At 45.8% G+C, this 57,671-nt stretch carries 55 protein-coding genes and 1 pseudogene (1 of these 56 running past the window's edge); 18 read left to right on the top strand and 38 right to left on the bottom strand.

The genetic code is table 11. The features are described from left to right. Positions 1-114, top strand: the 3' portion of a protein-coding gene (mobC, locus tag BUC01_RS15905; RefSeq protein ID WP_073314206.1) for a conjugal transfer protein MobC. The gene continues 1,923 nt to the left of window position 1, outside the view; 114 of the gene's 2,037 nt are visible here — the last part of the coding sequence; its start codon lies beyond the left edge, outside the window; its stop codon occupies positions 112-114. A 488-nt stretch (positions 115-602) separates the two neighbouring features. Here mobC and BUC01_RS15895 read toward each other — a convergent pair whose 3' ends face one another. The 22 genes from BUC01_RS15895 to BUC01_RS25685 form a co-directional block, all read right to left on the bottom strand. Continuing rightward, positions 603-1,907, bottom strand: coding sequence for a sigma-54-dependent transcriptional regulator (locus tag BUC01_RS15895; RefSeq protein WP_025833199.1), 1,305 nt, complete (start codon positions 1,905-1,907; stop codon positions 603-605). Beyond that, a complete protein-coding gene (locus BUC01_RS15890; protein ID WP_025833197.1) occupies positions 1,876-4,227 on the bottom strand; it encodes a hybrid sensor histidine kinase/response regulator in 2,352 nt (783 codons plus the stop codon). Before BUC01_RS15890 ends, BUC01_RS15895 begins: the two co-directional genes overlap by 32 nt. 115 nt (positions 4,228-4,342) lie before the next feature. Continuing rightward, positions 4,343-5,533 (bottom strand): carboxypeptidase-like regulatory domain-containing protein, encoded by a 1,191-nt coding sequence (locus tag BUC01_RS15885; RefSeq protein WP_025830983.1) that lies wholly within the window; start codon positions 5,531-5,533, stop codon positions 4,343-4,345. 24 nt (positions 5,534-5,557) lie between these two features. Continuing rightward, positions 5,558-5,947, bottom strand: a complete 390-nt coding sequence (locus tag BUC01_RS15880; RefSeq protein ID WP_243462348.1) for a hypothetical protein — start codon at positions 5,945-5,947, stop codon at positions 5,558-5,560. Between the two features lie 12 nt (positions 5,948-5,959). Beyond that, entirely contained in the window at positions 5,960-6,757 is a 798-nt protein-coding gene (locus tag BUC01_RS15875; protein WP_025830984.1) for a YjbH domain-containing protein, read from the bottom strand. Continuing rightward, a complete protein-coding gene (locus BUC01_RS15870) occupies positions 6,754-7,647 on the bottom strand; it encodes a YjbH domain-containing protein (RefSeq protein ID WP_073314204.1) in 894 nt (297 codons plus the stop codon). Before BUC01_RS15870 ends, BUC01_RS15875 begins: the two co-directional genes overlap by 4 nt. Before the next feature lie 30 nt (positions 7,648-7,677). After that, entirely contained in the window at positions 7,678-8,748 is a 1,071-nt protein-coding gene (locus BUC01_RS15865) for a DUF1972 domain-containing protein (protein WP_025830985.1), read from the bottom strand. Between the two features lie 182 nt (positions 8,749-8,930). After that, positions 8,931-9,305, bottom strand: a complete 375-nt coding sequence (locus BUC01_RS15860) for a glycosyltransferase (protein ID WP_025830986.1) — start codon at positions 9,303-9,305, stop codon at positions 8,931-8,933. Beyond that, positions 9,286-10,401, bottom strand: a complete 1,116-nt coding sequence (locus BUC01_RS15855; RefSeq protein WP_034524083.1) for a glycosyltransferase family 4 protein — start codon at positions 10,399-10,401, stop codon at positions 9,286-9,288. Before BUC01_RS15855 ends, BUC01_RS15860 begins: the two co-directional genes overlap by 20 nt. Next, positions 10,398-11,513 (bottom strand): phosphotransferase, encoded by a 1,116-nt coding sequence (locus BUC01_RS15850; protein WP_025830988.1) that lies wholly within the window; start codon positions 11,511-11,513, stop codon positions 10,398-10,400. Before BUC01_RS15850 ends, BUC01_RS15855 begins: the two co-directional genes overlap by 4 nt. Positions 11,514-11,518: 5 nt before the next feature. After that, positions 11,519-12,775 carry a glycosyltransferase gene (locus BUC01_RS15845; protein ID WP_243462349.1) on the bottom strand — a complete coding sequence of 419 codons (1,257 nt, stop codon included), beginning with the start codon at positions 12,773-12,775 and terminating at the stop codon, positions 11,519-11,521. A 351-nt stretch (positions 12,776-13,126) separates the two neighbouring features. Beyond that, positions 13,127-14,149 carry a capsular polysaccharide synthesis protein gene (locus BUC01_RS15835; RefSeq protein WP_025830991.1) on the bottom strand — a complete coding sequence of 341 codons (1,023 nt, stop codon included), beginning with the start codon at positions 14,147-14,149 and terminating at the stop codon, positions 13,127-13,129. Position 14,150: 1 nt separating this feature from the next. Continuing rightward, positions 14,151-15,473 (bottom strand): hypothetical protein, encoded by a 1,323-nt coding sequence (locus tag BUC01_RS15830; RefSeq protein WP_025830992.1) that lies wholly within the window; start codon positions 15,471-15,473, stop codon positions 14,151-14,153. Then, entirely contained in the window at positions 15,470-16,435 is a 966-nt protein-coding gene (locus BUC01_RS15825) for a glycosyltransferase family 2 protein (RefSeq protein WP_025830993.1), read from the bottom strand. Before BUC01_RS15825 ends, BUC01_RS15830 begins: the two co-directional genes overlap by 4 nt. 79 nt (positions 16,436-16,514) lie before the next feature. Then, a complete protein-coding gene (locus BUC01_RS15820; protein ID WP_025830994.1) occupies positions 16,515-17,321 on the bottom strand; it encodes a glycosyltransferase in 807 nt (268 codons plus the stop codon). Beyond that, positions 17,305-18,216, bottom strand: coding sequence for a hypothetical protein (locus BUC01_RS15815; protein ID WP_128809482.1), 912 nt, complete (start codon positions 18,214-18,216; stop codon positions 17,305-17,307). The genes BUC01_RS15820 and BUC01_RS15815 overlap by 17 nt, the downstream gene beginning before the upstream one ends. A 281-nt stretch (positions 18,217-18,497) precedes the next feature. Continuing rightward, positions 18,498-19,490 carry an acyltransferase family protein gene (locus BUC01_RS15810; RefSeq protein WP_081795754.1) on the bottom strand — a complete coding sequence of 331 codons (993 nt, stop codon included), beginning with the start codon at positions 19,488-19,490 and terminating at the stop codon, positions 18,498-18,500. Positions 19,491-19,495: 5 nt separating this feature from the next. Beyond that, entirely contained in the window at positions 19,496-20,350 is an 855-nt protein-coding gene (locus BUC01_RS15805) for a glycosyltransferase (RefSeq protein WP_025833186.1), read from the bottom strand. Positions 20,351-20,368: 18 nt separating this feature from the next. Beyond that, positions 20,369-22,237 carry a hypothetical protein gene (locus BUC01_RS15800; protein ID WP_139261877.1) on the bottom strand — a complete coding sequence of 623 codons (1,869 nt, stop codon included), beginning with the start codon at positions 22,235-22,237 and terminating at the stop codon, positions 20,369-20,371. Then, the gene (locus tag BUC01_RS15795; protein ID WP_025831002.1) at positions 22,234-23,229 is read right to left on the bottom strand and encodes a glycosyltransferase family 2 protein; all 996 of its coding nucleotides are present in this window, start codon (positions 23,227-23,229) and stop codon (positions 22,234-22,236) included. Before BUC01_RS15795 ends, BUC01_RS15800 begins: the two co-directional genes overlap by 4 nt. Before the next feature lie 8 nt (positions 23,230-23,237). Beyond that, positions 23,238-24,776, bottom strand: a complete 1,539-nt coding sequence (locus tag BUC01_RS15790; protein WP_025831003.1) for a lipopolysaccharide biosynthesis protein — start codon at positions 24,774-24,776, stop codon at positions 23,238-23,240. A gap of 670 nt (positions 24,777-25,446) precedes the next feature. Continuing rightward, complete coding sequence (locus BUC01_RS25685) at positions 25,447-26,286, bottom strand: lecithin retinol acyltransferase family protein (protein ID WP_025833182.1); 840 nt, start codon at positions 26,284-26,286, stop codon at positions 25,447-25,449. A 379-nt stretch (positions 26,287-26,665) separates the two neighbouring features. Between BUC01_RS25685 and BUC01_RS15775 the strand changes: the two are divergent. Beyond that, positions 26,666-26,887, top strand: a pseudogene (locus BUC01_RS15775) (N-acetylmuramoyl-L-alanine amidase); the annotation flags it as partial. Between the two features lie 58 nt (positions 26,888-26,945). On the opposite strand, the gene rfbB reads toward BUC01_RS15775, so the two are convergent. From rfbB to BUC01_RS15710, 12 genes are all read right to left on the bottom strand, one after another. Continuing rightward, entirely contained in the window at positions 26,946-28,088 is a 1,143-nt protein-coding gene (gene rfbB, locus BUC01_RS15770) for a dTDP-glucose 4,6-dehydratase (protein ID WP_025831007.1), read from the bottom strand. Then, positions 28,078-28,947: a dTDP-4-dehydrorhamnose reductase gene (gene rfbD, locus BUC01_RS15765; protein WP_025017597.1), complete on the bottom strand. Its 870-nt coding sequence runs from the start codon at positions 28,945-28,947 to the stop codon at positions 28,078-28,080. Before rfbD ends, rfbB begins: the two co-directional genes overlap by 11 nt. A 10-nt stretch (positions 28,948-28,957) precedes the next feature. After that, positions 28,958-29,530: a dTDP-4-dehydrorhamnose 3,5-epimerase gene (gene rfbC / locus BUC01_RS15760; protein WP_025831008.1), complete on the bottom strand. Its 573-nt coding sequence runs from the start codon at positions 29,528-29,530 to the stop codon at positions 28,958-28,960. A 1-nt stretch (position 29,531) separates the two neighbouring features. Continuing rightward, positions 29,532-30,437, bottom strand: coding sequence for a glucose-1-phosphate thymidylyltransferase RfbA (gene rfbA, locus BUC01_RS15755; RefSeq protein WP_005790079.1), 906 nt, complete (start codon positions 30,435-30,437; stop codon positions 29,532-29,534). A 20-nt stretch (positions 30,438-30,457) separates the two neighbouring features. After that, positions 30,458-31,135, bottom strand: coding sequence for a hypothetical protein (locus BUC01_RS15750; RefSeq protein WP_025017595.1), 678 nt, complete (start codon positions 31,133-31,135; stop codon positions 30,458-30,460). Positions 31,136-31,176: 41 nt separating this feature from the next. Beyond that, complete coding sequence (locus BUC01_RS15745; protein WP_025017594.1) at positions 31,177-31,500, bottom strand: Arm DNA-binding domain-containing protein; 324 nt, start codon at positions 31,498-31,500, stop codon at positions 31,177-31,179. A gap of 126 nt (positions 31,501-31,626) precedes the next feature. Beyond that, on the bottom strand, positions 31,627-32,331 hold the full coding sequence (locus tag BUC01_RS15740) for a tyrosine-protein phosphatase (protein WP_025017593.1): 705 nt from the start codon (positions 32,329-32,331) through the stop codon (positions 31,627-31,629). A gap of 42 nt (positions 32,332-32,373) precedes the next feature. Beyond that, a complete protein-coding gene (locus BUC01_RS15735) occupies positions 32,374-34,809 on the bottom strand; it encodes a GumC family protein (RefSeq protein WP_025831013.1) in 2,436 nt (811 codons plus the stop codon). A 27-nt stretch (positions 34,810-34,836) separates the two neighbouring features. Continuing rightward, complete coding sequence (locus tag BUC01_RS15730) at positions 34,837-35,631, bottom strand: polysaccharide biosynthesis/export family protein (RefSeq protein ID WP_005790095.1); 795 nt, start codon at positions 35,629-35,631, stop codon at positions 34,837-34,839. Between the two features lie 3 nt (positions 35,632-35,634). Continuing rightward, positions 35,635-36,759, bottom strand: coding sequence for an MraY family glycosyltransferase (locus tag BUC01_RS15725; protein ID WP_025017591.1), 1,125 nt, complete (start codon positions 36,757-36,759; stop codon positions 35,635-35,637). Positions 36,760-36,783: 24 nt separating this feature from the next. Continuing rightward, positions 36,784-37,332, bottom strand: coding sequence for a UpxY family transcription antiterminator (locus tag BUC01_RS15720; protein WP_025017590.1), 549 nt, complete (start codon positions 37,330-37,332; stop codon positions 36,784-36,786). Positions 37,333-37,825: 493 nt separating this feature from the next. Beyond that, complete coding sequence (locus tag BUC01_RS15710; protein WP_025017589.1) at positions 37,826-39,049, bottom strand: tyrosine-type recombinase/integrase; 1,224 nt, start codon at positions 39,047-39,049, stop codon at positions 37,826-37,828. 195 nt (positions 39,050-39,244) lie between these two features. Here BUC01_RS15710 and BUC01_RS15705 point away from each other — a divergent pair, with 195 nt between their 5' ends. From BUC01_RS15705 to BUC01_RS15650, 11 genes are all read left to right on the top strand, one after another. After that, the gene (locus BUC01_RS15705) at positions 39,245-39,535 is read left to right on the top strand and encodes a hypothetical protein (RefSeq protein ID WP_005636831.1); all 291 of its coding nucleotides are present in this window, start codon (positions 39,245-39,247) and stop codon (positions 39,533-39,535) included. Between the two features lie 367 nt (positions 39,536-39,902). Further along, positions 39,903-41,741, top strand: coding sequence for a DUF3945 domain-containing protein (locus tag BUC01_RS15695; RefSeq protein ID WP_025831014.1), 1,839 nt, complete (start codon positions 39,903-39,905; stop codon positions 41,739-41,741). 54 nt (positions 41,742-41,795) lie between these two features. Next, positions 41,796-42,071 (top strand): DUF4099 domain-containing protein, encoded by a 276-nt coding sequence (locus BUC01_RS15690; RefSeq protein WP_025831015.1) that lies wholly within the window; start codon positions 41,796-41,798, stop codon positions 42,069-42,071. Positions 42,072-42,226: 155 nt separating this feature from the next. Further along, on the top strand, positions 42,227-43,999 hold the full coding sequence (locus BUC01_RS15685; RefSeq protein ID WP_025831016.1) for a DNA topoisomerase: 1,773 nt from the start codon (positions 42,227-42,229) through the stop codon (positions 43,997-43,999). A gap of 295 nt (positions 44,000-44,294) precedes the next feature. Continuing rightward, positions 44,295-44,507 carry a hypothetical protein gene (locus BUC01_RS15680; protein WP_005790121.1) on the top strand — a complete coding sequence of 71 codons (213 nt, stop codon included), beginning with the start codon at positions 44,295-44,297 and terminating at the stop codon, positions 44,505-44,507. Positions 44,508-44,525: 18 nt separating this feature from the next. Beyond that, positions 44,526-44,735, top strand: coding sequence for a hypothetical protein (locus BUC01_RS15675; protein ID WP_005790124.1), 210 nt, complete (start codon positions 44,526-44,528; stop codon positions 44,733-44,735). Between the two features lie 19 nt (positions 44,736-44,754). After that, a complete protein-coding gene (locus tag BUC01_RS15670; protein ID WP_073314192.1) occupies positions 44,755-45,843 on the top strand; it encodes a PRTRC system protein E in 1,089 nt (362 codons plus the stop codon). 22 nt (positions 45,844-45,865) lie between these two features. Further along, positions 45,866-46,087, top strand: coding sequence for a PRTRC system protein C (locus BUC01_RS15665; RefSeq protein ID WP_005636813.1), 222 nt, complete (start codon positions 45,866-45,868; stop codon positions 46,085-46,087). A gap of 36 nt (positions 46,088-46,123) precedes the next feature. Next, on the top strand, positions 46,124-47,233 hold the full coding sequence (locus BUC01_RS15660) for a hypothetical protein (protein ID WP_025831018.1): 1,110 nt from the start codon (positions 46,124-46,126) through the stop codon (positions 47,231-47,233). A 10-nt stretch (positions 47,234-47,243) separates the two neighbouring features. Further along, positions 47,244-47,945: a prokaryotic E2 ligase family D protein gene (locus tag BUC01_RS15655; protein WP_025017583.1), complete on the top strand. Its 702-nt coding sequence runs from the start codon at positions 47,244-47,246 to the stop codon at positions 47,943-47,945. Beyond that, complete coding sequence (locus tag BUC01_RS15650) at positions 47,942-48,733, top strand: PRTRC system ThiF family protein (RefSeq protein ID WP_025017582.1); 792 nt, start codon at positions 47,942-47,944, stop codon at positions 48,731-48,733. Before BUC01_RS15655 ends, BUC01_RS15650 begins: the two co-directional genes overlap by 4 nt. Positions 48,734-48,816: 83 nt before the next feature. On the opposite strand, the gene BUC01_RS15645 is transcribed toward BUC01_RS15650, so the two are convergent. Further along, a complete protein-coding gene (locus tag BUC01_RS15645; protein WP_025831019.1) occupies positions 48,817-49,521 on the bottom strand; it encodes an NYN domain-containing protein in 705 nt (234 codons plus the stop codon). Positions 49,522-49,577: 56 nt separating this feature from the next. Then, positions 49,578-49,871 carry a helix-turn-helix domain-containing protein gene (locus BUC01_RS15640; protein WP_005636803.1) on the bottom strand — a complete coding sequence of 98 codons (294 nt, stop codon included), beginning with the start codon at positions 49,869-49,871 and terminating at the stop codon, positions 49,578-49,580. A 474-nt stretch (positions 49,872-50,345) separates the two neighbouring features. Here BUC01_RS15640 and BUC01_RS15635 point away from each other — a divergent pair, with 474 nt between their 5' ends. The 3 genes from BUC01_RS15635 (at position 50,346) to BUC01_RS15620 (ending at position 52,105) form a co-directional block, all read left to right on the top strand. Beyond that, positions 50,346-50,630, top strand: coding sequence for a helix-turn-helix domain-containing protein (locus tag BUC01_RS15635; RefSeq protein ID WP_005790140.1), 285 nt, complete (start codon positions 50,346-50,348; stop codon positions 50,628-50,630). Positions 50,631-50,637: 7 nt separating this feature from the next. Next, positions 50,638-50,940 (top strand): helix-turn-helix domain-containing protein, encoded by a 303-nt coding sequence (locus BUC01_RS15630; RefSeq protein ID WP_025017581.1) that lies wholly within the window; start codon positions 50,638-50,640, stop codon positions 50,938-50,940. A 385-nt stretch (positions 50,941-51,325) separates the two neighbouring features. Then, positions 51,326-52,105, top strand: coding sequence for a DUF4121 family protein (locus tag BUC01_RS15620; RefSeq protein ID WP_025017580.1), 780 nt, complete (start codon positions 51,326-51,328; stop codon positions 52,103-52,105). Positions 52,106-52,204: 99 nt separating this feature from the next. On the opposite strand, the gene BUC01_RS15615 is transcribed toward BUC01_RS15620, so the two are convergent. Further along, complete coding sequence (locus tag BUC01_RS15615; protein ID WP_025017579.1) at positions 52,205-53,068, bottom strand: toprim domain-containing protein; 864 nt, start codon at positions 53,066-53,068, stop codon at positions 52,205-52,207. A 323-nt stretch (positions 53,069-53,391) separates the two neighbouring features. Here BUC01_RS15615 and BUC01_RS15610 point away from each other — a divergent pair, with 323 nt between their 5' ends. Together BUC01_RS15610 and BUC01_RS15605 are read left to right on the top strand one after the other, a co-directional pair. After that, complete coding sequence (locus tag BUC01_RS15610) at positions 53,392-54,351, top strand: AAA family ATPase (protein WP_025017578.1); 960 nt, start codon at positions 53,392-53,394, stop codon at positions 54,349-54,351. 13 nt (positions 54,352-54,364) lie between these two features. Continuing rightward, complete coding sequence (locus BUC01_RS15605; protein ID WP_025017577.1) at positions 54,365-56,767, top strand: S8 family peptidase; 2,403 nt, start codon at positions 54,365-54,367, stop codon at positions 56,765-56,767. Between the two features lie 467 nt (positions 56,768-57,234). Here BUC01_RS15605 and BUC01_RS26225 read toward each other — a convergent pair whose 3' ends face one another. Then, the gene (locus BUC01_RS26225; RefSeq protein WP_073314188.1) at positions 57,235-57,588 is read right to left on the bottom strand and encodes a CatA-like O-acetyltransferase; all 354 of its coding nucleotides are present in this window, start codon (positions 57,586-57,588) and stop codon (positions 57,235-57,237) included. Positions 57,589-57,671 lie beyond the last annotated feature (83 nt).

Below are 57,671 nucleotides of genomic sequence, written 5' to 3'. Positions count from 1 at the left end.
GCGGACGCACAGGCTATTATCAATGAGGAGATGCGGCGCATCAAAAATGACCCGGAACTCCGTAAACGACTGGGTCTGGAAAGCGAAAAAGGAAAGGAACCCGACAAATCATGACAAGTGCATGGGTAATTGAAGAAATTCGAATTCTGTAAATCCCAAAGTAGGATGAATCTCTGAAATATTTTGTATCCTCGCCATATCTTAGTTTGGATATTCCCCCCCCGTTTTGGCTGTCAAACCTTATTTGCGGGGGAATATCGAAAGATACAAAAAAACAACTAATTCACAATACTGTAAGTATGAATCAGTTGACTAATTTTATAGGATTTACTGAATGTCCCTTGCCGAATGTAAGGTAAAAGCACGACAAGGATTGCATTTATCTGGCAGGAGTAGGAGATGGAGGTAGCGCGGAATATGCCGATGGACTTTTCCGGTATAATCTGGTGGACGAGACGGTACTTTATCCGCTACCCCTTTCTTATGGTGGCGGAATCCCCCCTGACGGAAGAATTCCAGCCTGCCCGCTGGAAACTTCCTGGCCGCAAAACTTTCTCCAACGGAATCTGCCGGCTTATATATGAACGAAACATATGAAAATTCTATCTCAATCCATACATTTCCATTTTCTTGTATAGTGTCGGACGGCTCATCCCCAGCATTTTTGCCGCACGGCTGATCTTACCTCCACATTCTTCCAGGATCTTCCTTATTCGTTCTTTCTCTTCCGCTTCTTCCATCAAGCCTTTCTTGCATTTTCCACCTGTTTTACAAACGGCCGCCTCAAGACCCAAATCTCTGTGGGTTAACGAGGGGGATTCCGCCAGCAATACGGCACGCCTTACCCGGTTACCGAGTTCACGTACATTGCCCGGCCATGAGTGGGAAAGCATGGAGATTCTGGCTTGTTCGGTAAAACCGGAGGTTTCCACACGTATCTCTTCTGAATGTCGCTTACGGAAGAAATCCGCCAACGGCAATATATCCTCCGGACATTCGGAGAGGGAGGGCTGGCATATCTCAAACTCGGCGAGACGGTAGTACAGATCCTCCCGGAAACGCCCCTCCCGTATGGCACGCTCCATATCCTCGTTGGTGGCCGACAATATCCGTACATCGGCTTCAAGTTCTTTGCGGCTGCCCACCGGACAATACACTCTTTCCTGCAATACCCTGAGTAGCAGTGTCTGCATTTCAGGAGGCATGTTTCCGATCTCGTCAAGAAAGAGCGTACCGCCCCGGGCCGCCTCAAAATAGCCGGCGGTATCCTTTTTCGCGTCGGTAAACGCCCCCTGCACGTGACCGAAAAACTCCGATGCGGCGAGTTCCCCCCGGATACAACCGCAGTTCACCGCCACAAAAGGCTTGTCCTTACGTCCGCTATGCCGTTGGATCAGCTGCGCGACAGATTCTTTTCCGCTACCATTCGGTCCAAGGATCATGACGGAACAATCCAGGGGAGCCACACGACAAGCTATCCGTTCGGTCTCCCGGACCGCCACGCTAAACCTTTTCATGAATGATTTCCTCGGGGGAACGGAAACTGGCAGGCCGACCAATCCCCGTAACAGTTCCATCAGTTGTTCCTCATGGACAGGCTTGGGCAAGTAGTCTTTCGCACCCAATTTGACGGCACGCACCGCATCCGCAATGGAGGCATATTCGGTCATCACCACAAAAGGGATGTGTAACCCTTGGGACACGCTCCATTCCAGCAGGCTGATGCCATCCCCTTCGGGGAGGCGGACATCCGTCAGCACCAGCGCCACGTCGTTCCCTTTGATTTTTCGGCGTGCCGAAGGCTCGTCCGTGGCCGTCAATACTCCATAACCGGCTTTCAGCAGCCATTTCTCAAGAATATCGCAGAGGATCAGGTTATCCTCCACGACCAGTAAGGTCTTTTTCATTCCCGTCATCCCTTTTCTCTAATTCATTATTCACCTCATCCATCAGTGTCCGTATCTGCTCCATAACCCTCAAGGTGTGCCCTCTGACCGTCTCGTCGCCTGCGGCCTTGTCATGCAGGATTTTCCGGTAGTCCGACAACACGTCACCGGCTCCCAGCAATTCCCAGACCGGAGCCATCCGGTGCACGGTCCTCCGCATGGCCTCACGGTCCATCCCCTCCATTGCCCCTTCCAGTTCGGCCAGATCCTTTTCCGACTCTTTCATGACAAGCCCGAACATATGCCGGCGGTCGTCCGTACTTTCCATCAGACGGGAATAATCAAACGGGGACGCACCGGCAGCTCTGCCTGCCATTACGGAGGAAAGAAAGGCCAGCAGTCCTTTTGAGGAGAAAGGCTTGTGTATGCAACCGCAAAAACCGGACCTCGCATAGACACCCGAGTCGCCGTCACCCCGTGCCGTCATGACGGCGACAGGGATGGTACGGGAATTTCCGATATCCGAACCGCGCAGCAATTTCAACAGGCCGAAACCGTCGGTCACGGGCATCTGTATGTCTGTCAACACCAGATCGTAATCCAGACGGTCGAGCGCGAGAACCGCCTCTTTTACGCTCTGGCAGGTCGTGCATTCCACGCCGTGGCGTCCGAGCATGTCTTCCGTTATTCTCAAAAGGATGCTGTCATCATCCACTACCAGCACACGCTTGGGAAGTACCATGGCGGACTGTACCTGGAACTCCTCCGTTTCCGGATCCTCCGTTGTTTCCGGAAGAGGAAACGTCAGGCGGAATATCGTGCCCTTGCCCGGCCGGCTCTCCACGTCTATGTTTCCGTCCAGCACCTTCACAAGGCCTTTCGTGATAAAGAGCCCCAGACCGAACCCTTCAGAGTTTATCTCCTGCGCCGCACGCTCGAACGGACGGAAGACACGCTCCAGTGTCTCCCTGTCCATGCCGATACCGGTATCGCCTACCTCCACATGCAACCTGCCTTCCGCATATCCGGTATGGAAACGGACCGTACCGGACGGGGTGAACTTGATGGCGTTTGTCAGCAGATTGTCCAGTATCTGTTCCAGCTTGTCGGCATCTCCTCTCACCGTGATATTGTTGACAATCTCATGACACCTCTCGAACAGCAGGGCCTGGCCGGCCGCTTTCCGGGCGTATTCCTCCGATATGTTGTCTAGCAGGCTGCCCAAACGGAAAGGGATCTCATTACGGGTATCCCTGGTCTCATTGATCCTATAGACATCCATCAGGTTGTTCACCAGATTCAGTATATGGCGGCAGGAATGGCGGATGTTCTCCAGATAGCCTTCCCGTTTTTTCTTCTCACGGGTTTCCGAGGCCAGCTCCACACAGTTGCTGATATTGCCCAATGGTCCCCGTATATCGTGCGAGATGGTCAGGATGATCTGTTTACGCATACCGAGCAGTTCCTCGTTCTCACGGTTTATCCTTTGGAGCTGTGCCCGCCCTTCCCTTTCTTTCCTGATGTCATGCCGTATGATCAGGAACGAGATGAATAGCAAGGAGGAAGCGGAGACGATTACCAAGACAAACAGCTTGAAAGAAAAATCTCCGGCTTCCGTGATTTTTTCCTCACGACTGATGAACGCCGCCTGCGCTTGCCCGTCAAGATGGGTGACGAGCACGTGCAGTTTCTGGTTCAATGTCCTGTTCTGCCTGCGCAGGCTGTCCGCATATGCATTTATTCGGCGGTTACGTTCCTCCTGCATGGCAACCAGCCTGTCATTCAATTCCCGTAGCCCTTCCGACGGTTCGAGGACCTGTACACTCTTTTTCCCCCCGAGCCAGCCAGCGACACCTGTCTTCCTCCGGGTGACCGTCCGGATGCGGACCGCTTCCCTGGCAACGACTGGCAGACGGTTTGCGAGCAGGCTGTCTGCCTCCTCCAGCTGGGCGATGGCTTTCATGATGTGGGACAGATGCTCTTCCTTGGCCTCCAGTAAATGACATAAAGAATCGATCTGTCCGGGCAGGACAAACATGCCACAACTCGATTTCAATGTTTGCAGCAGGCTGTCCGTATGCAGGCGCTTTCCATGGTAGTCACGGAAGTCGGCATCCTCCCAGACAATGACGGACTCCCCGTCGGTGGCAAGTTCGGTGATATGGCGATGGGCCGTACTGATATCATGCCAAATCCGGCGTATCTCCGCTGTCTCCGATCTTATCGTACGCATACGGTCACGTTCGTATAACAGGATGGAAACCATGCCGCAAACGGCCACGACCAATATCATGTATCCTAGAAGTACCTTATACTGCAATGAGATATTCCCTGTTTCCATAAAAAATCAATGGATAGATAAAATATAGAAAAAGCCCCTGTCTCCTCCGGTGACCGGGTTCAGACAGGGGCTTCCGTATCGGGATGAATGAAAGGCTAATCTTACACCGGTTCTGTCAATCGGTTCCACCCGTATGCTGGCGGTTCCAAGACCGGGTTATGACAGATACCGTCCCATACTGCCTGCCGGAAACGCTACGACCTAATGCGGATGCGGTGAGCGTGGTTACCTCCTGCTGTCCGCTGATGCTCATGGCCGTGCCGACAGGCAGGGTCACATTGATGGGATAGGTACCAGTTGCCTCTGTCACACCTGCTCCTGCGGCACGTGCCACGATCTCAATCAGGTAAGCGGTGATCTTGTTCGTGCCGGACGAACTGATATCCGTACCGATCTTGTAGGAATAGGAAGCAGATGAAACAGCCATGTCACCGCTTCCGTACAGGTTGTCCCATGAGTCGGGAGAGAAGCTGACAGCCTCCGATGTTTTCGATGAGCTGATGGTGGCATTGCATAACAACGAGTAGGAGGTGAACTGGTCAACTGTCACCGTGACTTTCCCGTCCGTTCCTACCGTATATTCCGCATCCACCCATTGTCCGTTCACATATTTCTGTGCGGTGATGGTTTCAGCTATCTCAGGATCCACGTCATACTCTAACGTCACAGATTCCTGCAATTCGGCCGACGCGTTGGAACTGCTGACTCTCGTACCTATCAGCAAGGTACTTCCAACCGCTTTCGTAACGGCAGAACGAACTGCGGCCTGTTCAACCTCATCCGTTGAATAGATGGGAGTGACAATGATTTGCGTACCGGCTTCCACGGCACCTGCCGGGGCGGTCAATGTCATTTCTATCTCTCCATCCTCATTCCCTTTCAATGTCTCGGAAGTGACAACACCGCTGGCAGAACCGTCCGGCTCTACGTTAATCGCAGTTCCTTTATTGCTCAATGCCACGTTCCACACCGGATTGTTGCTGTCCCCGTCACTCACGGTAACGGAAGTCTCTTTGGACTCCTTGCCATCCGCTTCCGCCTTCAAGGTATAAGTACCTGCGGCTACATTTTCAAACACGAATGTACCGTCCGCCTTAGTCGTTGCGGATGTCCCGCCCATGGAAACGGTTGCCGAAATACCCTCACCGTCAACACCTGTCACACGTCCGCTGATACTATGTGTCACAGCCACTGTAGGCGGGGTTACATTGCTGTAATCGGGGTCATCGTCACTACAACTTGCCATACCCATCGCAAGGCAGGCAACAAGGAGCATGAAAGCCCCTTTCTTCATAAAATTGTACATAAATAAAATGAATTAAAATGTTAATTATAAATGATAAATAACTCTCATGACAGATGTTTTCCGGACCTTCTCAGTCATCCAGAATCCATTCCTTCCATCCGGCATAATCACTTGCCCGACGACCGGCATCCAACGCGTTCCTTGCCGACCGGTCTCATGTCCTGCTGCGATCCTCCTTACATAAGAGGCCGGAACTTCCACCATCACCACACGCCTTCCGTCCCTCAAGTGGAAAATCAACGGTTTCTTGTCCTTATAATGGAATTGCTCTTCCAACAGACATGGCGAATATTCCAACGCCAGCCAACTATCGCCACACCGATACAAGTGAATGGTCTGCCGATTGAACCGTTCCTGATCGAGGGCAGCTTCCAACCGGGTGTCAAGGAATTCAAGCAACAAGGGATATTCCATATTGTCGGTCTTTTACAACAGGTTGATGCAGAAGCATACCCCTCCCGAAAAATACTTTCCGTTCTGCAAAGAAGATTGTACCAGCAAGTGCTTCCACAGTTTCCAGTCGAAGCCCACATTCACGTCATCGCCCGTGTATTCGGCTATCAAGCGCAAATTCTTTTGGAAAGAAGGCTGATAAGTAATGCCGCCCACCGGGCCGTTCCACTTGCTGTTATAGTTGCGCTTCCAATGGCGGTACGCCACATGGATGCCAATGCTGTGACCTTTCAAGCCGATATGCTTGGTGGCGGCAATGTAATAGTTAGAAAAGTATTGGCTTTTCCCGTCCCCATTTTGAGGACTTTCTCCTTCTTTCCCGGTTCCCTCCTTGCTGTCCGTACCGTATGGATCATTGGCACCGATGGCTATAGCCGGCCACCATTTCCCTTCTTTCAAAGGTTGCAGTTTGACAGAAAAGTAACGGTCCTTGAAGCGTAATTTAGGATTGCCTTCCAAGACCTGTCCTTTATTGTCGATTGCACGCCCTTTCTGTAAAGTACAAGTATAGCCGATTTCCAGCCATGAGAAAGGAGTGATACTCAGATAATGGCTCAACGTATTGTATTTCCCCTCGTAATTGAATCCTTTGTCCGGCGTGAATTCCTTGTTCAAAAAATGCGCACCGACACGTGCCTCTCCGGCCTCATCCATTTCTCCGCTCGGTACATGGATCAGTCCGCTCATGCCCGTATATTGTTGGGCGTGCAAGAGTTGTCCGCTTCCGAAAAAGAACAGGCAACCGATTATCAGAATTGTAATTTGTCTCATGGTCTGCCTCCTTCCTTGTTGGTGAAGTCCGGTTCCATCCGATTGGCACCCCATTGCAGACGGTTGCGGTCGTAATGCCCTTCACGTTCATTTTCTTCCGGATCGGTGGAATACATTTTCACAGCGTATGGCTGTCCCTGAATGTCGTAAGTCAGCCTGAAATTGGAAGCCGGACGTACCATCACCTTACGGGCTTTCCGCTTGTAGGGTGGAATCATCATGATGACCTTGAAACCTCCGTTCTCCTTGCCTTGGTCACTGTATTGGGCATACAGACCTACCGTACAGTGCTTGAAATGACGCATGGCTTCGGCCGTCACGCCATAATCCTCATAAAGATACCGGCCACCGTGCAGCCGGAATTCCGTATTCACCTTTTCCAGATAGACGTTCACTCCGGCTTGTCCCGTCACTCGCTCCATCTTGCTGCATTCCCAATCTACAGCCATCGAGCAGAAGCCCGTCACACCCACTTGTGCGTCCAAAGCCAGCCATCTGTTAATCGGATACATCCATTTCACATCCAGCCCATAGCGTTCCCGTCCAAACAGTCCACCGCTCACTTTCAAGAATTGCGAACCGTTCCAGTCCCATTCCTTAGACAGCACTGCCATACTCAGGCGTACCTTCTTATACCGATCCCCATAATCATTATAAACGGGGATTATGGCCTGACCGGCCAATTGCCACCGGTTGCCGATGTGCCATTTCAGACCGGGAGTCAGGTTCACCAAAACCTCGTACATCTTCGTGTAGAAGATATCCCGATAATGCAATTCCGCCCCTGCAAACAATTCCACTTTGGGGCTGACCGGTGCCTGCGACAAAGCTTTTAAAGCCGGCAGCAACAGCAATACAACCACCCCCCCCCAATACCGTTTTCTCCTCATTGTCAATCTTTTTTGTTCTTATATATTTCTTTAGTACAATATTTCATATTGTTCCGCAATGTATTTCCATGTATATCGCCTCATGGCTATCTCTTTCATCGGCGTACCGTCCGGTGTATTCCGGTTCAGTAGTTCCGTCAATTCATCCGCAGTCTTGAAGTAACAGGCTTTATTCCCAGTCGTTTCCCGGTTATATACCACATCATACGCCAGAACCGGCTTCCCGAAAAACATCGCCTCCACCAAAGAGGGATTGGTACCGCCCGCACTATGCCCATGAACATAGCAACAGCACCAATTACGCAGCGCATACAACTCGTCCAAGTCATATACCGCATTCACCATTCGTATATTGCTGTATTCAGCGTATTTCTGTTTTAATCCACGGCTATATTCGCTCCGTTCCCAGTTACCCACGAACACAATATCTTTCCCGCTGGAGGCAAATGCCTCACAAATTACATGGCTGTTGTTCTCCGGCTCTATCCGGCATACGCTGACTGCATAGTTGCCCGGTGTCACCCCGTATTTCCGCAGGATTTCCATCTGCCGTTCTTCTGATATATTTCTCAGCACCTGGTCTCCCCCGTAGGCTATCAAAACCGCTTCCTTATGATAGGTCTCCATCACATAGTCCTGAATCCCCTTATTGTCTGCCACCACCACATCGGCATAGCGCACCGCCATTGCCTCACTGGTACGCAGGAACCATTTGGTGAATCCGCCCCATTTGGCTCTGCGATGTTCCAGACCGTCAATGTTAATCACTAATTTTTTCCGGTATAACAGTCTGAATACGGGAAGGAAAATACATCCCGATACCCCCAGTATGACTACCGTGTCATACCCCTTCAACGTGGAGAGCATCGACAGGATATCATAAGGCGTACTTTGCATGCCGTTGGCATGAAACAGCGGAATATATTTCAATCCGGCACCTTTATAAGAATCCCTCCGTTCCGCATAATCTTTACTGCTGCAAAACACGGTATACCGGATATCCGGAGAACAGTTCTCCCCGATAATATTCTCCACCAATGTCTCGAAGCCACCATATTTTGCGGGCACACCCTGTATGCCCACAATCGCTACTCGCTTCATCTAATAAAATAAAAGTTGTTTTTAAATATATGGAAATTCTCTACTTTTCCCGCTTCTGAAAATTGTTTGCGCTTTTCCCTCCAAGGACTGAATATAACCTAAAAGAACCGTTTGAGAATAAAAATCGTTGAAGGTTGGCAGTTGAAGATTCGCTTCATTCGTATAACCCCTGATTTCCGTTGTTATTCATTCAAGATTGTGAGGATTCTTTCAATCATTGTATCATCTTTGAAATATAAAGAGGCTTGGTATGATTCGTTAGCCATACGCATATAATGGTCTTTATCATTGAGCGTTTTCTCAATCAGACAGATGATCCGCTCCAATTCCTGCACATCAACCTTATACCCGTTCACACCGTCTTCCACCATTTCAGCAATGCCGCCTTCAGTCGGTACTATTACAGGAAGTCCCGCACTCATGGCTTCAAGGGCAGTCAGCCCGAAAGTTTCTACAAACTGACGTTTGTCCGATAGGTTCAGCACCACCGATGCTTTGTTGTAAAACGTAGAGACATCCGTCTGACGTGACAGAATCTTAATATTGTTCTTTCCCATTATCGATTGATTTCATCAAAATAGAAAGGTTTTCAGCCGATTTATATTTTTCCGAGCATTTCAAAGCTTCTTTTGCCAACGAATGGTAAAGAACCTTGTTGTCGAGCATTCTTCTTATTTGCTTCTGAATGATGTCTAATTCCTGCACATCCGTTTTGTAGCCATTGATGCCATCCACTACCATTTCGGCTATGCCGCCCACTGTAGGCACAATCACTGGAAGCCCGCCACTCATGGCTTCTAATGTAGTAAGCCCGAATGTTTCCACAGCTAATCGAGGATTGGTCAGACAAACTACAATGGATGCCGCATTATAAAAAATGGCCACATCAATTTGCCTTGGATAAATCGTCAGATTACCCCCCCCCTTAATATTTGTTAATTTATTGTCGGATAAGTACTTGTCTATGTTTTCTTGGGTGTCGTTAATTACCAGTACGAACTTGTATTGCGGCAAACGATTCGCTAACTCAATGAATTCGCGTGTACCTTTATACTCTTTTAGAGAACCCAGCATCAACACCGTCTTCCGCTCAAAAGCCGCTTCCGCATCGGGGTACAACTTGCTCACAAACTCCGTAGGCAATGCATTCGGTATCACAGTCACTCCTTTCTTCCTTTTCAGAAAAGAAGCCTGGTAAGCCGACACACAAATTATCTCATGCGCCAACTTCTGCATACAGCAGGCCAGCACTTTATAGAACGCCCCTTTGATAAAAGCGTTCTCGTGATAGTGATAGACCACCCGCTTCCCCATAATCCGACCAGCCAAAGCCGGCCCCACGGGCAGTAGCGTATTGATATAGAACACCACATCCTTTCTGAACAGATAGCGGAACGCAAAGAAGAAAGTATATAGCTGAATCACAGTGTAGCGCAACATCGTCACCGCAGGGTTCGCGGAAAAATGATACGGATAAGAATACCGCTTTATACCAGGATGTGTGTTCAGTTCATCCAGCACCCCGCCTTTTGAAGTAACCAATTCTACCTTTTTCCCTTTGCCAAGTAGCCCTTTAAGCACCATGTTCAATACTTTGGGGCTTCCGCTGTAGTCGTTGAAAAGGTGAAAACAAACGATACACTTTTTATTCATTTGCATAAATATTTGAGAAGTCCAATCCATAACTTCATGTTCCTTTGCACATCACCGGTAAACACGCCTTTTTCACGCTTCACGTAATGTGCTATAATGCCTAATAAATAGCTTGTGTAGGCTAAATCCGGATTGCCGAACAAAGATTGAAGGCGTTCTTTATCATGCTGAAAAAGTTTCCAGATGCCATCAGCACCTAAATGTTCCTCAAAAATGGCGGTTTGCGTGAAGAAGTGGAAATAATCCAAATAAGGCGGATAAGTACGCTTGGCGTATTCAAAGTCAAAGGCATATAGGCGGCCTTTTTCCACATATATGTTCCATGGCGTGAAGTCGGCGTGATAAAAAGAGAAAACCACCTCCCTATGAACATAAAAATTCAAAACTTTGCTCACACCCTCCACGATGGGTCTTGTTTCAAATCCCGGCAGGTTATTCATTTCCTCGCAGAGCAAGCACAAATCCCGATAATACTCCGTTTCCTCGAAAGGGATGTGCTGCTTTGTCTTTTCGTGCAGTTCTTCAAGGAATGCCATTTCCCTTTCGTTCCACCGGTGGTCTGTCGAAGAGTGCCGTGTCTTGGTCGTAGTTTGCACAAACAGCCCCAGCCCGTCTCTCCACTCTCCGCTGTACAAACACCGGGGGACGGATGTCACCCCTTTTTGTTCCAAATAGTCCAGCGTTTCCTGTTCTTGCCGAAAAATATGCTTTATCTCATCGTTGTCACTGAATTTGGCATAGCCTAATATGCGTGCCCCTTTGCTGATTTGCATGGTTATCTTTTGATGTACGCATGGAGTGCCGCAAAAGATAGAGAACTCTATGTCGCCCGTGCCAAACAACCGGCATAGTAGTTTTTCCAACTCTGGGACTAATTCATACCGCTTCTTTTCCGCTCCGACTGCTTTATTGACAACACCCAGCCTGTAAAGATAGGGGAATAAGGCCTTCATCCCTTTTCCTTTTATTCCGCTGGGCTGATAGAGGTTCATTGCCGTCCGCATATTCTTGGCAGGCATCAGCCACCGCTTGCCGTCAGCGTTCGAAAAGGTATAGAAAGTATTGCTTCCCCCCTCATTCAGAAGGAAAGGCAAAAGATGTGCTATGCTCATTCTATTTATTGCTTATTCCAGGCTTTCATTATGGCATCCCGTATTTCTTCCCCGCGCGATTGCCATGTAAACTGTTTGCCTGCCAGGCGGGCACGTTCTCCCATATCAGCCCTTTTCTCCTTATCGGTCAAAGTCAGAATGCCTTTGCCCAATTCCTGTATGGTAATCTTCCTCTCACCACGTTGCACGATGATGGCATACTCTTCGGAAAAATACCGGGTATATCCGGTCGTATCAATACACAGGAGCGGTTTCCCCAATGCCATGCTGTCGAACGATACGGTCACGGCTCCCTCTTTCAGCGAAGCGTTTATCACGGCATCGCATTTCTTCATATATTCAAAATAAGTATCCATATCCACTTTACCGGCCATTGTCACATACGGTTCCAATCCATACCGTGCAATCAATGTCTTTAACCGTTGCTCGTCTGCTCCTTTGCCGATAATGGTCAAGTGAATTCGTTGGTTCTCTTTTACAAAAAGCGCCATTGCCTCAATCACCAAGTCGAAGCCGCGCCAGGCATCCAGCCGTCCCACAGTGACAAACTCCGTAATTTCAGAAGAGTTCACGGATTCTTTCCGGGTTGCAGGCTGTTTTTCGTCCACTGCCACGTCTGTAAACAGTATGGCTTTCTCCCGATGCGCCTTCGGTATCTGCATCCGTGTTATATCCGTCTTGCATAATATCAGGTCCGCATTCCTGCATCTCCGTTTGAATCCCGCGTTCCGTTTCATCAGGCTCACCGCCATGTGTCTCATCCGTTCTATCATCTTCGACTTTCGGTCATAATGGTCGGCATACTCCATCGGAATTGTTTCCATGCCACCTACTGGTCCCCACACAAAGAACTGTCGTTGTCCGTAACTGCTCACTTTCCACATGACATTGCCATAAGTCAGGTGGTGGAAAATCCGTATGTCATTCTTCTGCATTGTTCGCTTCACGATGCCATTGGTACATGCCTGCCAGATGTTATAGTAAGTTCGTACCCCACGCATTCCCTTTTTCCAGAACCGTGCCCATTTTGGCCAGTCATAATATAGGAAATGAATGTCGCTATATTCCGGGTGTTCGCCTATCCACGGCTCTATGGTATGCCGGTTACTCTGCCGGGTCAGCACCCACAGCTCAAAGTATTTCGACATCTCCAATACCCAATGCCAGCCCACGCCGATCTCACTGCCCAAGCCCGGTTCGCAAGCGTAGGCAGAGATAAATATTTTCAGCCTGTTCATTTCTACTTTATTGACCATCTTCATAAAATTATCAATTCATATCACAAAAGCACCTGTCAATGCCTATATCATAAGACCTAATCTGTACACTTTGTTCCAATGTATCTGAACATAGCATTGAGAAAATCATGCCGTGCCATGACAACCCCGATTACGAAAGTAGAATAGTAATAAATCAACAGATGTAAACGGGTTTGTAACAGATTCGCCCCCTGCGTAAAAAAAAGGCAATATAGAATAAACAAAGGGCACAATAGTAGCAGTTCTATATCGGTAGCCCCCCAAAAATGCCACTCGCTATTCATTCCATTCCAGTACCAATATATACCTCCTTTTATTAGCAGAGTGTCCACCTTGGTAAAGATCTGTGAACAATTAATCTGCACCTGATTGATTTACCATTTTCCCATAAAAAGTAATCTTCCCGTCAATTTCTTTTTTCCATGGTGTTTTATATGACAATTTAAAGCACCAATCGTTTTTGATTAAACGTTGATAGACAGGCTCTTCATAAACCTTGTTCAGAAGAAAATGCAGCTCATTTCTTTTCACATTGAACTCTTTATGCTTCACAATAACCTGCCGCATATAGGGAAACTTGCGATAGGCGTAATCCAACAAATAATCCAATATTAAATAATGCGGTAAGCATGCTTCGTTTATGTTAATAGTATAGAGCATATCTCTTAAAAAAGCAAATAAAGCGTTTTGCTTTTCATTAGTTCCTAAATTCCAGCCGCACCATCTGCTGTTCGACCACATAGGCATATCTGCCAGTCCACAGGTAGATGGCGAATAAAACAGCTCTTTTTTCGCGCTATCCGGTATGGCATAAGGAACATAACAAGTAGAGTCAACCCACATGCCTCCATGTTCAGCAAGAAGAGAGATTCTCAGAATATCGGACAAATGAGTGTAACTGATTTCACCGTTATCTACTTTTCGGTAAATAACTTCCGGAATATTCACATAATTACGGATATTTTCTTTCGTAATTAAAGTGACCAAGCCATTGTGCTGTTTAAGTTTGGCAAAACAGCATTTTACCAAAGTAGGCATAGCACCCGCCCCCTGCCACCAAAACACCCATATAGGATAACTCGAAAGCGGAATAGTGTCATTTAATTGCACTTGTGTAGCACTTCTGTATTTCTCAATAATCTCTATATATCTTCTTCTCTTTTCAAAATATCTATCCATATTACGGGTCAAATGCTTTAAACTCCAAAAGCCGATAGTTTTCTTATGGGTGTAATTCCCAATCCACCATACAAGGCTTGGAAAAGCGATTGATAACCCGTAATTTTTCCACTGCTCAAAAAAAGAAGATAGAATCCACTGAGTTCGTGAATATGCCTTTGCCCATAAACCTTGTGTCTTAAATGTTACCGCTGCCATATTATTTCAATCGTTTCAAATTCTTCTTATGTTGTTTCTCAAATATAATATTAAGAATCTTCGTCACCGCCTCTTGTGGAGTGCCTTCATTCATCACTTTGTAATAACCCTTTTTATTCTTCAGATAATCTATTTTTGCATTGATTGCTGCAATGCCCTCCGTATCCAGCTCACGCTTTCGGGCTAAAATAGTATCTGTTTGGGCAGTCAGCAGAATGTTATAATCCAGCGATGGGATAAACAGCCTGCCAAACCCATAAAGGAACTTGGGATTGAGATAGATACGGCTGCGGCGGCTGTCACAGATAATGTCGGTATAATAGCGGTCAAAAATCACCAGGCGAGTGATGCGCGTCATCGTCTTCACCTTAGCCCAATAACCCAAGATATAGTCCACAGAATAGTAGGTCAAACGAAGCAGCGAATTGGACGCACCCGTCCGTCCACCCCGATGCGGATCGCTGTAATTCCTGTCCACCTCTTTCTTTACCCCGGCAGCATGCGCCACCTCACCCAAATTGCCAAACAGCGTAGGGCGGAAATGGTAATAGGCGTGTGCCTTGCGAAACACATCACCCAGGTTATCAATAAGAGTATCAATCACCGTTGTCTTGCCCGACCCGTCCGGGCCGGTAAAGCCGATGGAGAAACCGGTGCGCGACCGGAGATAGTTCCCCACAAAAGTATATAAGAACCTAAACACGTTCCCCACAAAAGCCAAGACATTGCGACGGCAGTTCCATGCCACCGCTTTCAGCAACAATCGTTTGCCCGGTACTCTGTCACATTGGACTATCGAATCACATCCGTACAAATCCTTCACCTTAGCCACTACCGAAGGCAAGTACTCAGCTGTTTCGCGCGTAGCCCTATACTTTTCAGGGTAATAACTTCCTACCGCCCTATTGTACAAATACTTATCCAAAAATTGACAATCCACGTCCACATAATGCAAGAAACCATTAAATTTCTTGTATTGCAAGAACTCTTCGGCATCCATCAGCAAAATACCGAATACCGAAGTGTTCACAAAGAAGTCCCATTGCACCAACTCTGTACGGTCGCCCAGCACCTTGCCGCACACCAAGGTGAGCAATCGGTCACTATGCAGATAAGTCACTATTTTCCAGCCGCTTTTATCTATCAATGCCACCAGCCGGTCTATCATATTCCGATAGCTCTTGCGGGTAATGATAATGTCAATGTCACGACTCCTGTTATTGTCAGGCAGTCCCTCAAAATTTCTCAATACAGCATAATCGGCATTTTCATTCAAGAAACCGATAACCTGCTCAATATGTTCCACAGCTATATTTCTCATCATTTCTTGATATAATTTGCGTTTATTTTGTCCACGATATATAAAGGTTGGTACCATACGGATTTCATCAAAGTCCATATACCTTTCATCCAGACGCCACTTTTCAGATAGAAAACCCCATTGCGCAAGCAGTCCGCTGCCAAAGAGTCTTTTTCAAGTTTGCGCATTTCTCTTTCCGACATGCTGTTCATAAATTCGATAAACGTCATTTCTTTTTCACCTCTGCGCCTCAGCAACAAGTTCTTTTTCACAAACCGCATTTTGATAATCATATTGAAGTGGTTGGTGCTTAGGGTATCTGCTTTTCGATAAAGGTAAAGTACTTTGGGGATGGTCACAATTACTTTACCCTTGGTGTAAAGGTCGCTCAAACGTGTCCATAAATCCAAGTCTTCGCAATAGTCACGATAGCGAGGTTTGCCTTCCGGAAAGCCATCCAATCGGAATCCTCCCACTCTTAGCGCATCGTTTCTTACAAACATGGTCTGTATCGGAAGAAAGATGAGCTTGTTTTTTTGCGCACGTTCCCTGAACATTTCTTTGGAGGTATCGCCGATAAAAAGCCCCCCTCCAATTTCATTATCTTGATTATCAATATATTTCAGCCAAGAACTAACAGCCATTATCTCTTGGTCACAGGTCAATAACTTATATTCCTCTTCTATAAGTGTAGGAAGAGGAAGATCGTCAGAATCAATAAACACAAAATATTTCGTGGTTACATGATTGATTGCAAAATTCCGTGCATGAGCAATACCTTGATTCTCGTTCAAACGTATCAATTCATATTGCCTATGATGTTGCTCAAAGAAAGCATCTACCTTTTGTGTACTATGGTCTGTACTGCAATCGTCCACTATCAGCAAGTAGAAGCCCTGCATCGTTTGATTATAGATATATTGCAAGGTTCTTTCGATATACACTTCCGCATTGTACATACAGATAGCCACTGTTAAATCCATCATCACTCTTTGTATAAAAGATTGTTTCTATTTTTTCAAAATCCTCTAATTGCAAATCTTCTAAATCGTAAATATATGAAATTCAGCAAATTACCCCACCGTAAACTTTATAAAGATAATACATTCGTAAATTCCCATTCAATGTATTAGTTATATTTCTCAACTTATTCAACATCGAGGTTTCTACTTCGCCACAAGTGTTATGTGTATGTATTCTGTAAAGCATCGTAGGCCGATAAACCGTAGCAATGATTCCCTCGTTAGCTGCCACGGCCATAGCAATAACACTATCCTGCATTCTTGAATTATTGAATGGAAAAGAAACCTCTTTTGCCCTGTGGTTGAAGCACATCACGCAACCGGCTATAAATGTGCCTAATCTGAGTTGCTCTAATGAATTCCTTTCTTTCATCAATTTATTCAGTTTCTCAATAGGAAGATTGGTGCGATTTAATTCACTCTCCAATATTATATTTAAATCCGCATCCACCCTTTTCTTATCGGTGTGGATTAAAATAGGTTTGTCAGGGTTTGTTTTCTCCAATTCTCTAACTTTGTCGATACTTATTTGAACCTTTTCCGGAAGCCACACATCATCTTGGTCACAGAACATATAATATCGGCTTTCCACCATATTGAGTAAAGTCATGAAATTCATACAACACCCTTGTCTTGTCAAACCACTGTCAACCCACATAATTCGATTATTGTCAGAGTATTTTTTGATAATGTCTAAAGTCTTGTCTTTCGAACCATCATCTTGAATATAGAGTGTCCATTCATTATTGGTTTGCGATAAAATACTCTCTATCTGTGCATCCAAATACTTTTCGCCATTGTAGGTTGCCATCAGTATGGCAATGGGCTTTGTGTTAATTATCTTGTTCATCTGATGTATAGTTATTATAAAAATATTTCGTTGTTGCTAAGATGAAATAGCACCCCCAAATGTAAGAGAAGTTATTAATGGTCATTCCAATCAGAAAAAAAGCAAGTAAGGTTTCTACTGATAGAAAACGTGGAATACAACACATAAAAATCAAAGATATTGCTACAATAAAACTGATAAGTCCGTATTGATCGATATTCCCCATTTTGGCTGTTTTCAAAGTGGAATACCAATTATTTCTCTGTTCCACAGATACAGTACCTTTTCCGAACCAAGTTTCAGACGAGGTTAAATCTGTATTAGTCAACGTGTTTACTAACGGGTTGATACGTGCAGCCGCACTATTATCGGCTATGGTTATTTCATTTACATCCAATGTCATCACTGCATTTACGGTTACCAACATTCGTTTCGCGGGTAAATAGTCAACATTTGTCAAAATTGCATATCCCAAAGAAAATGCTAATAGCATATGAACAATATATTTCTTTTCAATAAAATACAAGGATAAGAGGATTAAAGCAATAATTGCCGTACCACTTCCCATAAATAACATTACATACAAGAACGCAAATACGATTTTTCTATGATTGTCCCATAAATAGCGGAAACTGGGTTTATTGCCTAAATACAGTTCCTCCATTCGCAGAAAGCCTAAAAACAGGAAAGCCAATATGCGCGCGGATGAAGAAGGCTCGAAAGTAAGTGTATTAAAATGGATAGGTGACAAATAAGTCTGCCCTACCATATTTAAAACAGGCATATATCGTAAACCTACAGCGGAAAAAAGTTGTTGTAATACGGCACAATAGAAAAACGCCCATATAAACACCTGCAAGAGTTTCCTATAATCATCAAACGAGAATGCGCCATCATATACCAGATTATAATACATGATGAACGTTATAACGAACATGAACAGATATCCGATGGTGGAAACACGGACATAAGATTGCATAGTGGCACAAAAAAACACCACTATAATATAAAGTGTTCCTATGAGAAAAGCTTTGGATAGATAAGGAACTTTTGTGGTAAGTATAAATGGAGCCAATGACATGAGTACAATCTTCAACGGACTTACTCCGAATCCCTCTACAAAGAGAATTTGCGTACACATCACTATTAGATACACGATTGCCAATGAGCGATGTGTAAATAAAGAACCAATCTGAATCATTTTCCTAATAGAGATTTAAAATGTTTGTCAAACAGAGGGACAAGCAAATGCTGAATAGGCATAGAAAGGCAAAAACAAGCTAAGGAAACCCAATGCGAGAAAGTTTCATGAAAAACGCCTTCCGCACCCCATTGAAAAAGAACCTCTATAATGGAATAGTGAGTAACCATCAATAACAACGAATTTCTTCCCCAGAAATCAAAGTAGTTCATAATGCGACAGTCTTGGGTGGCTTTTGAAAGGCAAAGAATGCCCCAAGGACCTATCAATGAAGCCAAAATCATATTGAAAAATGACAAGGGCTCCGGTAAATAGTTAACCAACACGAAGGCTGATGTACATAAACAAATGCCTATTGACAATAATTGTTTCCGTGATAAGTTTGAAAACTTTTTCCCTATCAAATGAAAAAAATAGTAACCTCCGGCAATACCAATGCAGGCTCCTGATATGTTGAGCATGGTTCTAAAAGGGGCATTGATTATACGGTAGATAGTTTCTTGTTGAGCATCAAAAATGTGATGGTAGATATTCATATAAGCTATTATGGCAAGAAAAACAGCAGTTTGTATCCATATTTTCTTCTTGTAGAGCCAATGCCAGACTAACTCTCCCCAAAACAATGCTGGAAGAAACCACAAAGTCCCAATTCCTCTTAATGTTACTGATTTATAAGCTTCTCTTGCAATAAGGTTTAAGTCATAATACCCTGCAAGCAGGAGAATAAAATCAAAAACAAGAATTATGACGGTCCAGTAACAATAAGGAATACCCAATTGTTTCCAACGCTTTTGAAGCAGTTCTTTGGTTGTGGAGATGTTTTTCCGACTGGCCATCAACCATCCGGATGTCACATAAAACATCGATATCATAAAAGAACCGACAAAGGTATTCACCTCAGTAGGGAACAGACCATTTTCATAATGCAACAACACAATACACAAAATAGCCAGTCCCTTCGCCATATCAATATATCTTTCTCTTTGCATAAGTGTTATCTATGTGCAGATTTATAATGAAAAATCAATAGTGCAATATATGTTTGTATGGATAATATAGCCATGCATCTTCCAAGAACAGAAAAGCCGCTATAGCGCTTTATAAAATAAATTCGTGCTTTTTCCCAGTTCTTATAGCGTTTTATCGGATCTCCTTTTTCCGATTTTATATGTCGGTGTACCGCCTGTATATCCGCCAAGTAGTATGTTTTTTTACCAACCCTTTCCACTTGCTTTGCCAGTATGGCCTCTTCGCAATACAGGAACACGTTTTCGTCAAAAAAACTGATGCTTTGCATAAAGTCCATACGCACTATCAGGCAGCAACCGCTAACCTTACTACAAAAATGGCTCTCCCGGTAATTGTCTATAAAATCGTATGTATCTGTTTTCTTTTTCTTGAAAGGAACAGTCACCCAGTTCCAACTGCTACTCCAGTGCCCTTCCCGGCGCATCGGATTCTGATGCACTCCATCCGGTGTCACAATGTCGCTGCCACATACCACAATCTGTTTATCCTGCCGCATCCGTTCCACCATACGAACCAAATAGTCCGTTTGCGGGAACTCTATATCAGGATTGGCAATCAATGCATATTCATAGCCTTTCTTTGCGGCATAGCGCAATCCTATATTGTTACCGGCATTGTAGCCACGGTTCTCTTTGTTTTCAAGGAGTGTACAGCCTTGCTCGCTGCATAAGGTGCGCAAGTTTTGTAAATCTGCCTCCACAGAGCAGTTGTCTACCACCACAATCTCAATCTGTATACCCTCCTGTTTCTTCAAAAAAGAAATGCATTTGTGGCAATCGGTAGACGAATTATAGTTCAATAATATTACGGGGATTGTCATCTTCGGTCAGTATTTTCCTTATTGTTTCTTTTTCCTCATCATCAACAGGAAAAGTTTTCTCCTGCAAGCAGAGCTGAAGTTATAAATGGGCAATAGTGCTTTATACCATCTTTTCCCCACCGTATAGTATAAACTTCCCTTGTCGAAACCGGAAACACGTCCGCCCAAGAAAATCACCTTGAACAATTCTCCTATTGACAAGCGTTTGACCAATGAGAAAAAGAAGTCGGAACCGCCTATACGAGTGAGTGGTGAGAGATTGACTGCATCGGAAAGTCGCGACAAGGAATCAATGGTAGTTTTTGCCCAAAAGTAAAGCAATGTTGAATCTACCTCCCTCATTTCACGTACCATTTTTCCCATCGCAACACCGACTTCGCGATTCATCCGCACCGTGTCAGTATCTTGATAGGCTTCGCCTTCTGGAAACAAAGGAGTAACCCCATCAGTATTACGCTTATACCCCACGGTTGTTGGATAAGGCGATGCCGAAAAGTAGGACTCTATCACAGCCGTAGCCGTAGTATCAAGTTGCCCCATGGGGAAATAGGGTTTATAGTCACCATAGCAACGAGGCAAGACATCAGCCCGTACCCCTAAATAGTAAGTGGGCACTTGCAGACTACCTTGAGCCTTCACTATACGGTTGAGCATGAGCCGTGATGTACCTAACCATCCTACATCCACCATAAGCGAACGGCTGCTACCTAAGATTCCCTCCTGACGGAAATAATCAAGGGCAAGAAGCAATGCCTGGCCGCATTGTTCCTTTAACCAAGGCGTAAACGTAGGATGATGGAATATCTTTTGCAAAAAATCATCCGACTGAACTTGCGTAGTAACCTTGTCATAATTAAACTCGATGCCGAAACGTTGTCGCATCTCCATACGGGTGGTCTGGAACAGCCACAGCAAATCATCTACCCGCTTACGCAACAACGAATGCTTGTCTATGATATCCAAGAAACCTTGTTCTTCCATTTCGCTCAGATAAGCTTGTATCAGCGAGCGTCGCGAAACGAATAAATAATTGAGTTTCACATTATCTGGATCCAATGCCTTAGCCATCTCCAACATAATATACCCGTCGCGCGAGAGGAACTGCAAATAGTCGATATGCTGCTCTTTTGCCTCTTTAATTATGTCAATTACAAAAGGCAAGTAAGTAGGTGCTACATAGTCGGCAGCAAAAACCGCTTCGGGAGTATTTAAGCCACGCAACCGTGCCATACGGCTGATGCCCACCAGCCATTTCAATTGCCAGCCGTTGCGAAACGACCGTGCCTGTGACATCAACCGCGCCTCAATAGGCGTATAGGTTGTATCTATCCAACGTGCATTCACCCCATTCTTCCGTGCCATCTTCACATCGCTTCGCTTGTTATCGCCATGATGTATCCACGTTTCGGGATGATATGTACCTCTTATTTTTCGAAATAGACCACCATTGTCCTTACGGGCACTCCATTCGCAAGAAACAATAACCTCATCTGTAGCCTCTGCACAATTTTCTCGAAGCAGAATTTCTTTTAAAAAAGAAGAGCTCAAATACATATCCGAGACAAATTTTATAACATATCCTTTACTACGATAGTCATTGATTTTGTCTTGCATCATAGGGTTAGCCATTAGCATCTCTGCCTCTACCTTCAATTCCATTTGCATCAGTTCGTCAGTACTATATCCATCTAAACCTGCACCAATGGCTGAAGCATACATGGCCTCAAATGTTTCTCCCTTAACAGTGTGTCGCCAAATAAGAAAGGCTTCGCGCCTATATCGGTCTTTTGGATAAAGACGTTGGGCCAAAATAGGAAGAACCACTTCCGGATTCCCACATTTACGTAATAAGACTGTATCAAAAATGTCAAATGTAGCTAATCTCATCGCATGGAATATTTACAATAGGCATAAAGCAATTGCAACATCAGATGCAGTGCTATTGCATATTGGTGCTTCTTTATTAAATATTTAATTTTTCTTGTACCTCTCATAAAAGGACTACAAATTGCATCATTCCAAAATACCTTTCTGTCTTTTTCAAAGAAGGTACTAAAATAAAGTGCTTCATATTCATCGTATCGACCATTAAGAATATAATCTAAAGGGTATGCACCGATTAAAGTTCGTTTTATTGCTTCACTGGTAAATTTTGTATTTTCATACTTTTGGCTTAATAGTTCCATTCCTTTACTCACTTGATTGAGGGTGTATTCTATTTCTTCTATTTTCAGATTATATCTATCCGCTCCAAATTCTTCTTGAATGTAGTTGTATCCGGTTGACGATATGGTAACAACGCTGTCGCAATGAAGTAAATAATTTAGATTAAATATTAAATCCTCGCCTAAACGAATATTTGGGTCGAACTTCAAATTATTATTCTGAATTATACTCCTTTTATAAAGTTTCCCCCAAGGCACCGTTGAATATAAACGATGAAAATGCGTAGAAAAAAATTGCGGAATCTCACTATCTATATAGTGTTGACTCTGTATAGCGATTATATGCGCCCCATTCATATATCCACCCAACACCCAATCAGCTTCTTCAGCGATTAGATTTTCCACATACGTAGCTTGAATCTCATCATCTGCATCCACAAATATGATCCTATCACCGGTTGCATACTTTAATGCCGTATTACGCGCTCTACTCACTCCACCATTATCCTGATGAATCACTTTTACATTCTTATATTTCTCGGCATATTCATCACAGAGTTTTCCAGTACCGTCTTTGGACCCATCGTCAACGATGATAATCTCAATGTTCTGAAACGTCTGCCCCAGCAATCCATTAATGCAAGCATGAATTGTCATTGCTGAATTATATGCTGGGACTATGCAGCTAACACTTTGAATAATATAGTTATTCATATCAATATCTATTTTCTTTTTAAGAAACGATGAACAAATGTTCTAAAAGCAGACGAGGCAATGTAATATAATGTAAATGTAAAACAAGCGAAAACCACAGTGAATATCGCGGCTTGAATTATCCAATGCAACCATTTGTGTAGTCCATGAATAAGGGGTATGAGATATTCCATCATCTTTATGCTCCCTATGTAGCCTATAAATAATGGGAATAGGTGCGCCAAGAGTAGTTTCACGTAATTCGTTATAGGAAGCTTGAATCCTTTTGTGAAAAGGAAATAAGGTTTCCATCCATGAATGATAATCAATGTGGCTCCAACAGGGCCGGCCAGCACTCCGGGCAGTCCATATATGGATCCGAACACGATAGACAAAATAATAAATAAGGCAGATTCAACCAAAGGCGCCCAAACATCATAGAACAGTCCGTAGCCAAACAGGAATTGTTCTGTCACTCCCCGAAGCATCTGCAAGAACAGTTGGAGGATAATCAAATACACTATTATATCAGGCAATATGTATTCTTGCCCCAACCATAGTGAAATAAAAGAAGAAATCAGGTAGGATACACATAAAGTCAGCACACCGGCAGCAAACATACGTAAAGCAAACAGTTGTTTATAAACACTCCATATTTTTTGTTGATCACCTTCCGATATCAAGCTGCCCACTCCTGCATTTGTACTATCAAGTATTCCTCCCAATAGTCCTTGAATGCGTTGCGTAACAAGTGTGTAGTTTGCATAAAGAGCCACCGTGGGAAGCGAGGCGAAAGCATATATCAAAATAGGCAGCATCTGCATTTGAACAAAACTTCCCACCTTATGGGTAAAAAGTTGCTTGATGTATTTCCCTATTTCGGGATAGTCCTTATACAGTTCCTTGCCGGTTCTTACATCAGTCTTCAACCAAGGATAATATTGATAAACCTTATGGTTGAGCAACATGGAAAGAATGAAACCACTTAACAACTCTAAGGCAAAAAACAGATAAAAGCTACGGGTATAATAGGCCAATGCCATTTGGAGAATGACCTTCACGGTATTTACAAGCTGGAAGAAACCTGTAATCACATAATTCCGCTGATCAGCCGATAGAATAGAGATTTTATAACTGATAAAATAGCCGAACATAGAAGATATCAAAAAGCAATAGAACCCTATATATACAACCGTTAATGAAATTCCCGTATTAGCGAATATCCATGGCAAGAAGGCTGACAACAGGATGCCAAGTATAAAAATGCAACTCCCGATTTTCCGATACAGATAGCCCAAGACTGAGATTATACCATCAATCTTCGTCTCGTCCTCATCGAACAAGGGCTTGTATAACACGTATGCTATTGCACTGCCCACACCTAACTCCGCCAGATTGAGAAAGCCCAACAGACTTTGAAGTGTACCGGTCAGTCCTATAAATTCGGTACCTAAATAGTCAAGTAGCGTTTTGCGCGTAAAGAACGCCACTACCAAGGTGAGGAAGTAGCACAACATATTCATCCGCGCATTCAACAGACTTTTCTTTGTCCTTGATTCTCTTCTCATTTAGTTAATTTACTTTACCAAATATTCGACACTGTAACTTTTGTGCTTGAATGTCATATTTGTATTAGATTTTACGTTAATTAGTTTTTACATTCGCACCCTAATACAGGCGACTTGTCTGTTAAACTCTTTGTCTTCCCCCAGAAAGCATCTTTCCTTTTTTGATGGGCTGTATGATGGTCACCTTTTCGGGTGCATATCCCTGATACCCGGTATCTTGATACGGGATGCAAGAGATAGGTATGGAGGTGGTTGCAATTGTTGTCGAAATGCTTGGCATGGACGATGAAATCCTGATGGAACAAATTATCGCTAACTGCAAAAGGTTGACTGCCATGCAAGCCTATGCGGAAACTACGTGAATACTAAATCCGAAACTTGAGTTCGATATATTTCATGCTACAGAAATACACGCACACGCGATATATAACAAATCTAATTTACATAAACTCTATTGTTTTACGTCCTATTAAATTTGTTACTTTCTTTTATACATCTCCTCATAATACCTCTCATACGCCCCATAAGTAATGTTATCTACTCCTACTTGTCGAATGAAAAAAACATATAATCTATGACCACTAACGTGATACACATACCTTTTGCTACATCAAGTGACAAGTCATGGTAGTTTGCTATTTGATTATTCGTTCTCACAGACTTGTTTGTATCAGAACAGATAGTCCTTAATCATTTTGGCCACCAAAGCATTGGGGCGTTTTGTGATAAGTGACAACGCCAACCACGCGGTTGAACCGATTGCTTTATACACCTGCTTGCTCTTATGCTTTCCGGTTTTACACCAATTTGCAAAATGCTCGCAGTTGTTGGTAACAAGGTTATAGTTATGAAACTGAACAATGCCCATCAACCCCAGCATGGCACGATTTCTTGCATCCAGTCTGCTTGGCAATGACTCGTTGTCATGGGTGACCAAGCACGGATTATGTAATTTGGCGTTTTTTTGCAGGGTGATGACTGGTTTGTCACTTTGGTCTGTTGACGCAAAATGAATAACCCACCCTCCTTCAATGGTAATGGCATGATGCTGGTATTTAACCAATTTTCGTCGTTCCTCTGACAAATGATAACCGATATTCATGCTATGCAGCACGTAAGGGAACTCTTCAGTACCTACCAAGCATTCCAACACGAAATCATCTCCCACAACACTTCTCAGCCCAAGATAAATGTTGTCATCTACAAATGACAGGGCATTATCCACTACTGTATCGGTAGCATATTCGAAACTTGGTTTGTATTCAAACAGAACGTTCTCACCATAATTAGTAAAGTTTTCAAGTGACATCACTTGTATCTGATAGGCATCTCTTCCGTCTTCCAGCTTGATATACTTCTGATAGACTATCGTTTCTGTATTGACAAAAATGGCAAACTGTCTGAATGCGCCCCAACTCGGGTTCGACAGTACGATTGGTGTGCCAGGTTCTATGTTTTCGTATTCCTCTTCTGGAATACGCCTGTTTGAGTTGAAGTATTCTCCGTACATTTTTTATGCCCAAATTAAATAAACAGTTATACATGATAAAATTACATACACAACACTACAGATTATACGTTGCTTCTTATAGGACAATTTCTGTACCCGCTGTTTTATCTTTTGAGTTTTGAAATCATCCATGACATCATTTTTTATCTCTGCAATGAAAGCCTCAAGAAACAAATAGCCTCTCAGATGTGCTGCATAATTGAATGACATAAAAGCAATGTAAATTAGGGTAAAAATTACTTTCTGAGAAGATCTCAGATGAAGGTCACTGCCTATTATGAATACCCATATTGCTCCAGTTGATAAGTATTGGAAATTCCAGAAATAATCAACCTTATCAATGAGTTTCAGAAATATCTCATATTTCATATTTTCTCTTAACCGTTGCAGCATCGGCATCTGCTATGAAGGCAGATTGGATGCGGACGGAAAACCTTCCGACACCCGGACCATGGAACAGAGGGTGGCCTTGCTGGAACTGCTTTGGAAACTCCACCGCCTCTTTCCGCAAGCCCTGGTTGTGGGACATCGGGAGTTGCCCGGTGTGAAGAAAGCCTGCCCTTGCTTTGATTGCGAGGAATATCGGGAAGTGTTCCATTAGTGTATTGCATTAGGAAAATGTGCCGACAAGTCAAAAAAATCAAATTCGGCACATTTCCTTACCTATTTTTATACATCTCCTCGTAGTACTTTTCATACTCTCCCGAAGTAATATGATCCATCCACTCTTGATGGTCGAGATACCAACGGACGGTCTTCTCGATACCTTCCTCAAACTGGAGGCTGGGTTCCCAACCGAGTTCCTTCTGGAGTTTGGTAGAGTCGATGGCATAGCGCATATCGTGCCCCTTGCGATCGGTGACGTAGGTAATCAGGTCGAGTGACGCGCCTTCGGGATTGCCTAAGAGGCGGTCAACGGTTTTGATGATGACCTTGATGATGTCGATGTTCTTCCATTCGTTGAAGCCTCCGATATTATAGGTGTCGGCAACCCTGCCATTGTGGAAAATGACATCGATAGCACGGGCATGGTCTTCCACATAGAGCCAGTCGCGCACGTTCTCGCCTTTTCCATAGACAGGCAGCGGTTTACGATGGCGGATATTGTTGATGAAGAGCGGTATCAGCTTTTCCGGGAACTGGTAAGGGCCATAGTTGTTGGAACAGTTGGTCACGATGGTTGGCATGCCGTAAGTGTCGTGAAAGGCACGGACAAAATGGTCGCTGCTTGCCTTGCTTGCCGAATAGGGGCTGTGCGGATTGTATTTGGTGTCTTCATAGAAGAAATCTTTGCCGTATGCCAAATGGTGCTCAGCGGAAGAGGCGGTAGTGGTAAAGGGAGGTTCCACGCCTTCGGGATGGGTCAGCTCCAATGCCCCATATACCTCATCGGTAGAGATGTGATAGAAACGTTTCCCCTCATAACCTTCGGGCAACGACTCCCAATAAAGTTTGGCGGCTTGCAGCAAAGCAAGTGTACCCATCACGTTTGTTTGTGCAAACGTAAAAGGATCTTTAATACTTCTGTCCACGTGGCTCTCTGCTGCCAGATGAATGATTCCGTCCACGTGGTACCCGTTCATCAGCTCCTGGAGCTTGGCAAAGTCGCAAATGTCGGCTTTCACAAAGAGGTAATTCGGCTTGTCCTCAATATCTTTCAGGTTAGCCAGATTACCTGCATAAGTCAATTTGTCAAGATTGACAATGTGATAGTCCGCATATTTGTTCACAAACAGGCGCACCACATGGCTGCCGATGAAGCCTGCGCCACCCGTAATAAGTATATTCCGTTTAAATCCCATTGTTCTGTGCTTTTATCTGGTTGATACATTTTTCCAACGATTCCATCCAATGCGGAATCTTGTAACCGAACGTCTCGCGGAACTTCGTTTTGTCCAAAACCGAATAATGCGGACGTTTCACCTTGCTCGGATATTCAAAGGTATGAATCGGGCGGACATCACACTCGTTTCCGGCCAATCGGGCTATAACTGCCGCAAAGTCATACCAAGAGCATACTCCCTCATTGCTGAAATGATAAATGCCTTTCTTGTCGGTCATTCTCCTGTCAAGAATCCAACCTATGGCATCTGCCAGATCACCGGCAAAAGTGGGTGTGCCTATCTGGTCGAAAATGACAGGCAATATGTCTTTCTCTTCCGTCAATTTCAGCATGGTTTTCACGAAGTTCTTGCCCCATGCCGAGTATAGCCATGCAGTGCGCAGTATTATATAATTGCAGCCTGAATTGACAACGGCTTCTTCTCCTGCAAGCTTTGTCTTGCCATATACACCGGTCGGTTCCGTCATGTCCTCTTCCGTAAAAGGAACGTAGTTGATTCCCCTAAAAACATAATCGGTAGATATATGGATAAGTGTGGCATTGACAGACTTGGCTGCCGCAGCCAAATAACCGACAGCTACATGATTGATCAAGTCTGCCGTCTTTTCATCATCCTCTGCCTTATCTACATTGGTATAGGCAGCACAATTAACAATTACGTCAATCTGTTCTTTCCGTACAAGCGAAAGAACGGCATCCAGTTTCGTAATATCCAATTCCGCAATGTCCGTAAAGACATAGCGTTCTTTGCTCTTGCCGGAAACCCGGACCATCTCATTGCCTAACTGCCCGTTGCTTCCTGTCACTAGAATGTTCATATCAAGTTTCTTATTTATACAAATCTTCTCCGTATTTGAAATCCAATACGGAATCCTTTAAGCATGCCCTGTGCAGGTCTTTCTCCGAAAGGATGGCATTCTCTACCGGGACTCTCCAGTCAATGCCCAATGCTTCGTCTATCAGCTGTATGCCGCCTTCGCTTTCCGGGGCATAGAATTCATCGCATTTGTATTGGAATACGGCTTCTTCGCTTAATACGGCAAAACCATGTGCGAACCCTTTCGGGATGAAGAACTGCCGGTGGTTTTCCTCGGTCAGTTCCACAGCCACATGTTGTCCGAATGTAGGAGATCCTTCCCGTATGTCAACCGCCACATCCAATACGGCTCCTTTCACACAGCGTACCAGTTTGCTCTGTGTATAAGGCATCTTCTGATAATGCAGTCCGCGCATCACGCCGTAGCTTGACTTGCTTTCATTATCCTGTACAAAACGGATGGGGCGTACCTTCTCGTCAAATTCCTTTTGGGAGAAACTTTCAAAGAAATAGCCTCTGGCATCCGTAAAAATGCGTGGCTTGATGATGACCACACCCTCTATCGCTGTCTTTATTACTTCCATGTCAATCCAAATTATCTTTCCCTGTACGTTCCACCTCTTCAATCACTTTCAACAGATATTGTCCGTACGGGTTCTTCGACATCGGTCGAGCCAACTGCTGCATCTTCTCGCGGTCAATCCATCCTTTGCGGTAGGCGATACCTTCCAGACAAGCCACTTTCAATCCTTGCCGTTTCTCAATCACCTCAATATAGGTAGATGCTTCCGAAAGGGAGTCGTGCGTACCGGTATCAAGCCAAGCGAATCCTCTGCCCAAGGTCTGTACCTTCAGTTCCTTATCCTCCAAGAACCGCTGGTTCACGGCGGTAATCTCCAACTCCCCACGTGCCGAAGGCTTGATATGTTTGGCTACATCCACCACTTTATTCGGATAGAAATAAAGCCCGACTACCGCATAGTTGGATTTTGGCTGTTCCGGCTTTTCCTCAATGGAGAGGCAATTACCTCTTATATCAAACTCAGCTACACCATAGCGTTCCGGATCATTAACCCAATAGCCAAATACCGTCGCCTTTTGTTCCTGCTCGGCAATCTGCACAGCTTCTTTCAGCATAGCCGTAAAACCGTTTCCATGAAAGATATTATCACCTAATACCAGACAGACGGAATCATTCCCGATGAACTCTTCTCCGATAAGGAATGCCTGTGCCAGCCCGTCGGGAGAGGGTTGCTCGGCATACTCAAAATGTACGCCATAATTCGAACCGTCACCTAAAAGCCGTTTGAACCCCGGCAGGTCGTAAGGGGTGGAGATGATCAAAATCTCCCGAATGCCAGCTAACATCAAGACCGAAATCGGATAATAAACCATCGGCTTGTCAAATATGGGAAGCAATTGCTTGCTTACTCCCTTTGTGATGGGGTATAAGCGTGTCCCGCTTCCCCCCGCTAATACGATACCTTTCATAAAAACGATATTAATTCATTTTATTCATCTGCAGGGAACTCTGTTAAAACATAATATGCTTGTTCCATCTCATCAAGAAATCTTCTTTTACTCTTTTGCCATGCCCTATACAAAAGCATGATACTGATCATTAATAAAATTACCAAAGTCACATTAAATGCAGGTGCGTCACTAAAATCAATATCTGCAAATAAGAATTGTATCAGAATCGCTACAAGCAAGAAAACCGCCGCTATAAGTAGCGATAACATGGCATATATCCTGAAAATACATCCTTGTATCTCTCTGTTCAGATTATCATTTCGGGATATGATATATGTGAACATGTATCTGTAAACCTTCAAATTACCAATTGTCCCTTTTACATCAATCCGATAAAGAGCCTTATATGCTTCAGATTTCTGAACAATTGAATCGGTATGTGTAAATATTCCCAAATAACTATCCAAATGTTTGATTAAATAAGTAGCTCGTGGAAACGGATTCGATATAATCTCCAACATCATCCCTATTCCATAGGAAAAAAAGATGAGACAAAAAGAAAATAACAACATATAAAATCCACTCTCTTCATCAAGAATATCTTCAAAAATAGAATATTCGACTTCTGGCAAACTGATTAACAATATAACCAAAGACAAGAAAATAATCGCTCCGGTCATGAATGTTCTGAAATGGAGGGAAAAATTAAGTTTCATAACGATATATTTTTATCTGCGCAGTTTGATCAATCCAATTCTTAAGGAAGCGGATGAGGACTTACTATCGTTCTCCGATGTTTGAAGATACTTATCATGTCACCCATGGTCAGAAAACCGGCGACATCTTCCGTAATAATCTGATTCAAAAGTTTAAGATCGGCTTCAATCTGAGTACGGAGACGACAAGCCTCGGGATCATTTCCCTTGACAGTCTTCGTGACTTCATCCCAGGAAGAGGCCGACAAGCGAAGACGCGAGGAGAACTCCATACGCCGGTTATGCCCTTTGTAGATACGATAATAAATCGTACCGCGACCAGTTTCTTTTCTGCATAGTTCGAACCTTACAACAATTGTGGGCATTAGGATGTATATTGATTTACAGTCGCTTTAACTCAGAAGATTTGTACTTTGACAATATGTGACAACCAATGAAAGAAGTATGTAACATACCAAGCTTCTTCTAAATCTATATTATTCCCATGAAAATTAGGATTCTTCCCGAAAATTCATTACGATCTTTTTACGAATATCAGATTGTAATAATTTATGGTAAAAAAACGCTGAATGGATATCGCAACCGATACAGTAGTACGCCTTGGCTTTCAGCAAGGCTTCCGCCTTTTCCTGCACATGTCTGCCATACATCCCGGTCAACGAGGGTACGTTGAGCTGGAAAAAGATGTGTTCTTCCTTCAAGGCCTTGTAGTCCTTCTTCTGCATGTATTCGTACCGTTCGGGATGTGCCAGCAACGGGTAATAGCCTTTCTTTTGGATGCGTTGCAGGACGGAGAGCAGGCCCATCGGTGGATTGAAATAGGAGGTTTCCACCAAGAGGTAGCGTTTCCCCTCCTCCAAGGGCAGCAGGTCATTCTTTTCCAGACGTTCCTCGAAGAGGTTGTCCATCATGTATTCCGCCGCCAAAGCCAACTCCATCGTACCATTATAACTCTGTTCCAGTTCCCGGAACTTCTCTCGCAGGGTTGCGGTTTCATTGGGGATGTCCTCCATGATGTGCGGCGTGAGCCACACCTTTCTGACTCCCTGCTTTTCCATCGTATCTAAAATCCGGAGTGATTCATCCAACGTCTCCACCCCGTCATCCACTCCCGGAAGAAGATGGCTATGGCAGTCGGTTATCCCTTTCAGGATGCCACTCTGTGCGAGGGTTGTTGTCTTACGGAATGGCCACATAGTTGTAATATGCTTTTATATAAGAGAACAACATGTTATCGGTTATTTGATAACCAACCATTTACCCCCCCCCATTTCTCCTTTATTTCCATAGTAGGAGGAGTAGCCGTTATGATAACCGTATCTATAGCCATAGCGGTATCCGTAACGGTAGCTGTACCGGCCTCCGGCACTTTCCGTGCCGTTCAATATCACGCTGAGGTTCCTGAAACGTTTCTCCTGATAGATGTTTTCCAGTTCGGGCAACATGCCGCGATCCAGCAAGCCGCTGCGTACCACGAAGATGGTACGGTCCGCCAGTTTCTCGATAATCTGCGCGTCGGCCACGATGTCGATGGGCGGACAGTCTATGAAGATATAGTCGTACTCGCCGCGAAGCGCCCCTATCAGGGTGGCCAGCTTGCCGTCCTCCAGCAGTTCCGTCGGGTTGGGGGGGACGGTGCCGATGGGGAGGATATGCAGGTTGTCGTATTTCTTGTCGGCAACAATGATTTCTTTCCAGTTTTCGACACGGTTTCCCAGATAGTCGGTCAAACCTATCCGTGGCGAATCCACGTAGGAGGAAACGGAACCGTGGCGCAGGTCGCCGTCTATCACCAATATCCTTTTTTTCTTGATGGCAAAACTCATGGCAATGTTCATGGTCAGGAATGACTTTCCACTGCCGGGATTGAACGAGGTTAGTACGAACACGTTCTGCCCTTTGTCCTTGCCCGCCATGAAATCCATATTGGAGCGGAGCACACGGAACGCCTCGTTGATGATGTCACGGCTGCCTTCCTTCACCACGATGGTTTTCATATAGGACTGCTTCTTCCTCTTGAATCCCAGTTTCCTCTCTTTGCTGAAGTATTGGGGAATCTCACCAATGAAAGGTATGCTGAGATCTTCCAAATCCTTGCGTCCTCGTACCTTGGTGTTCATGTTCTCCTTCATAAAAATAATCACCGCCGGAACAAGCAAGCCGATAGCGAATGCCACAAGGAGGATATTCATCTTCCGGGGAGCTGTGGGGAACATGCTGCCCCTCGGGGCGGTAATCACACGCGTATTATAAGCGGTGAAAGCCTGGGAAAGCTCGTTCTCCTCACGTTTCTGAAGCAAGTAAAGATACAGTTCCTCCTTCACCTTCTGCTGGCGTTCCACGGAAAGCAGGTATTTCGCCTGGTTCGGGTTGGAGGCCAGCTGGCTGGTGGTCGCGGCTTCCTGCTGGCGTATGCTGCGTATCTGGGTATTGAGCGACACGATCAGATTGTCCACCGACTGAATGATGGTGCGCTGCATGCTTTGCAGCGAGTTGGCCATGTCCTTTGCCAGGGGGTTCTTTTCGCTGCTGTTGGCGATCAGGCGGTTGCGGTCGAGCACCATCGTGTTGTATTCACCGATCTGGCTCTCGATATTGACATTGGCTATGCCGGAATTGGTGGGCAACAACTGGCTGAGTTCCTTGTTGTTCAACTCTCTGCGGATATACTGCGCGGTGGATAGCTGGCTGTTGAGTGCCAGCAACTCCTTCTTGTTCTCGGCGGACTGGGACAGGTAAAGACTGGATGCCGCCTGCACGTCCGGCAGCAGGTGCTCGCTCTTGTAACCGGCGATGTTCTCGTCCACATTGCCCAGTTCACTTTCAATCACGCTCAAACGGTCACCGATGAACTGCGAGGTACTGACGGCAATCTGGTTCTTGTCCTGGATCCACTTCTCATTATATACCTCGATCAACGTATTCAGGATATCTTCCGCCTTTGGGATGGATACGTCATCAATGCTGAGATTGATGATAGTGGCATCCTCGTTACCCAAATCCGCACGCAAAGCGGTGGCGTAATAGTCGGTTACGGCACGTACACTACCTTTATTATAGCGGATGGAAGTCCCAACGAATGAATCATTCCAGTATTTGGTCGGATTGATTACGAATGTACCTACTTCCATGCGAATGGAATCGCCCATTTTACCGGAGAATTCCGTCTCTAATTCCTCACCGTTAATCATTACATCGGATATGGTAAATTCTTCTTTGGACGAGAAGTCTATCTTGAAGCTGACAGGCGTTTCATCCTGGTGGCGGTAGGAGACTGCTACAGGGTTGCTTTTGTACAATCCCACATCCTTCAGTCCCTTGCGGACGGTATAGGTCTCATTCAGCCCCAACCGCCGCACCACCTCAGTCATCAACGTGGGGGATTTCAAGGTGAGCAGTTCGTTATTGATGTTGGTATTCGACTTGAAGATACCCAGGTCGGAGAACTCGCTCATTGTAGTGGACGAACCGCTCTTGGTATCGTCCTTAACCAAGATGGCAGCGGTACGTGTATAGATATTCGGGGTACTCAACAGATAAAAAGCCGCTATGGCAAGAGCGGCAAACAGGGAGAGGGCAAACCAGTGCCATCTTGGTACGAACATTCCCCACAAATCTTGTATTCGTATAAAATCATCGGCAGGTTTTCCAACGGCAGTTTTCTTTTCTATCATAATATGTAAAATATTCTGTTCATCCAGTTATTTAAACAGCAGCACACCTAACGAGGTGAGGAACGAGGCAATACTGATCCACAGTCCCACAGATTTCACGCTGTTCTCATTGATGGTGGACTGTCCGGCACGGACCTTATTAGGTTGCACATACACCACATCGTTCTGTTTCAGGTAATAGACCGGGGAGGAGAAAATATCCTTGCTTCGGATATCCACCCAGTGGGTGACACGTTCACCGTTCTCCTCGCGAATGACGAATATGGCATCGCGTTTGCCATAAATGGTAAGGTCGCCCGCCATACTGATGGCTTCCAACAAAGATATCTGGTCTTTGGTGATACTGTATTTGCCGGGAGTTTTTACTTCGCCCAAGACTGAAAAATAGAGGTTCATAAACTCCACGGTCACAACCGGGTCTTTCACCAGGTCCTCGTCCACCAACCGTTTCTTGATAAGGGCGGCAATCTGGCTCTTGGTCATACCGGCAATATGGAGCGACCCTATGACGGGAAAGTCGATATTCCCCTTGTCATCCAATGTGTAACCGGATATTTCACCATTATTGCTGCCACCACGCAAGTCCGTGGCTCCGGCACGGTACTGGACACGTGTCAGGTTGAATAACGCCGCCAACTGCGGGTCTTTACTGGATACCATGATGGAAATCTGGTCCTTGGGCTGCACGGTGATGTCTCTTGCGCCCACAATGGCTTCGGGCTGGTTCACCGCAATGTCTTGAAAGTAGAGAATCTCCTTGGAGGTATTGCAAGACGCCAGCAACACCAACCCCAGGAGAAGTGTCAAAAATCGATTTTTCATATTTTATTTTCTGTACAGTTTTTTTTCTAATTTATTCTTTCGGTTGATCCTCACCGTGATGTAACAATGCAACACCGTCCATACCGCCACGTCCAGCAGGAAAAGGATCGTGGTGGACAAGCAATGGATCAGGAAAACGTTCACCACGGCAAAGGAGAGAGCGATGCCAATGATGCAGGCCATCGCCTGTCGTTGGGACAGCCCCAGAGCGATGAACTTGTGATGGATATGATTCCTGTCCGGCAGGAAAAGGGGCTTGCGCTCGCGCCAACGGTGCAGCACCACACGTACCACATCCAGCATCGGAACTATCAGGAACGAGAATGCGATCACGACGGCACCGGGAAAGGTGCTTTCCTTCAACGGGTCGGACATGCTCAGGCGGATAGCCATCACGGCAAGCAGCATCCCGATAGTGAGTGATCCGGTGTCTCCCATGAATATCTTGCGCCCACGGTGGACATTGCCATAGACGTTGTAGTAGAAGAACGGTAGCAGCACGCCGATGGTGGCCAGGCAAATAAAGGCATACATCCACCATTGCAGACGGATGAACATGCACCCGAACGCGAAGAAGGCGATGATACTCAGCCCGGAGGCAAGCCCGTCGATGCCGTCTATCAGGTTGATGGCGTTCAGGATATAGACGATGATGAACACGGTGAACGGAGCGCCTATATAATAAGGCATGGCTTCGATGCCGAAAAGTCCGTACAGGTTGTCGAAGCAGAGTCCCGAAGCCACCAACAGGATGCCGCAAAGTATTTGTATCAGAAACTTGGAGCGGTAACGTACACCGATAAGGTCGTCCATCATCCCCGTAAGATAGAGCAGGAACAGGCCGCAGAATACGGAAAGCAGACGGTTGGTCAGATCCACGTCAAGCATATTGCTGCCCATCCACTGGTTATGCCCGATAATGACGAGTGACACCGTGATAGTGATGCACGGGAAGAAGGCGATTCCCCCCAGCCGGGGTATATGGGCGGTGTGCAGCTTGCGCCCGTCCACTGAGTCGAACAGGCGGCGGCGGAACGAGACCAACGAGATGCGGGGCAGGACCATCGCACCCAATGTCCAGCCGGTTAAAACCGTGAAGGCAAATTCGATAAGATGAAGTATGTCCACTATATGATTCTTTTGATGATTTTCTTAATCTTGCCCTATCCGTTGTAGAAAGGCTTGTGGAATATAGGAAGTAGCCACGGCACATACGCCTTGGACGGTGACCACCAAACGGCGATTCTTCTTAATCCGACAGATAACCCCTTCCGCTCCCTTGAACTTTCCGTCAATGACCCGTACACGTTCTCCCTGGTGAAACTTGGAATTGTCCTCCCCGAAATATTCCATTCCCTGCTCGCCGGACGAGGTGACCAGCATGAAAATGTTCATTTCCCGATCAGGAATGGCAAGGGGAAGTCTTTTCAATCCCTCCTGTCTTGTATATAGGATTACCTTATTGGTGAATTGTCGCTGTACTTCCAAAGCACGACAAACGGTTGAACGGAAGAACATAAGCGAATTAATGACCGGACGACGGAGTTTCTTCTTTATGCCGTTACGTTCCATCAAGGTTTCCTCACAAGGAATGTAAGTCTCGATCTTGTCTTTTTTCAATATATCCTCAATCTCGAAAACTTTGTTATAAAATACTTTTAAGGCGAACCAATGTTCGTGTGTGTGTGTTTCTATGTTCAACGAAAAGTAATGTTACCGGGTTGATAAAAAGGATATAGTTTCCATTCCTGCACCTTCCGCTTTTTCAAATAAGGAAAATACAGCAATCAAGGTTAATCCGGTTTTTTCCTTCATAGGACCTCCGGAATGCGGGCCGCTCCTGACTACAGTGAGCGGATACCGTAACCCCGTATTCGTACCGTTTCTATGTAAGAGAGGGTACGAATGTTGTTTTTGCTGATAATCAGTCATATACATTGCTATAAAAGTACATTTTTGCTCGGTTTGCTCGGTTTTAGACTCGAAAATACGTTCGGATGGAAAATGCAACGTTCTCCTTTTATTTTATATTCTTATTACGGTACTATTTTGATTCGTATTAAATTGTCAATATAAACTATTAATAATCAGTAATTTATAAATGGGGGGGGGTAAAATAAGGAAATAAAAACGTTTATTTTACTTTTCAGTTTTACTGAGAATCATTACCTTTGCAGTGTATTTTTACCCTCTCTTACATAGAAATGGTATCGTTCAAACCCTTCAAAATCTTCTCGTTCGCATTATCTATCACAGCATTGTCTAAAGAATCCAAGTAAATAAGCGTAGTCCTTTCGCTGCTGTGTCCCATCCCCGCACTGATGACGGCAATCGGTACGTCGTGGTTGCGTGCGGCGGTAGCCCAGCTGTGGCGAGGCGTATATGAGGACAAAGGTAATGGTTCGCCAAGCAATTTACCTAACCGTTTCAATTTTCGGTTATGGTAGTTCAATCCGGTTCGATATTGACGGTAAGCCTGATCCGGCTGTTCATCGGTAAGGATGGGGAAAAGATATGGACTTTCCGGACAAACCTGCCCATATCGTTCCAGTATCGCCGCCATACACGGTTCGATATGTAATGTTAAGTATTGGCCTGTCTTATGGCGACAATAGGTAATTCGCACGCTGTTCACATTCTCTTTTTTCAGATATGCCATGTCCACAAACGCCATGCCACGGGCACAATAGCTGAACACGAACATGTCCCTGGAAAGTGCCAAAGCCGGTGAATCCGAGAGGTCAATCCTTTGAAGTTTCAGGATGGTTTCCTCATCCACGGCACGCTTCGATGTGCGAGCCACTCCTGTATAAACCTCACGAAACGGGAAAGTCTGCACCGCAAGACCTTGCTTTACGGCCTTGTTATAGACGGCACGCAGAATCCGCATATAGAACGAGCTGCTGTTTCTCGCTACCTTTTGTTGCCACAACCATACCTCATACCGACATGCTAGGGCGGAATCCAACGACGAAAAAGGAATGTCGTCACCGTCCAGGAAAGCGAAAAAGCTGTTCAGTGCACGCTGGTAATTACGAGAGGTGCCGTATTGGCCGTTCTCCCAAAGCGCTTCCATCTCTTTTTTCATGTAGTATAGGAAACCGGGCTCGGAAGGCAGGGAGCGATAGCGGTTGAGTATTTCCGACAAGGTGTATGTTTCTCCGCTACAGTCCAGCTCGCGGATAATCTCACGGATGTCCCGCATCTCCTTTTCCGCCCGTTTCCGGTAGGCGGTCAGGATCCTCTCATTGCCGGGGACAGCGACAAGCTCACGTTTCGTCTCATTCCACCACTCGGGAAATATCCTCATGTCGGTGGTAATCTGCCTGTTCTCCTGACGGTGGCAAAGCTGGTAACAGAGCGTACCGGCCTTACCCTGTACCGTCGATGGACGGAATTTTAATTTAATGGTAGCCATATATAGTCTGTTTTATGATGAATAATAGGTACATAGATACAACCCGTGGGCTATATTGTTGAAGGAAGAAAATATTTAGTCTTAGATTCCGCTTCTCCGCTTGAAACACCGAATATCACCTGATGCCGATGCCAAACTCTGTAAATCTTCTTGAAAGACAGTCCGAATAGCCTCGTAAAGAATCAAAGTCCGAAAATGAAAAGCGACGGTTTTTCCGTGGAACAAGTCCAGAAATATTTATATCGTATAAACAACAAGACAGTATATGTTTTCTGGGAAATTCGTGAAAAACAGGCGGATACCAGCGAGTTCCCTATAATCAAAGATAAATCAAAACCGTATTGTCACGGGCGTTCCGGCTTCGCTTTCCATGAGTATTTTCCTTGCGACAAGTCGCGGAAAATACACATGGAAACAAACGCCCGGACAATGGTTTTGATTTCGGGAAAGATTATAGGGACTCACTGCGACCGACGCGACGCATGACCGTGTCATTGATGAAAAAAGGAGGGCCTCCTTTATATCTCCATAAATCCGGCAGGAAGTACGGGATATATGGGCAGACCTGGCAATGTCTTATGAAAAAAACGCCGCCCCATGAGAAGACAGGGACTTCAGCTCCCTCTGCTCTGCATAATCCTCCCTTCGCGCCCGTGCCGGCTTCTTCGCCCTTCCTCTGCATGCCATATCCTTGTTTTCACGGCATGTTTCTCTCACGGAAAACCAGTCTTTCGGACATTTGACGACATCTGATGACATCTGATGACACCTTTTTGAAAATCAGTGTTTTATTCGGATTTAGCCCATATTTTTGAAGTGTCAAAGCAATTTATTAACCCCAAAAAGAAAAGGTATGACACAAGAAAAGAGCCCGAACGGGAAGCCTAGACGGACCCGGAAACCGAAGGCTGCGAACGACGCCCCTTTGGTGGAACAGATCACCGAGCTGATGATGGTTCATAACAAGAGCGACCCGAAAGCCGGTGTACAGGTGGTCAGCGAGATCGACAAGGACGGGAAGGTCAAGACGGTTCCGGCGGACGAGAAGAATGAGAACTCATTCCTGAAATTCGACAAGAACTCGAGCATACTCGAAAACTTCATCAAGAATTTCTGGAGCCAGCTCAAAGAACCTACCCATTTCCGCCTGCTCCGCATGACCTTCCACGACTACAAGGTGAACAAGCAGGCGATCAAAGACCTGGCGGAAGGGAAAAAGACGGACGCAGTGAAGGAGTTCCTCAAACGCTACGAGATCCGTCCGAGAGAAAACAAGAAGGAACAAAGTGTAAACCAAAAAGAAAAAACAGCTATGGCAGACAAAGAGACACAACCGCAGGAACCCCTGCAACAGAGCGAGGTACAGCAAGCGGCACAGCAACAGCAGCAGCCCCAGGCTCAACAGGCAGCGCAGGAGTCGCAAGGACCGCATTACCGGTATAATGAGAACATGGTCAACTGGGAGGAGTTGGAAAAGGTCGGAATCTCAAAGGCTTCGCTGGAACAGCAGGGACTCCTTGATTCCATGCTGAAGGGCTACAAGACCAATAAGCTGGTGCCCCTGACAATCCATCTTTCCGGTTTGCTGACAGCCAAACTGGACGCGAGGCTCTCACTCATCCCGCAACAGGATGGACAGGTGGGACTGGCCATTCACGGCATACGCAAGGAACCGCAGTTGGAACGTCCTTATTTCGGGTTCAACTTTAACGAGGAGGACAAGAAGAACCTGCGTGAGACCGGCAACATGGGGCGTGTGGTGGAACTCAACCTGCGTGGCAGCGAGTACACCCCCTGCCTGATCTCCATCGACAAGAACACCAACGAGCTGGTCGCCGTCCGGCAGGAGCATGTCTACATCCCGCAGGAAGTGAGCGGGGTAAGACTTACGGACGAGGAGATCAGACTGCTGAAGGAGGGACAACCCGTCAAGGTGGAGGGGATGACCTCCAAGGCGGGGAAGGAGTTTGACGCCACGCTCCAATACAGCGCCGAGCGCAGGGGGCTGGAGTTCATCTTCCCGAAGAACCAGGTATTCAACGAGAAGTCCATCGGGGGCGTACCACTCTCGCCTACCCAGATAAAGATGCTCAGCGAGGGACATACCATCCTGGTCGAGGACATGAAATTCAAGAACAGGGACGGGGCTTTCTCCGCATTTGTCACGATAGACCAGATGACAGGACGGCCGAATTACACCCGCCATAATCCGGAGACCGGAGAAATCTATATTCCAAAGGAAATCTGCAACGTGCAGCTGACAGCCGAGGACAAGGAGGTCCTGCGCAAGGGGCAGGCCGTCTATCTGGAAAACATGATCAACCGTAAGGGAGAGGAATTCTCCGCGTTTGTCAAGCTGGACATGAATACCGGCAGGACGATGTACTCGCGCACGCCGGACGGGTTCAACGAGCAGCAGGCGCCACGTATCCCGGCGGAGGTTTACGGCCATGTGTTCACGGCGCAGGAAAAGGCGAACCTCCAGGACGGGAAAACCCTCCTGGTCGAAGGGCTGAAAAACAACGGGCAAACGTTCAGCTCCTACCTGAAAGTAAACCCTTATTCCGGGCAGTTGCAGTATTTCCAAGAGAACCCTGATATTCGCAGGGATACTTCCCGTCGTGCGGCACAGGCGGATACCGCCCAAGGTCAGCAGCAGGAACAAAAGAAGGGCGCAAAACAAGCGGTATAACCCCGATCGGAGAGAGACAAAATGAGTTTTACAAACATCAAATCCCCAAACCGTATGAATACGAATCGGAACATCCCTTATAATTATAATGTAAAAGATATTGATTGGCCCGGTCTGAAGGCCGTGGGTATCAGCAAGGAGCAACTGGAAGCGGACGGCAACCTTGACCTGTTGTTGCAAGGCAAGGAATCAGAAATCATCCCGTTGAAACTCTGTACCCCGGTAATCAGCCTGACCATGGATGCCACATTCAAACTGGTACCCGGTGACAACAACAGGCCAATCATGGAAATCAATGGCATCCGTCAGGAGGAATCTCCAAAGAAATAACAAAAAAATAAAATAAGTTTAACCTGTTGGGTTGTCTAAAAAGTCACTCATTCGTTCTTGAGAATTGAATATTTGAAATCAATCTCAGATAGGTATTCGAATAAAAGAGGGTCAAAAATACTTTTTAGACAGCCCCCATCAAAAAGAAAAAGAATATGATCGCAATAGTGACTGACAGGCCCAACGTGGGCAGAGAGATAGCAAGAGTGTTGGGAGCCGGCAGAAAAGAGAACGGTTATATGACCGGGAACGGCTACATGGTGACATGGACATACGGCAACATGCTCTCCCTGGCAATGCCGAAGGATTCAGGAACAGCCCATGTGGAGTGGAAGGACTTTCCCCTGCTGCCGCCTTCCCTCCTGACAGTAAGGCACGTGAAGACGGATACCGGGTGGCATCCCGACATCAATGCGGTGCTCCAGTTGAAAGTGATAGCCAAGATGCTCAACGCATGCGACACCATCATCGCGGCAACCGATGCCTCCCGGGAGGGAGAGATGCTGTTCCGCCATCTTTACGGTTTTCTGGGATGCAAACAACCCTGCCTCCGCCTCTGGATCTCGTCTCTGACGGACGAGGCCATCACGGAAGGTATGGCGAACCTCCTTCCATGTGACCGGTTCGACAACCTGTTCCTGGCGGCGGACAGCCGTAACCGGGCGGACTGGCTCCTGGGGGTCAATTCAAGCCATGCCATCTGCAAGGCGGTAGGCTTCGGGAACAATTCGCTGGGCAGGGTACAGACCCCCGTACTGGCGGAGATATGCAGACGGTACCGGGAGAGGGAGAACCACATGCCGGCTGACAGCTGGCCCGTATTCATCAGCCTGTGCAAGAATGACCGTATCCTAAAGATGCGCCACGTGGACGACCTTGTGGCCCGCCGGGAGGCACTGGCATTGTACGAGGATTGCAAGGCGGCAAAGAACGCCCGCATCACAGCGGTAGGGAAACGGACGGAGGAAATCGGGGCACCGGCACTTTACAACCTGGCCGAACTACAGAAAGACGTGAACCGTTACCACGGCCTGACGGCCATACAGGTGCAGGAGATTGCACAGAGCCTGTACGAGAAGAGGCTGATTTCCTATCCGCGCACCTCCAGTCGCCTGTTGCCAAAGGATGTATATGACACGTTGCCGCCTGTCATGGAGAAGATGCTCTCCCGCAAGGAGTTCCGACGATATGCCGGTATGGTTGACCTTGCCGCGCCGCAGGACAGCATTGGGGCACAAGACACCATAGAGCATCATGCCATCATCATCACAGGCATACAGCCCGGTAAATTGGGCCGGGAGGAAATGCTGGTTTACACGCTCATTGTCGGCAGGGTGCTTGAAACGTTCATGCCGCCCTGCAAGGTGGAATACACAACCGTCGATGCGGTGTGTGCCGCACGTAAATTCCGCATCCGTACATACCGCATCCTGGAAAAAGGATGGCTCGGAATCTTTGAGAGGGAACATATTGTCGCAAAAGGCTGTATGCCTTACCAGGTGATGCCGGAATTTTTTCAGGAAGAGATACTGCCGGTGGCAGGGTGCAGCCTTATACATAAGAAATCGTTACCGGTCTCCCCTTATACGGACGAGGAACTGGTGGACTACATGGACAAGGCCGGACTGGGCACCGTCTCCACCCGCACGAATATCCTCCGCACGCTGTTGGAACGTAAATACATCCGTTATTCGGGTAAATATGTCGTCCCGACCCCTAAAGGGCTTCTCCTGTATGAGACGGTACGCGGTATGAAGGTGGCCGACGCCTCCCTCACTTCGGGCTGGGAAACTGAACTGGCACGGATAGAACGGGGGGAACTCTCACAGGAGGAGTTCCTGGACGGCGTGCTGGAAACGGTAAATGAGGTGACAGGCGAGATATTCCGGAACCATCCGGTGGAAAAGCGGCCACAGGGAACCATATAAACAAATGTCAAAGCCAACAAGACAAGGGAAGTGCAGGCGTCTGTCTGTACTTCCTTTTTTATATGTGCAAGATACGTTTTTCCGATTTTAAGCGGCAAAGGTCTTGGATTGCCTCGTTTTTGCCGCAAGGCGGCCCCCTTTGGGGGCTTGGTTGGTCAAAAGAAAATCATCCTCGCTTCGCTGCGGTATTTTCTTTTGCCAAGCCTTGCGCAAAAAGGCAATCCAAGGGCCGGAGGCCTATAAAATCGGGAAAACATATCCCGATGGGATTATTCATTCTTAAAAATTTAAAGACATGAAACTGCAACTCATCGAAAACATCTGCAAGCAGACGGTCTCACTGGTCCTGCTTACGGGAATATGCCTGCTCTACAGCAAGGGAATCATTCCCATGTACCTGATCGTCCTGTTCCTTTTGTCGGGAACGCTCATCAGCCTCCTTTTCAGGACGTTCACCCTCATTGTAAAAATAATTATCGCCCTGACCGTCATGGGCATGCTTGTATAATCCTTAAAGCATAAAGACATGAGAACCGCTACATTCACCCCGCCGGCTCCGGTCATGCCGGCCGCATGGCCCGCCACAAGCCGTGTGAGACCTGTAAAAAAACGGATTCCCGATACGACAGACGGGCCGAAACGTATCGGCTACTATCTGGAACCGTTGAGGGGCATCGCCTCGAATCCGGACAGGCAGAGAATCCTGAAGGATTTTTTCAAGGAAACCTATGTATAACATTTAAAATTTTACCATTATGTTTTTTCAGGCAATCAACCAAATGATCACGGCAGGCACAGACCTGAGTATCAACATCAGACGAGTAAACAACAACCTGACGGTGGCCGTTGTTCCCAGACGGTCGGGGGTAAAGGACGGGGAACGCATTATCCCGCTCATCCTGAACGGCACGCCGGAAGAGCTGGATGCGGGCTTCCTGCAGGCCGTCGGCACACCTGTACAGAAAGCGCAGGGCATCCTTACCAACCTGGAAGCGTTCGAGAAGCAGGCGGAACAGGCAGCCTCACAAAGCAAAGCCGCTAGGTCAGCGGCGGAGAAAGAGTCCAAAGAGGTCCGCGAGAAACGGGAAAAGATGGAAAAACTGCTTAAGAAGGCGGAGGATGCCATGACCGGCAAACGCTATTCCGAAGCGTTGACATGGCTCAAGCAGGCAAAGATACTGGCACTTCCGGACAAACAGAAGGAAATTGACGTGAAGATGGCGGAGGTACAGAAAAAGGCATCGGAGGGAAGCCTGTTCGGCATGGAACAACCGCCAATGTCCAAGCCGCAGCCGGCTCCACAACAGACGGCATCGCAACCGGCGGCAGCCCCGGCATCGCAATACCGAAGCGGAGAGCAAATCCCGATGTTTTTGCCCGAGCAGCCGGCTCCGATTCCGCAACCCGTTTCACAACAGCAACCGCCCCGGCCGGCTGCACATTCAGGACAGCAAACACCATTTGCCGGACAGCCGCAAACACAACCCGTACAATATACTGCGGTCGCACCACAAGCGCAACCGGTCCCGCAACAGGCAGTTCCACAACCGCAAGAAATCCAATTCCATCAACCGGTACAGATACCACAGGCACGGATGGACGGAAAGCAATGGATGCAACCGGCTCCGCCACAGCCACGGTATGCACCGGTACAGGAGGCCGCAAGAACTCATGAGGAGCGTGAATACCTCCGGCAACCGCAAGAGGCTGCAATGTACAACTTCGACAAGGACTGCGAGGATGACCGGGAACTGCTCAGGGAAGACCCGTACGCGGAATATCCGGACTTCCCGAAGGAATGCCGCATGACGGACATGGCACAAATGGACATGGTATATTGTTAAACCTTATAAAAGAAGAGAAATTATGGCACTTGAAATCAAAGGATTGCAGAGAGTCTTCAAATTCAAGAAGGACTCTAAGGAACTGGTATTGAGCGACCCGAACAACGAACTGTCCGTAAACGAGGTGATGGACTTCTACTCCATGACCTATCCCGAACTGACAACGGCGACCGTTCACGGACCGGAATGGGAGGAGGACAAGGCGGTCTACCGCTTCAAGACAACCATCGGAGTGAAAGGGTAATCGTATGGACAAGAGAAAGAAAAAGGAGGACAAACCATGCAGACAGCTCTCAGAATCAGCCAAGGAGAATCTGGCAGGACTCATTATCTGTTTAGCCGGCCCGTCAGACATCCGAAGAGGAACAACGGGACAAAAAAGGAGGATACTGCCGCCACCGGGAAGCGTCATGATTTTCTGACAGATAAAATTCCTCCCCTCGCACCGGATTTCTGGCATAAAGACGGATATGACGGTTCCCCGGTCAATCTCACGACACCGGAGAATTTTGACTATCTCTACCAATCGGCATCGAACTATGCCGGACTTATGGGTATAAAGCTCCCTTTCCGATACAGGAAAGGGGGCAGCCCCCGTCTGAAAATCACCGAACTGTACAAGGCGATGGACGAGAGCGTGCCGGAATGTGTCAATCTGGAAGAGAAAGAAGGAAGGCTCCATTTCTGTCTGTTCCGCCATCACGACTGGCCGGAACCCGAGCTGTTCTGGATTCCCATCGACTTTACGGAACGGCTTCCCGTACCATTGAGGAACATTGTCAGGGAGTTCATCCGGCAATTCGTCCGGCATCACGGAGTCTGCAATGTCACCGAGGCGTTTTGCTATGACTTCGCCATAGAGGAACTGGAAGACTGGGAAAACCGGGATTCCGACGCTTCCCCGAAAGAAATCAGGGCGAACAGGCGGCTGGCGGATTCCTATCAGTCAGGAAAACGGGCGAAAGCGCTCAAACGGATGTCGGAAAAACCGTTCTGCAACTCCCTGGAAGAGGCTGTACGGAATTACCGGACAAAAAAGGGGAAGGAACAAAAACTGCTGGAATTGATAAGGGAGGGTATGGCACTGATCACCCCGGAAAGCCCGAACCTCACAGATTACCTGTACGATTGGGCGTATGAGGAGGAGCGTGATTTTTACCCGGTGGGAATGGAAAGCCAGGTCATGCTGGTCTACTCTACCCGTGACACGCTGGCTGAATGTATGGAAGGGTTCATGAACTCGGACTACCAGGAGACTTATGCCCTTACCCCGGTCACATACAGGTTCCTGACACCGGAAACGGACTGTCTCTTCCAAATGGGCGACTACCCGGAAAAGCTTTCAAAATGGCTGGCACGTTTTACAAAACATATAGCTGACAACTTCTAAAATGAACGATATGAATGAACTGACCAATAAATTGCAACAGGTGATGGTGCCCAAGGCGGCACTGATCGCGTATGAATACCGTGAGAACCGCTATGGGAACGGAATGCATTACCTCGAACTGCATCCCATCAATGACAGGGGCAGGATGGAGGCTGCCATGCCTGTCACCTATGAGTTCATGGACTCCCTGGTGGAATCCTATACGGATGACAGGCGGAACGTGCCGCACGGGAAAATCCCCGCCAACATGCTGTGGTGTGATACCCGTAAGGGGCACGAGAGGTATATCTGGTACAATCCTCCGGGAAAACGGCGGATGTTCTTTGCCGGAAGCCTGAATATTCCTGACGGGATATTCCATGTGCCCGGCGTGATCTACATGGTTTCCGGTGACAGGCTGGACATTTTCTCCTACAAGGGGGAAAAACCGGTGGAAAACAGCCCGCTTTTCCTCGCCCCTTTCTTCAATGTCACGGGCAGCAGTGTCTGTCTGGGAAATGCCACGTTGACTCCCCCGGAAGACATGACTTTCTCAAAACTCCTCGAGTATTGGGAAAAACGTTTCTGGCTCAGCGAGTTCTCCCATCTGGGAGGAAACAGAAACCCGACCGGAAGCAACCTGGTCTCGGTAACGGAAAAGGCACGCGCCAATCCGTTTGACGAGAACGAACTGAAACCCATGAACAAACAACTTAAAGACTTACTGGCATGAAAAAGATTCATTATACAGACAGGTACCTGCTCAATCCCTACCATCCCGTGACCGTCTTCGTAGTCGGTGCGGGCGGAACAGGCTCACAGGTGGCCACCGGCCTGGCGCGGATGAGCGTGGCATTACAGGCGCTAGGACATCCGGGACTGCACGTGACGGTCTTCGACCCCGATACCGTCACGGAAGCGAACATCGGACGCCAGCTGTTCAGCGGATCGGAACTCGGATTGAACAAGGCTGCGGCACTTGTGACCCGCATCAACCGTTTTTTCGGCTTCTCGTGGGAGGCAAAGGGGCAGCGTTATCCGCTGAAAGCCTCCGCAGACCGGGAAGAGCCCGCCCTGGCGAACATCATCGTTACCTGCACCGACAACATCCGCTCCCGGATGAACCTCTGGCGGTTCCTGAAGAAACACCGGGAACACACTTCCAACAACGAGCGGTCACCCATATACTGGATGGACTTCGGCAATGCCCGGACCACCGGACAGGTCCTGATAGGGAACATCCGTGGCAAGATTCTCCAGCCCGTCTCCAACGAATACCTGCCCATTCCCCGCATGAATGTCATTACCGAAGAGGTACGCTACTCCACCATCAAGGAAAAGGATTCGGGGCCGAGCTGCTCGCTGGCGGAAGCCTTGCAGAAGCAGGACCTTTTCATCAATTCCATACTGGCACAAACCGGCTGCGACATCCTGTGGCGTATGCTCAGGGAAGGAAGGACATTCTACCGGGGAGCTTATCTCAATCTCGATACCCTACGGATTAATCCCATTCCGGTATAGACAACAACCGTCAGTTTTCTTTCATGCATGGCAAGGATGCATAAAAGAAAACTGACGGTTCCTGATTGTTCCCGCCGTGCGGTTCAGCCTTTCAGCCGCACGGCACTTGCCACTCCCTTTTCCGTCATGACCAGCTCGTACCGGTCCAGCCTTTCATAGAGTTTGCCCAATGTCTTGCATCCATATCTCCTGACCTTGAATTTGGGCATCATTTTTTTTAATGCGCCGCCGATCAGTGAAAGGGAAACCTCCTCTTTGCCGTCAGCCGCCTGCCGGAAAGCCTTGTCGAAATACTCCATGTCCCTTTGGATAAAAAATTCGGGAGTATTGTCCGAAACCTTGTTTTCCTTCCGGTCGGCATACAGGAACACGGAACAGGACCGTACCAGTGATACGGGAGTCTTATCCTCCCCATATCCCAGCACCTTCAATCCGGCTTCCCGTATCCGTTGGGCAAGCAGGCTGTAGTCACCGTCACTGGCTACCAGACAGAAACAGTCTGCCCGACTGTCACGAAGAATGTCCATCGCGTCTATGACCAGTGCAATATCGGTCGTGTTCTTTCCGGGAGCATGGGAGGAAGCCTGTATGAGCCTGAATCCATGCTCCCGGGCAGTTCCCTTCCACGCGGAAAGCGCTTTCCTCGTCCAGTCTCCATAAATTCGTCTCACGACGGCATCCCCATAACGGGAAACAAAGCCCATTATATCCTCCATCTTCTCAAAGGAGGCGTTATCCCCGTCAATAAGGACTGCGACGGCATATCTAGAATTGGTATTTGTCTTCATAACAACTGTTTATGAAACAAAGTTAGCATAACTTCCGCATATTGATACTCCCACGCTCATTTTTTCTTTCCGCGTTTCAGCAAGAATTCCTGTATTTCCGAGCTTCTGTAGAAGTTCTTTCCGTTATCGTCCGTCTGGTAATAGCGGATCAGCCCTTTTTCCCGGTAGCGGGCGACTGTCCGCAACGACACGTTGAGCAGCCTGGCTATGTCATAGTTGTCCAAAAGCTCGTCCCCGTTCATGAAATCCTTCACACGCCCCATCCTGTCCAGTTTCTTCTCTATGCGGTCAAAACCTTCCACTATGGTCATTATCATTTTCTCAAGCACTTCATTGTCTATATACATCATGGCGTATCTCTCCTGTCTTTTAAAGGTTATTACTGAAATACCCTTTCTTGTGCGCACTTTCGAGAGTATATGCCATCTTTAGTGAAAAATCTATGCCGGAATGCCGGTCTTAACTTAATTATAGATTGTATTCTATTAAGAATCAAACAAATAACATTTTATGATTTTTATCGGTGAATGGTAAGTGTAAAATTTTGAAGTGTAAAACTGTAAAGTCCGAATGTAAACTTTACAATTTACAGGTAATATCCCGCCTATGTTCTTAAAACCGGGTAAATTGATGACGCTTCCACACAAAGTATTCAACATATATAATTGATGATAATATTTATTTCGGAGCATTTTCCTGAAGTTTGATTCTGCAGCCCTCTGTTACATATGACGTTTAATGACATCTGATGTCATTTGACGACATCCTTTTGGAGGTGAGTATCCCCTTCCATATTTTCGTATCCGACAAAAAAAGTACAGTTTATGGAGTTTGTATGTATCGAGGCTAAAACATTCATGGAAATGAATGAGGCTCTGGAAGCCGTTGCAAGAAAAATGTGTGAAACATGCGGAAATGGCATATCCGGTATGGACGACTGGATTGACAACCAGGAGGCTTGCATGCTCATGGATGTCTCTCCCGGAAAGATGTTACAGCTTCGCAGAAGCAGGGCCATCCCTTACAGTTATATAGACCGTAAGGTGTATTACAAACGTCAGGATATTATCCGTTTTATGGAAAACAATATTCACCGTATAACCCTTTAGAAGTGCTATGATTCAATCCCTGTTGACCAAAGAAACCCCGGAAATCATTCGTTTTTTCCGGAACATAGACAGCCTGTCTGAAATGCTGGACAAGCAGGAGGAGAAATTACGTCCGGTTCTGAACGGAGAACGTTACATTACGGATTGTGAGCTTGCCGAACAGTTGAAACTGACACGCAGGACGCTGGCAGAGTACAGGATAAACGGCAAACTGCCTTACTACAAGATAGGAGGCAAATTACTATATAAGGAGAAGGACATCCTTGCTTTGCTGGAAAGAAACAGGGTGGAGGCGTTTGATGACCGGTAATGTCCGTTTGGGAAATATCCGGACTTCAAGTGCTTCCTTATACAGTCCAATGTAAGATAAATGGGCCTAGGAATCTTTTAAAAACAGATTTTCCCTGGCGGATTTTATTGGGTGGATATATCAGGTTGGCGGGGTAAAGGTTTTCCACCTTGGAATCAAGCAGTGTTCCGCATTTCTGTTTCTTACCTGCAAAGGTAGCCTTTTGCCCCTGATCGAGCAAGGCGGTCCTTCGGACCGGTTGGCTGAAAAAATCATCCTCGCTTCGCTGCGGTATTTTTTCGCCAAGCCTTGCACAATCAGGGTAAAAGACAAACGGATGCATATAAGAAAAGAAATACCGGCTTTACCAAAGCCGGGCATGTTTAACCACAAAATAAAAAAGATCATGATTCAAACAAAAAACAAGTATTGCAAGGAAACGTTCATCCGCCTGAACTACTGGTATGACCGGATACACGGGCTTGTCCGGGAAGACATAGAGAAAGTGAACGCAATGGTGGAACACATCGAAAAGACACGTTCCGACCGGTATCCCCGTACAGGTGACAGCCTGTTCTTTATTTCCGGATACGGTGAACGCTCCCGGCCGTTCTTCGTAGATGCCGTGTATGGAGATAACATTGTGCTCCGGAATTTCTCCCGTGTCCCGTTCGTGTCCCGGGATAAGAAGGGTGTCAAATGCGATATGCATGGCGGTGAGTGTGTGTTGGTAAAGGCTGGCGATGTAAGGTTCAAGGCATGGACCACCGGCCGTTTCAAGCATTGGGGGCATTACGGGGCATGTGAGAACGGGGAGGTTTACTACGATACGAAAATAGCCCTGTGGGAATGTGGCACACCTGAACAGCTGGAAAGCCGGGAATGGTTCAAAATCCATATCCGCAAAAACACCCGGCCGGTCGGGGATATGTACACCGGAGAAATATCCTGCAAGGATGAGGATGGACTCAAGCAATTTATCGATGACCATGAAGGTTTCATATTCGCAGAAGAGGATTCCTTGGAAATGGTCATACTATGTTTCAGGCACTCCGACATGAGGATTTCCCCGGAAGAATGGGAAAAGATGGACTGTCCGGTATCCGTGCGTGAGATATACGGACAGATGCAGGAAGTAAAGATCGTAAAAGACCATAAAACACATCTGACCACATTCTACTATTAACACAGGATCGCCACATTAAAAATCACCCTGCTTCCTGCCACATGCAGCAGGAAGGAAACAAGGGGATATCATCTGACAGTCTTTTCAATTCTTCTATTATTATATATGGAGCTGATTGTTTTTCCCGCACAGATATTCATTCAGGTCCTTATATCCGGAATATTCATGCGAGAGATCACATATACGGATTCCGTATTTCTCCTTTAATGCCTGCACCGCATTTTTTCCGGCGGTATCATTGTCCAGACAGCAACAGATGCCGTCATATCGTGCAAGGAAAGAAAAAGCCTTCTGTAAGTTACTGACAGAATTCAACACTATATAATCCCCCTCTTCCAAGGATGGAAAAGCCGGCCTGAAAGACAGAAAATCCATAAACCCCTCAAAAATATAGCAAATCCCGCTCTCCGGTGAGCTGATGATACAGGTGATGTCCTTGGGAGCGATACAAGCCTTGAAATACCTGTTCCTGATTTCGTACCCTCCGGAAATATTAGGGAAAGCGATGGCAAAATAATTTTTCCCGTTCCGATTAAAATGAGCCTCCTTGCATACTTTTCGGGCCGTTTCCGTATCAATGCACCGTTCCTCCAGATAGGCAAGCAGTATCCGGTTGGCAAGAGGAGTGATTTTCAAGTCCTGAAAGGCGGGATACGCTTTTTCAAAAGGGCAGGAGACAGTAACCGGCTTCAAAACCGTCCTTTTATCCTCAATACACCGTAACACACGGCTTACATCCTGTGTCCGATAAATCTCCTTGGCTAATGTTATAATATTCCCTCCCTTCCCCAGACCGAAGTCATACCATAGTTCCTTATGGAGGTCTACCTTGAAAGAGGCCTCCTTTTCCGTCCTGAAGGGCGATTTGTACCATACGCTGTTCCCACGCTGTATTACCGGTTCATGTCCGAATCCGGCTAAAAAATCAACAAGCCTGATGTTCTTTGCTTCTTGTATGTTCATGACATATCTTTTTCATGAATTAATTCACGATTAACACATAGGACAAAGAACCGCTTTATACCCGAAACAGACAAAACAGTGTCATCAGATGGCATCAAAAGTCATCAGACGACAAGCAACCTAATATAAAAACATGTTACCATATGATTTATCATCTCCATTACTATTTATGTGTTTTACATACACTCCTTAAATCATAAATCTGTTATACAAACTATAAACATTCCTCAAAAAGTTTGGTGACATTGGTGATATTTGATAATATATTAGGGAATTAGACGAAAAAATAGTAATTTTGCAAATCAATAATTATTGATTTATAGATGGCAAATGCGGACCAAATATTGTCTTTGATACGTAATCATCTGAATAACGATGATGCGCAATTTAGAAAAGTTGCTCTCCAGATTTCTGCTGTAGAGGCAAAGAATGGTCATGCAGTATTAGCAAGAACCATCCAGGAGCTTTTAAGTCAAAGAAAAGCATCTTTTAGTGCTTTAAAGCTTATTCCACGTAATAAAGATGTGGATGACTTATTGCTTCAAGTCGAGACATACGATTGCCTGAAAAATATGGTGACGGACAAAGCATTGAAAGAAAAGATAGAAAGAGTCATCAAAGAATTTACAAAGAGAGAAGAACTTAGGAAATATGGACTTGCCAACCGCCGCAAATTATTGCTCTATGGCGTACCTGGGACAGGCAAGACTATGACAGCGGGAGTATTGGCTAAAGAGTTGAATCTTCCTTTATTTATTGTGAGGACAGAGAAAGTCGTTACAAAATTCATGGGTGAGACAGGACAGAAACTTAGCCGTATCTTTGATTTTATAGATGAGGTTCCCGCAGTCTATCTTTTTGATGAATTCGATGCTATCGGTGCTCAGCGTGGAATGGAAAATGAAGTAGGTGAACAGCGCCGAATACTCAACACATTTCTTCAATTGTTGGAACGTGACTCATCAGACAGTTTCATTATTGCAGCGACAAATGCCATTGATTCGATAGACAAAGCGATGTTTCGACGTTTTGATGACGTTATTGAATATCGCTTGCCAGACTCCGGACAACGTATTCATCTGTTGCGTGAATATCTATATGCGGCTAAAGAACTTGATTATTCCATGGCTGCACCTCTGTTTGAAGGTATGAGCCATGCAGAGATAAAAATGGTATGTTCTGATATATTCAAAGAATCTTTGTTAAATGATGTGCCAATGAATATAGAATTGGTAAAGATGGTCGTTGACAAACGGAATCAACTTTGTCGTGAAATAAGTTGAATAAGGAGATAATATGCAAAAGGAACATTTTTTCTTAGGTAACCAAATAGCAGAACCCCGTTCTTTCACGCCAAGAGCAAAGGTTGTACCACCTCCTGTTATTCCTGAAAGGAACAGACAAGAACATGCTGCATTTATCAAGGAAAGCTATAATGCAGTCGTTGAATATGCCATCACGGCTCTTTCTGAAAGGGAAAAGTGTGGTTTACCGTCTGCGGATGGTGTGTATATAAACCTTGACATGTCTCCCAAATTGGTTCCCCAAAAGTTAGCCCAAAGTAGTGGAGCATCCATTCTGAAAATCTCTGAAGATAAAAGTGACGGAAATGTTGATGTAACCGTATATATCAAAAATGAGAAAAAAGATTGGCTGAGCAAGAAGGCAGACGAGTATGCCGATGAAAAGTATAATACGAAAACAGGCAAACCTAAAAATACAGGCTTGATTGAACCTATCAACGCCATTAAGCCGGCAGATATACATGCGCTCTATACATCTACAGAAGATTTCGACAAACTACCTGATAATAAGGCCTTTTTATTTGAGTTGTGGATAACTAAAACAAAGGAATATGACACAGTAAAATTATCAGATGTCTTGGATAAACTTGCTATCTTAAAAGCAGGTAAAAATCATTTGGATTTTGATGGAGTAGATGTTTGGATGATAAAAGCAACCAAACAACAGTTATGTGAATTACCGCTATCTATCGGTTATATAGAAGGAGTGCGTCCCTATCATCAGCCATCAATACTTATAAAAAATCGGAGCGAAAGTCGTGAGTGGAGTGAACTGATTGAAGGAGAAATTCAATTTGCGCTTGATAAAGACAGTACAAGAATAGGCTTGTTGGACTCAGGCGTCAACAATGCCCATAAACTGCTGGCACCTGCTCTTCCTAATGACAGAATGAAAAGTGCTATCAGCGTGCCGGATACAACAGACCACAGTGACCATGGTACAGGTATGGCCGGACTTATGCTTTATGGAGATTTGACAGATATAACTTATCGACATGGAGGTCCGATAATCATAGAACAGGACTTGGCTTCCGTGAAGATTGTAGAGAACGGTCATACAACAGATCCGGATTTCTATGGAGCGGTAATTGAAGATGCTATCTATCAGGCTCAGGCTATGGGGGCGTCTATACAATGTATGGCTGTAACTGATGGTACATCGTATGACGGAAAGTCAACGTCAAGTTCTGCGTCATTGGATGAAAGCATATACCATAATGGCAAGTGTGACCGCTTGGTGCTCGTTTCAGCGGGCAACATTGAGCCCCCTGAAGTAGATGCCACAAATTATCTGGAGTCCTGCAAAGCCAATGCTGTACAAAGTCCGGCTCAAGCATGGAACGCATTAACAGTCGGAGCATATACGGAGAAAACGATAGTAACAGATGAAAGCTACAAGGCACTGGCAGCTCCAGGGAATCTGTCACCCATGTCAAGAAGTTCGTGGAGTTGGAGAAATGGTTGCAATAAGCCTGAAATAGTCATGGAAGGAGGTAATATAGCCTATCATCCTGTTTTTCAAACAACGACACATCCTGATTTAAGTTTGATTACTACCTGCCAAGATTTGGCGGAATCATTGGAACAGTTCCATGCTACAAGTGCGGCTACAGCATTAGCGACACGTCTTGCGGCAAAAATAAAAACAGCAACACCAGCTCTTTCCATGTTGTCTGTTCGTGGCATGATGGTACATTCTGCCAAATGGACACCGGAAATGATACGTATCGGTAATATCAAGGATATTATACCTTTATGCGGCTATGGCGTTCCTGATGAAGAGACGGCCTTATTCAGTAATGAAAAATATGCAACGTTTATATTTGAAAATGAGTTAATACCCTATTGGGAAAAAGATGGTTCAAACACCTATAATCAATTGCACTTTTATGATTTGCCTTGGCCAACAGAGGTGCTGGAACAAATGGGAGAAGAAAATGTAAAAATAAGAATCACACTATCTTATTATGTAAAGCCGTCTCCTGGATATGCAGGAAGAAGCAACAAGTATCGTTATCCATCTGCTACGCTGCATTTCGACTTGAAAAGTGCAAGCGAGAGTATGGAAGAGTTTCTTTGCAGAAGAAATAAAAGTGAAGGAGAAAAGAAAACTGACAATGATACTAACAGATGGACCATCAAACAACAACGTAGAGAACAAGGTACTGTACAATCTGACTGGATTGAATGTACGGCCGCTGAATTGGCTTCTTGTGGGCAGATCATTGTTTATCCAGGCCAAGGATGGTGGAAAGAAAGGAAATTAGCTAATGTTGATAATGTTATCAAATATTCACTTATCGTATCAATAGAGACAACGAAAACTGAAATTTACGATGCCGTAGAAACGGCTATCAGTAATAGAATAGGAGTACAAATAATGCAAGAAGTATAGGAAATAAAGAAAAAATCTAATAAGCACTTGATTATTAATAAAGCATATACGGAAACACAACGTCTTTATTTACATCAGATACAAATTACTGTTTCAATGACACTGTAGGCAGAGACTATAGATATAAACAGCATCGTTGACAAAAAACAGGCAAAAAAATATGCATTAGTTTGCAGAAATCGAACCTTTTATTTATCTTTGCAACGTCAAAGAGATAAAGATTACAAGATTAGTCAAGAAAAGCGATGAATTTAGTGTGATGCTAATTCAATGGCTTTCATAAAAGATAAAGTAATAATGTGCAGTCACTCAAGGAGTTAGAATAAACCGAAGCAAAAGGTTCGATTCCTGGTGGCACCACTTCAAAAATCAGAGAGTTACTCACATGAGTGACTCTCTTTTTTATTTGCATATCTACGGTTTACACTATTTTAAGCAATCTGTGTAAACCAGCGTGTAAAGAAGTTCTATAATAACCACTCCTTATAGTTTGAAGACAACTCCTGTAACGCTTGTACGAATCTCCCAACATGGACTCCGTCGCATACAGCATGATGGGCTTGTATGGAGAGCGGCATTAAGACGGAAGTTCCTGTTTCGATAAATTTGCCTATTGTAAAAATGGGAGGCAAATAGCGTCCCTCGTTAAACACATTTATATTAAATCCGGTAAAGTTTACCCAAGGTAAAGCGGATATCATAAAAGAGTTGGAAGGTTCATTGAGTTTAGGTCTTAAGGAAACAGATTGCGAATATCTATCTATATCTTCAATACAACTGTCATAAAATAGACTAAAGACACAGTTATAGAGACTATCCATCTGATTGTGTAAATAGAAAACTACGGTGTTTCTCTCGTAGTTTTTTTATTTATGTATTAACTTTGTAAAAATCAGATTTTATG

Origin of the sequence: Bacteroides stercorirosoris, assembly GCF_900142015.1 — a bacterium.
GTDB classification, from domain to species: Bacteria; Bacteroidota; Bacteroidia; order Bacteroidales; family Bacteroidaceae; genus Bacteroides; species Bacteroides stercorirosoris.
This window is presented reverse-complemented; position numbering and strand designations above follow the sequence as displayed.

Coding starts and splice junctions, on each gene's coding strand:
- BUC01_RS15895 (WP_025833199.1), bottom strand. CDS start 1,907: ATGAAAAAGACCTTACTGGTCGTGGAGGATAACCTGATCCTCTGCGAT.
- BUC01_RS15890 (WP_025833197.1), bottom strand. CDS start 4,227: ATGGAAACAGGGAATATCTCATTGCAGTATAAGGTACTTCTAGGATAC.
- BUC01_RS15885 (WP_025830983.1), bottom strand. CDS start 5,533: ATGTACAATTTTATGAAGAAAGGGGCTTTCATGCTCCTTGTTGCCTGC.
- BUC01_RS15880 (WP_243462348.1), bottom strand. CDS start 5,947: ATGGAATATCCCTTGTTGCTTGAATTCCTTGACACCCGGTTGGAAGCT.
- BUC01_RS15875 (WP_025830984.1), bottom strand. CDS start 6,757: ATGAGACAAATTACAATTCTGATAATCGGTTGCCTGTTCTTTTTCGGA.
- BUC01_RS15870 (WP_073314204.1), bottom strand. CDS start 7,647: ATGAGGAGAAAACGGTATTGGGGGGGGGTGGTTGTATTGCTGTTGCTG.
- BUC01_RS15865 (WP_025830985.1), bottom strand. CDS start 8,748: ATGAAGCGAGTAGCGATTGTGGGCATACAGGGTGTGCCCGCAAAATAT.
- BUC01_RS15860 (WP_025830986.1), bottom strand. CDS start 9,305: ATGGGAAAGAACAATATTAAGATTCTGTCACGTCAGACGGATGTCTCT.
- BUC01_RS15855 (WP_034524083.1), bottom strand. CDS start 10,401: ATGAATAAAAAGTGTATCGTTTGTTTTCACCTTTTCAACGACTACAGC.
- BUC01_RS15850 (WP_025830988.1), bottom strand. CDS start 11,513: ATGAGCATAGCACATCTTTTGCCTTTCCTTCTGAATGAGGGGGGAAGC.
- BUC01_RS15845 (WP_243462349.1), bottom strand. CDS start 12,775: ATGAAGATGGTCAATAAAGTAGAAATGAACAGGCTGAAAATATTTATC.
- BUC01_RS15835 (WP_025830991.1), bottom strand. CDS start 14,149: ATGGCAGCGGTAACATTTAAGACACAAGGTTTATGGGCAAAGGCATAT.
- BUC01_RS15830 (WP_025830992.1), bottom strand. CDS start 15,473: ATGATGAGAAATATAGCTGTGGAACATATTGAGCAGGTTATCGGTTTC.
- BUC01_RS15825 (WP_025830993.1), bottom strand. CDS start 16,435: ATGATGGATTTAACAGTGGCTATCTGTATGTACAATGCGGAAGTGTAT.
- BUC01_RS15820 (WP_025830994.1), bottom strand. CDS start 17,321: ATGAACAAGATAATTAACACAAAGCCCATTGCCATACTGATGGCAACC.
- BUC01_RS15815 (WP_128809482.1), bottom strand. CDS start 18,216: ATGTATTATAATCTGGTATATGATGGCGCATTCTCGTTTGATGATTAT.
- BUC01_RS15810 (WP_081795754.1), bottom strand. CDS start 19,490: ATGCAAAGAGAAAGATATATTGATATGGCGAAGGGACTGGCTATTTTG.
- BUC01_RS15805 (WP_025833186.1), bottom strand. CDS start 20,350: ATGACAATCCCCGTAATATTATTGAACTATAATTCGTCTACCGATTGC.
- BUC01_RS15800 (WP_139261877.1), bottom strand. CDS start 22,237: ATGAGATTAGCTACATTTGACATTTTTGATACAGTCTTATTACGTAAA.
- BUC01_RS15795 (WP_025831002.1), bottom strand. CDS start 23,229: ATGAATAACTATATTATTCAAAGTGTTAGCTGCATAGTCCCAGCATAT.
- BUC01_RS15790 (WP_025831003.1), bottom strand. CDS start 24,776: ATGAGAAGAGAATCAAGGACAAAGAAAAGTCTGTTGAATGCGCGGATG.
- BUC01_RS25685 (WP_025833182.1), bottom strand. CDS start 26,286: ATGTACGGAGAATACTTCAACTCAAACAGGCGTATTCCAGAAGAGGAA.
- rfbB (WP_025831007.1), bottom strand. CDS start 28,088: ATGGGATTTAAACGGAATATACTTATTACGGGTGGCGCAGGCTTCATC.
- rfbD (WP_025017597.1), bottom strand. CDS start 28,947: ATGAACATTCTAGTGACAGGAAGCAACGGGCAGTTAGGCAATGAGATG.
- rfbC (WP_025831008.1), bottom strand. CDS start 29,530: ATGGAAGTAATAAAGACAGCGATAGAGGGTGTGGTCATCATCAAGCCA.
- rfbA (WP_005790079.1), bottom strand. CDS start 30,437: ATGAAAGGTATCGTATTAGCGGGGGGAAGCGGGACACGCTTATACCCC.
- BUC01_RS15750 (WP_025017595.1), bottom strand. CDS start 31,135: ATGAAACTTAATTTTTCCCTCCATTTCAGAACATTCATGACCGGAGCG.
- BUC01_RS15745 (WP_025017594.1), bottom strand. CDS start 31,500: ATGCCCACAATTGTTGTAAGGTTCGAACTATGCAGAAAAGAAACTGGT.
- BUC01_RS15740 (WP_025017593.1), bottom strand. CDS start 32,331: ATGTGGCCATTCCGTAAGACAACAACCCTCGCACAGAGTGGCATCCTG.
- BUC01_RS15735 (WP_025831013.1), bottom strand. CDS start 34,809: ATGATAGAAAAGAAAACTGCCGTTGGAAAACCTGCCGATGATTTTATA.
- BUC01_RS15730 (WP_005790095.1), bottom strand. CDS start 35,631: ATGAAAAATCGATTTTTGACACTTCTCCTGGGGTTGGTGTTGCTGGCG.
- BUC01_RS15710 (WP_025017589.1), bottom strand. CDS start 39,049: ATGGCTACCATTAAATTAAAATTCCGTCCATCGACGGTACAGGGTAAG.
- BUC01_RS15705 (WP_005636831.1), top strand. CDS start 39,245: ATGAAAAGCGACGGTTTTTCCGTGGAACAAGTCCAGAAATATTTATAT.
- BUC01_RS15695 (WP_025831014.1), top strand. CDS start 39,903: ATGACACAAGAAAAGAGCCCGAACGGGAAGCCTAGACGGACCCGGAAA.
- BUC01_RS15690 (WP_025831015.1), top strand. CDS start 41,796: ATGAATACGAATCGGAACATCCCTTATAATTATAATGTAAAAGATATT.
- BUC01_RS15685 (WP_025831016.1), top strand. CDS start 42,227: ATGATCGCAATAGTGACTGACAGGCCCAACGTGGGCAGAGAGATAGCA.
- BUC01_RS15680 (WP_005790121.1), top strand. CDS start 44,295: ATGAAACTGCAACTCATCGAAAACATCTGCAAGCAGACGGTCTCACTG.
- BUC01_RS15675 (WP_005790124.1), top strand. CDS start 44,526: ATGAGAACCGCTACATTCACCCCGCCGGCTCCGGTCATGCCGGCCGCA.
- BUC01_RS15670 (WP_073314192.1), top strand. CDS start 44,755: ATGTTTTTTCAGGCAATCAACCAAATGATCACGGCAGGCACAGACCTG.
- BUC01_RS15665 (WP_005636813.1), top strand. CDS start 45,866: ATGGCACTTGAAATCAAAGGATTGCAGAGAGTCTTCAAATTCAAGAAG.
- BUC01_RS15660 (WP_025831018.1), top strand. CDS start 46,124: ATGCAGACAGCTCTCAGAATCAGCCAAGGAGAATCTGGCAGGACTCAT.
- BUC01_RS15655 (WP_025017583.1), top strand. CDS start 47,244: ATGAATGAACTGACCAATAAATTGCAACAGGTGATGGTGCCCAAGGCG.
- BUC01_RS15650 (WP_025017582.1), top strand. CDS start 47,942: ATGAAAAAGATTCATTATACAGACAGGTACCTGCTCAATCCCTACCAT.
- BUC01_RS15645 (WP_025831019.1), bottom strand. CDS start 49,521: ATGAAGACAAATACCAATTCTAGATATGCCGTCGCAGTCCTTATTGAC.
- BUC01_RS15640 (WP_005636803.1), bottom strand. CDS start 49,871: ATGATGTATATAGACAATGAAGTGCTTGAGAAAATGATAATGACCATA.
- BUC01_RS15635 (WP_005790140.1), top strand. CDS start 50,346: ATGGAGTTTGTATGTATCGAGGCTAAAACATTCATGGAAATGAATGAG.
- BUC01_RS15630 (WP_025017581.1), top strand. CDS start 50,638: ATGATTCAATCCCTGTTGACCAAAGAAACCCCGGAAATCATTCGTTTT.
- BUC01_RS15620 (WP_025017580.1), top strand. CDS start 51,326: ATGATTCAAACAAAAAACAAGTATTGCAAGGAAACGTTCATCCGCCTG.
- BUC01_RS15615 (WP_025017579.1), bottom strand. CDS start 53,068: ATGAACATACAAGAAGCAAAGAACATCAGGCTTGTTGATTTTTTAGCC.
- BUC01_RS15610 (WP_025017578.1), top strand. CDS start 53,392: ATGGCAAATGCGGACCAAATATTGTCTTTGATACGTAATCATCTGAAT.
- BUC01_RS15605 (WP_025017577.1), top strand. CDS start 54,365: ATGCAAAAGGAACATTTTTTCTTAGGTAACCAAATAGCAGAACCCCGT.
- BUC01_RS26225 (WP_073314188.1), bottom strand. CDS start 57,588: ATGGATAGTCTCTATAACTGTGTCTTTAGTCTATTTTATGACAGTTGT.